General features: G+C 61.4%; 41 protein-coding genes. 33 read left to right on the forward strand and 8 right to left on the reverse strand.

Translation table 11 applies throughout. The annotated features are described in order from the left end of the window. Together KVT38_RS25935 and KVT38_RS25940 are read left to right on the forward strand one after the other, a co-directional pair. On the forward strand, positions 1 to 715 hold a 715-nt coding region (locus KVT38_RS25935; protein WP_217596652.1), incomplete at its 5' end, for an ATP-binding response regulator. A gap of 39 nt (positions 716 to 754) precedes the next feature. Further along, a complete protein-coding gene (locus tag KVT38_RS25940; RefSeq protein ID WP_217596653.1) occupies positions 755 to 1,057 on the forward strand; it encodes a hypothetical protein in 303 nt (100 codons plus the stop codon). Between the two features lie 55 nt (positions 1,058 to 1,112). Here the strand turns inward: KVT38_RS25940 and uraA are convergent, their stop codons facing one another. Then, on the reverse strand, positions 1,113 to 2,411 hold the full coding sequence (gene uraA, locus KVT38_RS25945) for a uracil permease (RefSeq protein WP_254639565.1): 1,299 nt from the start codon (positions 2,409 to 2,411) through the stop codon (positions 1,113 to 1,115). 279 nt (positions 2,412 to 2,690) lie between these two features. Here uraA and KVT38_RS25950 point away from each other — a divergent pair, with 279 nt between their 5' ends. From KVT38_RS25950 to gpmA, 3 genes are all read left to right on the forward strand, one after another. Continuing rightward, positions 2,691 to 3,308 (forward strand): hypothetical protein, encoded by a 618-nt coding sequence (locus KVT38_RS25950; protein ID WP_254639566.1) that lies wholly within the window; start codon positions 2,691 to 2,693, stop codon positions 3,306 to 3,308. A gap of 54 nt (positions 3,309 to 3,362) precedes the next feature. Beyond that, a complete protein-coding gene (locus tag KVT38_RS25955; RefSeq protein ID WP_217596655.1) occupies positions 3,363 to 4,355 on the forward strand; it encodes a Gfo/Idh/MocA family protein in 993 nt (330 codons plus the stop codon). Between the two features lie 163 nt (positions 4,356 to 4,518). Next, positions 4,519 to 5,301 carry a 2,3-diphosphoglycerate-dependent phosphoglycerate mutase gene (gpmA, locus tag KVT38_RS25960; RefSeq protein WP_217596656.1) on the forward strand — a complete coding sequence of 261 codons (783 nt, stop codon included), beginning with the start codon at positions 4,519 to 4,521 and terminating at the stop codon, positions 5,299 to 5,301. 314 nt (positions 5,302 to 5,615) lie between these two features. Here the strand turns inward: gpmA and KVT38_RS25965 are convergent, their stop codons facing one another. Continuing rightward, positions 5,616 to 6,596 (reverse strand): aldo/keto reductase, encoded by a 981-nt coding sequence (locus KVT38_RS25965; protein WP_217596657.1) that lies wholly within the window; start codon positions 6,594 to 6,596, stop codon positions 5,616 to 5,618. A gap of 758 nt (positions 6,597 to 7,354) precedes the next feature. On the opposite strand from KVT38_RS25965, the gene KVT38_RS25970 reads away from it, so the two are divergent. The 8 genes from KVT38_RS25970 to KVT38_RS26005 all read left to right on the forward strand — a co-directional run bounded on the left by KVT38_RS25970 (position 7,355) and on the right by KVT38_RS26005 (position 23,285). After that, a complete protein-coding gene (locus tag KVT38_RS25970; RefSeq protein ID WP_217596658.1) occupies positions 7,355 to 8,710 on the forward strand; it encodes an extracellular solute-binding protein in 1,356 nt (451 codons plus the stop codon). Between the two features lie 83 nt (positions 8,711 to 8,793). Continuing rightward, complete coding sequence (locus KVT38_RS25975; RefSeq protein ID WP_217596659.1) at positions 8,794 to 10,098, forward strand: sugar ABC transporter permease; 1,305 nt, start codon at positions 8,794 to 8,796, stop codon at positions 10,096 to 10,098. Next, on the forward strand, positions 10,098 to 10,940 hold the full coding sequence (locus KVT38_RS25980; RefSeq protein ID WP_217596660.1) for a sugar ABC transporter permease: 843 nt from the start codon (positions 10,098 to 10,100) through the stop codon (positions 10,938 to 10,940). Before KVT38_RS25975 ends, KVT38_RS25980 begins: the two co-directional genes overlap by 1 nt. Before the next feature lie 45 nt (positions 10,941 to 10,985). After that, positions 10,986 to 17,351, forward strand: a complete 6,366-nt coding sequence (locus KVT38_RS25985) for an S-layer homology domain-containing protein (protein WP_217596661.1) — start codon at positions 10,986 to 10,988, stop codon at positions 17,349 to 17,351. Positions 17,352 to 17,497: 146 nt separating this feature from the next. Beyond that, the gene (gene rnhA, locus KVT38_RS25990; RefSeq protein WP_217596662.1) at positions 17,498 to 18,169 is read left to right on the forward strand and encodes a ribonuclease H; all 672 of its coding nucleotides are present in this window, start codon (positions 17,498 to 17,500) and stop codon (positions 18,167 to 18,169) included. Between the two features lie 175 nt (positions 18,170 to 18,344). Beyond that, positions 18,345 to 19,910 carry an ABC transporter substrate-binding protein gene (locus tag KVT38_RS25995; RefSeq protein WP_217596663.1) on the forward strand — a complete coding sequence of 522 codons (1,566 nt, stop codon included), beginning with the start codon at positions 18,345 to 18,347 and terminating at the stop codon, positions 19,908 to 19,910. Then, entirely contained in the window at positions 19,907 to 21,703 is a 1,797-nt protein-coding gene (locus KVT38_RS26000; protein WP_217596664.1) for a cache domain-containing sensor histidine kinase, read from the forward strand. The genes KVT38_RS25995 and KVT38_RS26000 overlap by 4 nt, the downstream gene beginning before the upstream one ends. Then, on the forward strand, positions 21,678 to 23,285 hold the full coding sequence (locus KVT38_RS26005) for a response regulator (protein ID WP_217596665.1): 1,608 nt from the start codon (positions 21,678 to 21,680) through the stop codon (positions 23,283 to 23,285). The genes KVT38_RS26000 and KVT38_RS26005 overlap by 26 nt, the downstream gene beginning before the upstream one ends. A gap of 96 nt (positions 23,286 to 23,381) precedes the next feature. Here the strand turns inward: KVT38_RS26005 and KVT38_RS26010 are convergent, their stop codons facing one another. Then, entirely contained in the window at positions 23,382 to 23,723 is a 342-nt protein-coding gene (locus KVT38_RS26010) for a LytTR family transcriptional regulator DNA-binding domain-containing protein (protein ID WP_217596666.1), read from the reverse strand. A gap of 306 nt (positions 23,724 to 24,029) precedes the next feature. On the opposite strand from KVT38_RS26010, the gene KVT38_RS26015 reads away from it, so the two are divergent. The 3 genes from KVT38_RS26015 to KVT38_RS26025 all read left to right on the forward strand — a co-directional run bounded on the left by KVT38_RS26015 (position 24,030) and on the right by KVT38_RS26025 (position 26,090). Beyond that, on the forward strand, positions 24,030 to 24,557 hold the full coding sequence (locus tag KVT38_RS26015) for a YfiT family bacillithiol transferase (RefSeq protein WP_217596667.1): 528 nt from the start codon (positions 24,030 to 24,032) through the stop codon (positions 24,555 to 24,557). A 185-nt stretch (positions 24,558 to 24,742) separates the two neighbouring features. Beyond that, positions 24,743 to 25,423 (forward strand): TerC family protein, encoded by a 681-nt coding sequence (locus KVT38_RS26020; protein WP_217596668.1) that lies wholly within the window; start codon positions 24,743 to 24,745, stop codon positions 25,421 to 25,423. A gap of 46 nt (positions 25,424 to 25,469) precedes the next feature. After that, a complete protein-coding gene (locus tag KVT38_RS26025) occupies positions 25,470 to 26,090 on the forward strand; it encodes a GTP pyrophosphokinase (RefSeq protein ID WP_368859161.1) in 621 nt (206 codons plus the stop codon). Positions 26,091 to 26,165: 75 nt separating this feature from the next. On the opposite strand, the gene add is transcribed toward KVT38_RS26025, so the two are convergent. Both add and KVT38_RS26035 read right to left on the reverse strand, forming a co-directional pair. After that, positions 26,166 to 27,209 (reverse strand): adenosine deaminase, encoded by a 1,044-nt coding sequence (gene add / locus KVT38_RS26030; protein WP_217596670.1) that lies wholly within the window; start codon positions 27,207 to 27,209, stop codon positions 26,166 to 26,168. A 71-nt stretch (positions 27,210 to 27,280) separates the two neighbouring features. Further along, the gene (locus tag KVT38_RS26035; protein ID WP_217596671.1) at positions 27,281 to 27,676 is read right to left on the reverse strand and encodes a DnaJ family domain-containing protein; all 396 of its coding nucleotides are present in this window, start codon (positions 27,674 to 27,676) and stop codon (positions 27,281 to 27,283) included. Between the two features lie 340 nt (positions 27,677 to 28,016). Between KVT38_RS26035 and KVT38_RS26040 the strand changes: the two genes are divergently transcribed. The 7 genes from KVT38_RS26040 (at position 28,017) to KVT38_RS26070 (ending at position 35,574) form a co-directional block, all read left to right on the forward strand. Then, on the forward strand, positions 28,017 to 28,943 hold the full coding sequence (locus KVT38_RS26040) for a nucleoside hydrolase (RefSeq protein WP_254639568.1): 927 nt from the start codon (positions 28,017 to 28,019) through the stop codon (positions 28,941 to 28,943). 111 nt (positions 28,944 to 29,054) lie between these two features. Continuing rightward, on the forward strand, positions 29,055 to 30,212 hold the full coding sequence (locus KVT38_RS26045) for a BMP family lipoprotein (protein ID WP_254639567.1): 1,158 nt from the start codon (positions 29,055 to 29,057) through the stop codon (positions 30,210 to 30,212). A 103-nt stretch (positions 30,213 to 30,315) separates the two neighbouring features. Next, entirely contained in the window at positions 30,316 to 31,857 is a 1,542-nt protein-coding gene (locus KVT38_RS26050; protein ID WP_217596673.1) for an ABC transporter ATP-binding protein, read from the forward strand. Beyond that, positions 31,854 to 32,957: an ABC transporter permease gene (locus KVT38_RS26055; RefSeq protein WP_217596674.1), complete on the forward strand. Its 1,104-nt coding sequence runs from the start codon at positions 31,854 to 31,856 to the stop codon at positions 32,955 to 32,957. The genes KVT38_RS26050 and KVT38_RS26055 overlap by 4 nt, the downstream gene beginning before the upstream one ends. Beyond that, the gene (locus KVT38_RS26060) at positions 32,941 to 33,900 is read left to right on the forward strand and encodes an ABC transporter permease (RefSeq protein WP_217596675.1); all 960 of its coding nucleotides are present in this window, start codon (positions 32,941 to 32,943) and stop codon (positions 33,898 to 33,900) included. Before KVT38_RS26055 ends, KVT38_RS26060 begins: the two co-directional genes overlap by 17 nt. 173 nt (positions 33,901 to 34,073) lie before the next feature. Continuing rightward, positions 34,074 to 35,012, forward strand: a complete 939-nt coding sequence (locus KVT38_RS26065; RefSeq protein WP_217596676.1) for an RluA family pseudouridine synthase — start codon at positions 34,074 to 34,076, stop codon at positions 35,010 to 35,012. A 4-nt stretch (positions 35,013 to 35,016) separates the two neighbouring features. Beyond that, the gene (locus KVT38_RS26070) at positions 35,017 to 35,574 is read left to right on the forward strand and encodes a nucleotidyltransferase family protein (protein WP_217596677.1); all 558 of its coding nucleotides are present in this window, start codon (positions 35,017 to 35,019) and stop codon (positions 35,572 to 35,574) included. Positions 35,575 to 36,123: 549 nt separating this feature from the next. Here KVT38_RS26070 and KVT38_RS26075 read toward each other — a convergent pair. Together KVT38_RS26075 and lplA are read right to left on the reverse strand one after the other, a co-directional pair. Beyond that, on the reverse strand, positions 36,124 to 36,951 hold the full coding sequence (locus KVT38_RS26075) for an aldo/keto reductase (RefSeq protein WP_217596678.1): 828 nt from the start codon (positions 36,949 to 36,951) through the stop codon (positions 36,124 to 36,126). Between the two features lie 63 nt (positions 36,952 to 37,014). Further along, on the reverse strand, positions 37,015 to 38,004 hold the full coding sequence (gene lplA / locus KVT38_RS26080) for a lipoate--protein ligase (RefSeq protein ID WP_217596679.1): 990 nt from the start codon (positions 38,002 to 38,004) through the stop codon (positions 37,015 to 37,017). Between the two features lie 165 nt (positions 38,005 to 38,169). Here lplA and KVT38_RS26085 point away from each other — a divergent pair, with 165 nt between their 5' ends. The 5 genes from KVT38_RS26085 (at position 38,170) to KVT38_RS26105 (ending at position 44,422) form a co-directional block, all read left to right on the forward strand. Next, the gene (locus KVT38_RS26085; protein ID WP_217596680.1) at positions 38,170 to 39,906 is read left to right on the forward strand and encodes an ABC transporter ATP-binding protein; all 1,737 of its coding nucleotides are present in this window, start codon (positions 38,170 to 38,172) and stop codon (positions 39,904 to 39,906) included. Next, a complete protein-coding gene (locus tag KVT38_RS26090) occupies positions 39,903 to 41,813 on the forward strand; it encodes an ABC transporter ATP-binding protein (RefSeq protein WP_217596681.1) in 1,911 nt (636 codons plus the stop codon). The genes KVT38_RS26085 and KVT38_RS26090 overlap by 4 nt, the downstream gene beginning before the upstream one ends. Positions 41,814 to 41,907: 94 nt before the next feature. Next, entirely contained in the window at positions 41,908 to 42,627 is a 720-nt protein-coding gene (locus tag KVT38_RS26095; protein WP_217596682.1) for a hypothetical protein, read from the forward strand. Between the two features lie 176 nt (positions 42,628 to 42,803). Continuing rightward, positions 42,804 to 43,445, forward strand: a complete 642-nt coding sequence (locus KVT38_RS26100) for a bifunctional 4-hydroxy-2-oxoglutarate aldolase/2-dehydro-3-deoxy-phosphogluconate aldolase (protein ID WP_217596683.1) — start codon at positions 42,804 to 42,806, stop codon at positions 43,443 to 43,445. Then, positions 43,442 to 44,422, forward strand: a complete 981-nt coding sequence (locus KVT38_RS26105) for a sugar kinase (RefSeq protein WP_217596684.1) — start codon at positions 43,442 to 43,444, stop codon at positions 44,420 to 44,422. The genes KVT38_RS26100 and KVT38_RS26105 overlap by 4 nt, the downstream gene beginning before the upstream one ends. Before the next feature lie 119 nt (positions 44,423 to 44,541). Here KVT38_RS26105 and KVT38_RS26110 read toward each other — a convergent pair whose 3' ends face one another. Beyond that, the gene (locus KVT38_RS26110) at positions 44,542 to 45,372 is read right to left on the reverse strand and encodes an AraC family transcriptional regulator (protein ID WP_217596685.1); all 831 of its coding nucleotides are present in this window, start codon (positions 45,370 to 45,372) and stop codon (positions 44,542 to 44,544) included. Positions 45,373 to 45,489: 117 nt separating this feature from the next. On the opposite strand from KVT38_RS26110, the gene KVT38_RS26115 reads away from it, so the two are divergent. The 5 genes from KVT38_RS26115 to glgB all read left to right on the forward strand — a co-directional run. Then, on the forward strand, positions 45,490 to 47,520 hold the full coding sequence (locus KVT38_RS26115; protein ID WP_217596686.1) for a beta-galactosidase: 2,031 nt from the start codon (positions 45,490 to 45,492) through the stop codon (positions 47,518 to 47,520). Between the two features lie 68 nt (positions 47,521 to 47,588). Then, positions 47,589 to 47,819, forward strand: a complete 231-nt coding sequence (locus tag KVT38_RS26120; RefSeq protein WP_217596687.1) for a DUF3892 domain-containing protein — start codon at positions 47,589 to 47,591, stop codon at positions 47,817 to 47,819. A 205-nt stretch (positions 47,820 to 48,024) separates the two neighbouring features. Next, positions 48,025 to 49,506, forward strand: a complete 1,482-nt coding sequence (gene araA / locus KVT38_RS26125) for an L-arabinose isomerase (protein ID WP_217596688.1) — start codon at positions 48,025 to 48,027, stop codon at positions 49,504 to 49,506. 197 nt (positions 49,507 to 49,703) lie between these two features. Beyond that, a complete protein-coding gene (locus KVT38_RS26130) occupies positions 49,704 to 50,978 on the forward strand; it encodes a methyl-accepting chemotaxis protein (RefSeq protein ID WP_217596689.1) in 1,275 nt (424 codons plus the stop codon). Positions 50,979 to 51,202: 224 nt separating this feature from the next. Next, the coding region (glgB, locus tag KVT38_RS26135) for a 1,4-alpha-glucan branching protein GlgB (protein WP_217596690.1) at positions 51,203 to 52,500 on the forward strand (1,298 nt) is incomplete at its 3' end.

Raw genomic sequence — 52,500 nt, forward strand, 5'->3', positions numbered from 1 at the left:
CGCGGTGCAGGACACCGGCATCGGCATTCCGAAGGACAAGCAGAATTTGCTTTTCCAGGCGTTCTCCCAATTGCACTCCGGCACCAATCGCAAGTATGGCGGAACCGGGCTCGGGCTGTCCATTTGCAAAAAGCTGGTCGAGCTTATGGGCGGGACGATCGGCTTCGATACGATCGAGGGACAAGGTTCGACCTTCCGATTCACGCTGTCTTCGCACGCGCAGCCCGAGCATGCGGCCGCACTCGAAGGGGCGTACGGCTCGGCGTATGCGGCAGATTCGTCCGGTGCGTCCCAGGGACAAGGGGAGCCGCGCTTCGGGCCCATGCGGATTCTGGTGGCGGAGGATCACGCGGTGAACCAGCAGATTATCCGCGCCATGCTGAACAAGCTCGGCTACGAGCCGGCGATCGCATCGGACGGGCAAGCCGCAGTCAACGCGGCGATCGCGCAGCCGTTCGATCTGGTGCTGATGGACGTGCAGATGCCGGCGATGGACGGCTTGCAGGCGGCGGCCAAGCTCAAGGAGCTGCTGCCGGAGCATCGCCGCCCGATCATCGTCGCGCTGACGGCGTTCGCGCGTCAGGAGGACCGGGCGGCTTGCCTGGCGGCCGGCATGAACGACTTCTTGAGCAAGCCGACCCGTCCGGCCGAGATCCAGGAGCTGCTGTCCAAATGGTCGGAGGACATTCGGGCAAGACGCTTGCGTCGCGGATAGTTACGGTTGGTAACGGATATAGAGAAGGAGGGCAACAGCATGGCGTTCGGGGTCAAGCGCGACGAGCTTGAAGCCTGGAAGCGGAGGGTAGCTGCAGGCGAGATCGCTTTTTTAACGCACTATTGGTTCGAGCCTCGGTTTCCGGGCATCAAGACGATCACGAAGGTGGGCTGCGCGGATCTGTCCAAGCTGGCGATCTGGTGCGAGCGGCATGGCTTGAACCCGGCATACATCCATGCGCGCCGGCCCTTTCCGCACTTCGACCTGATCGGGGACAAGCAGTCCGAGATTTTGCGTCTGGAAGGGCAGTGGGAGCAGCTCGCGCGATTTCGCATCGTCTGAAAATAGCAAAACCCGCCGGAGCTTGACTTCGGCGGGTTTTTGGGTTTTCGGAACTTCAGTGCGAGGCTTCCTTTTCGTTCGACCAGCCCAGCTTTTCGATCAGCTTGAACAACAGGCTCATCGCGATCGCGACGACGGTGGCGAGCGCCATGCCCGAGAGGGAGAAGTCGCCCGCCGTGATCTTGACGCCGGACAGCCCGGTGACGAGCACGACCGTGGTGAGGAACAGGTTCGTCGGCTTGCTGTAGTCGACCTTCGATTCGACGAGCATTCGCAGGCCGGACGCTGCGATGACCCCGAACAGCAGGAGCGATACGCCGCCCATGACGGCCGGCGGAATCGCCGCGATGAGCGCGGACAGCTTGCCGAAGAAGGAGAGCACGATCGCGATGACGGCGGCGCCGCCGATGACGAAGGTCGAGTAGACCCGCGTGATGGCGAGCACGCCGATGTTTTCCCCATAGGTCGTATTGGGCGTCGACCCGGCGAAGGCGGACAGGATCGTCGAGATGCCGTTGCCGAGCATCGAGCGGTTCAGGCCGGGATCCTTGGACAGGTCCTTGCCGACGATGTTGCCGGTGACGATCAAGTGGCCGATATGCTCGACGACGACGACAAGGGCGGCGGGCACGATCGTGAGCATGGCCGACCATTCGAACGAAGGCGCGGTAAACGTCGGCGACGCCAGCCAGCCTGCGCTCTTCACGCCGGTGAAGTCGGTCAGCCCGACCAGCCCGGACAGGACGTAGCCGGCGACGATGCCGAACAGAATCGGAATGATCTTCATGAAGCCGCGAAACAGGACGGAGCCAAGGACGGTAACGAGAAGCGTGAACACGCTCACGCCGATGTCGGTGCCGTTCGGCGACCAGTCTGCACCGTCCGTCGACTGCGGAATCCAGCCGGCCATACCGGCCGCGACCGGGATCAGCTCGAGGCCGATGACCGCGACGATCGCGCCCATCGCCGCGGGCGGGAAGACGACGTCGATCCAGCTCGTGCCGGCGAACTTGACGATCAGGGCGACGGCGACGAAGACGACGCCGGCCGCGAGGAATCCGCCAAGCGCCGCCGCATAGCCGTTGCCGTGATCGGCGTAGTTCCCGATGACGGCGCCTGCCGGCGTGATAAAGGCGAAGCTGGAGCCGAGGTATGCGGGAATCTTGCCTTGGCAGATGAAAATGTAAAGCAGCGTGCCGATCCCGTTCATCAGCAGGCAGATGGCCGGGTCGACCCCGAGCAGGTTCGGCACGAGCACCGTGGAGCCGAACATGGCGAACAGATGCTGCAGGCTGAGCAAGAGGCTCTGGCCCAGCGGGGGCCGTTCGTGAATGCCGATTTCATGCCTCGTCAATGGTTGCAATCCTCCAATATGCTGCGATATGTATAAATCCTTTGTCGATTCTATACAGTTCATTCCGTTTTGACAAGCGTAGTTTCGACATTTTCGACAATCCCCGCCGGCCATTCGCTTCCGCCTTGGCGACCTTCCTCATATCCTATCTCGAGAAGGGCGATAAGCATTCGGAAGAGAGGAGCTTTTGTCATGGTCCATGCGGGAATAGCCGGGAGAAAAAGCTGTCGTACGGCAAAGTCCGGGGCAGTGCCGAAACATAAAGGGAGCCGCCCCCTGTTGCTGGTAGGCGCGCAATGCGGCGGACGGCGAGGGTCGTGCCGGAGCAGCGATCGAACGCGGGCGGTTCGCGCCGCGGCAAGCGCGCTGCGGCTGTCCGCGCGCGCCATGCTGCCCTTTTACCGGCGGATCGCGAAAAACGGCCGATTTGCGGACCGATGGTCGCGCAGCGTCGTCGAGCTGCGGCTGGACGACATGAAGCGGCAGCTCGGTCAAGCGTCGCCGCTGGCCGGCCGCCTTGAGCAAGGACTCGGCACCAATGGCATCGGCTATTTTGTCGATTACCCTTCGCCGGGAACGCAAGAGGTATATGCAACAGGCATTACGATTCCGCCGGGCAGCGTGCAATTCCACTTCGCGCCGGGCGCTCACCGCACGGTCGCTGCCGCGCTTCTGCCGCTGTGCGCCGCGCTCGCGAGAAACCGCGGCTACGCATACGCGCTCGCGTCCGCGATGACGCGCGGCGACCGGCGTGCGGTGTCCGTCCTCGTGCGCAGCCGCGTGCGTGCCGGGGAGCTGCGAGCCGTCGATGGAGCGCCGGGCTATCTCGCCCTCGATTTTAAGCCGGCCGGCTCGAAGTACATCTATCAAAGCTTGTTTTTCCGCGAGGGCTTGTGATCTAATTAGACGTAATCTATACCCCATACCAACTGCGCAAGGAGCTATACACTCATGACGGTAAGATTCGGACTGGTCGGCACGAACTGGATCACGGACAGGCTGCTCTCGGCGGCGAAGGAAGCCGAAGGCTTTGAGGCGACCGCGGTATGCTCGCGCTCGCTGGAACGGGCGCAAGTGTACGCCGGGCAGCACGGCATCGCGCATGCCTACGACGATATGGAGGCGATGGCGGCAAGCGGTCTGATCGATGCCGTGTATATCGCGACGCCCAACGTTTATCACGCAGAACAGGCGATGCTGTTCATGCGTCGCGGCATCCATGTGCTCTGCGAAAAGCCGGTCGCCTCGAACGGCGCAGAAGCGCGCCGCATGGTGGAGGAAGCGCGCAAGTCCGGCGTATTGCTCATGGAAGCGATGAAGCCGACTTTTATGCCAAGTTTCAAGGCGATCGAGCGGGCGCTGCCTTCGATCGGCAAGGTGCGGCGCTACGTCGGCAACTACGGGCAATATTCCTCGCGCTACGACGCTTACCGTGCGGGCACGGTGCTTAACGCGTTTAATCCGTCGCTCTCGAACGGGGCTCTGCTGGACCTTGGCGTCTACTGCCTGTATCCGGCAATCTATTGGTTCGGCAAGCCGCTGGAAGTAAAGGCGAACGGCATCCTGCTCGAATCGGGCGCCGACGGCGAGGGAAGCGTGCTGCTGCGCTATGCGGACATGGAGGCGGTGGCGATGTACTCCAAGATCACCAATTCGTATGCGCCGAGCGAGATTCAGGGAGAAGAGGGCTGCATCCTGATCGATCAGATCAGCCAGCCTGCGCGCGTAAGCGTCCGATACCGGGACGGCCGCGAGGAGGAGCTGTCGACGGCGCAATCCGAGCATTCGATGGTTTACGAGCTGCAGGCGTTCGTAAACCTTGTGCGGGAAGGCAAGACGGAGTCCGAGATCAACACGCATGAACGGATGATTGCAGTGCTCGACGTTATGGACGAGGCCAGACGGCAGATCGGCATCGTCTATCCGGCGGATTCTGCGGATTAAGGAATTGAAGGTTTGCATAGGGGCTGGGGCAGCAAAGAGAGCGGGCTATCTTTTCGGTAGCCTGCTCTTTGTTATTGTGATCTCTCGCCGTACGCTGGGCGAATGTCATTGGCTTGGGATAGCGGTTATAATACGAGGAGCGAGAGGCAAGGGAGGGAATGGCATGAAAATCGTATTTGTCAGGCACGGGCAAAGCGAGTACAACCTGGAAAACCGGTTCACGGGCTGGACCGATTCGGATCTGTCGGAGCAGGGTTTGAAGGAAGCGCGGCAAGCGGGACGCGTGCTGCGTGCGAACGGCTTCTCCTTCGACGCCGCCTTCTCGTCGGTGCTGACGCGGGCGATCCGGACGATGGGGCTCATTTTGGACGAGCTGGGACAGCTCTGGGTTCCGGTCTCGAAGAGCTGGAGGCTCAACGAACGGCATTACGGCGCGCTGCAGGGACTTAACAAGGCGGAGACGGCTGACCGCTACGGGGCCGACCAGGTGCTGCTCTGGCGCAGGTCCGTGAGCGAACGGCCGCCGGCGCTTGAGCGGGACGACGAACGGTATGCGGGCGACGATCCGAGGTACAAGGACATCGACGGCGAAGTCCCGTTGACGGAAAATCTGGACGACACGGCGGAACGCGTGCTCGTCTACTGGAACAAAAAGATCGTGCCCGAGCTGTCGGCGGGACGCAAGCTGCTGCTCTGCGCGCACGGCAACACGCTGCGGGCGCTCATCCGATACCTGGACGACCTGCCGGAGGACGGCGTCGTCAACCTCAACATCCCAACTGCGATCCCGCTCGTCTATGAATTCGGCGACGACATGAAGCCTTTACGGCACTACTATCTTGGCGAAGACGGGCCGCTGCCGCCCGGCGAGGTGCCGCACAAAATGTCGCCCGACCCGGCTCAAGACATGCCGGCGAAGGGCGAGGGGCATCACGAGCGGGCATAAGGGCGCGAATTGCTGACTTCGAGAAGCTCGGAATGCTGCCGATGAGCGCAAATGGGCGTTATAGACGCCTCCGAGCTGCTCGGAATAATGCCGATAAGCGCAAATGGGCGCTATCGACGCCGCTGAGTCGCTCGGAATGCTGCCGATAAGTGCAAATGGGCGCTATCGACGCCTCCGAGTCGCTCGGAATGCTGCCAATAAGCGCAAATGGGCGCTATCGATGCCTCCGAGAGGCTCGGAATGATGCTGTGCAAATGGACGCTATCGCAGACGCAGATGTCACATGGCATGCGGCGTTAATGTGCATGAAGGCTCTAAGGCAGCCGATAGACGGCAAACGGGCTGCCGTACCGGAAGTCGTCGCTGATCCGATCGAGCCGTTCCAGCATCTCCTCCGACAGCTGCAGCGCATCCGCAGCCAGGTTGGCCCGAAGCTGCTCGGGCCGGGTCGCGCCGGCGATGACCGTGGCGACGGCGGGACGAGCGAGCAGCCAGGCAATCGCGAGCACGGCCGGCTGAACGCCGAGCTCCTCGGCCAGCGACGCGACCTGCCTGCCGAGCTCGTCCGCCCGGCCGCCGAGGAACCGGCGGAATGACGGATCGGTGTCCGCACGCGAGCCTTCCGGCGCCGCGCCTTCCGAGACGGAGGCGTACTTGCCCGTCAAAATGCCGCCGGCGAGCGGGAAGTACGGAATGAGTCCGACGCCTTGATCGAGGCATAGCGGGATGAGCTCGTTCTCGGGCGTGCGATCGGCGAGCGAATAGCTGGCCTGCGTGCATACGAAGCGCTCGAATCTGCGCCGTTCGCTGACGCCGAGCGCCTTCATGAGCTCCCAGGCCGCGTAGTTGGACGCGCCGATATAACGCACCTTGCCTGACGAGACGAAGTCGTCCAGCGCGCGCAGCGTCTCCTCCAAAGGTGTCGCCGGGTCGAACGTATGGATCTGGTACAGATCCACATAGTCCGTTTTGAGCCGCCTCAGGCTGCCCTCAAGCTCCCGCTGAAGATGGAAGCGGGACGAGCCTTTGTCGTTCGGACCTTGTCCCATCGGCAGTCCGGCCTTGGTCGCCAGCACCGCTTCGTGCCGTCTCCCCGCCAGCGCTTCCCCGATGATCGCCTCCGACTGCGTGCCTGCATAAATGTTGGCCGTATCCAGCATATTGACGCCGTTGTCCAACGCCTCATGTATAACCCGGATCGACGTCTCCCGGTCGGACCGCTTGCCGAACGCATTCGTGCCGAGTCCGATCGCGGATACGCGAAGCCCGCTTCGACCCAGTGTACGATACTGCATACCGAATACCTCCTCGTTCTCAAACAAACTATTGCAATACCTGATTTTCTCATGCCTATATCAAATGATCAACCACGATGAAAGACGGCTGCCTACGCCAGCTATCACTCTAACCGTGCAAACCTCGCTTGCAGCCCGCGCCAGACGACTAAACGCCGCTGCAGCAGCGCTTTTCTCGCTTACATAAGCCCGCCGCCGCTCTAACCGCGCAAACCTCGCTTGCAGCCCACACCAGACGACTAAACGCCGCAGCAGCCGCGCTTTTCTCGCTTGCACGAGCCCGCCACCGCACTAACCGCGCAAACCTCGCTTACAGCCCGCGCCAAACGACTAAACGCCGCTGCAGCAGTGCTTTTCTCGCTTTCACAAGCCCGCCACCGCTCTAACCGCGCAAACCTCGCTTGCAGCCCGCGCCAGACGACTAAACGCCGCTGCAGCCGCGCTTTTCTCGCTAGCACAAGCCCGTCACTGCTCTAGCCGCGCAAACCTCGCTTGCAGCACGCGCCAGACGACTTAACGCCGCCGCCGCAGCGCTTTTCTCGCTGGCACAAGCCCGCCACAGCTCTAACCGCGCGAGTCTCGCGAACCCTCCGCAGCTTCGCCCTTCCTCTCAGGTCACAATCTTGCGATCACCGGTCACCAGGTTGGTAGTTGGCCCCTCCCGCTCTGCCGTAACATGAAGGCAAGCAAGACCATGCGACGCCAAAACCAGGCGCCGCAGCCAATCTACGGTCCTAAGGGAAAGGGAGTCCGATCACATGCTAAACAAAAAGGTTATCGCCATTCCGCTCGGCACGCTGCTCGTCGCCGGCGCGTTGTCCGCCTGCGGCGGCAACGGCAACAACGGAGGCAACGGGGAAGCCGCCGCTTCACCGTCCGCCAGCCAACCCGCGTCACCGAGCGCCTCAGCGTCAACGTCTCCAAGCACCTCGTCGTCGGCGTCCGCGTCGGCTTCGTCCGACCTGCCCGCCAAGCCGGCCGAGCTCACGATCTGGCAGGACGACAATGCCGACAAAATCGCCGTCTCCACGGAGATCGCCAAGAAGTACACCGAGCAGACGGGCATCAAGGTCAACATCAAGCCGGTCGCGATGAACGACCAGCCGGACGTGCTCGCGCTCGACGGACCGGCAGGCAAAGGCCCCGATCTGTTCTACCAGCCGGGCATCGGCGCGCTCGTCATCAAAGGCCTCGTGCAGGAGATCAAGACGCCGCAGGAGACGCTGTCCGCCTATACGCCGGAAGCGCTGGCAGCACTCAGCCAGGACGGCAAGCTGTACGGACTGCCGGCCGTCACCGAGACGTACGCGCTGTTTTACAACAAAAAGCTCGTGCCCGAAGCGCCGAAAACGATCGCGGATCTCGAGAAGATCATGGCCGAGCAGACGGACGCCAAAAAGCAGCAGTACGGCTTCCTGTTCGAAGCGACCAACTTCTATTACGCCTGGGCGTTCATGGGCGGCAACGACGGCTATATTTTCAAGCCGGACGGCAATGGGGGCTTCGACACGAAGGACATCGGATTCAACAAGGAAGGCGCGGTCAAGGGCGGCCAGCTCATCCAAAGCTGGTTCCAGAAGGGCTACATTCCGAAGGACGTCAACGGAGACATCGTCGGCGGGCTGTTCGGACAGGGCAAGGTCGGCGCGATCATCAATGGGCCTTGGGCGATTCAGGATCTGAAAAAGCAGCTTGGCGACAACCTCGGCGTGGCGCCGCTGCCGACGCTTGAAAACGGCAAGCACCCGACCTCGTTTATCGGCGTTAAAGGCTGGATGCTCTCGAAGTTTTCCAAGTCGCCGGAGTGGGCGTCCGATCTGGCCGCCTTCATGACGAACGAACAAAATTCGCTCTATTACTTCAAACAAACGGGCGAAGTGCCGCCGGTCAAAAGCGTGCTCACGAGCTCGGACCTGACGAGCGATCCGCTGGTGTTCGGCTTCTCCCAGCAAAACACGTACGGCATGCCGTTCCCGACCGTGCCGGAGCTCGATACGGTTTGGGATCCGATGGCGAACGCACTGAAGTTCATCGTCAGCGGCAAGGACGTGCAAGCCTCGATGGATGACGCCGTCAAGCAGATCGAAGACAAGATCAAGATGACGGGCGCCTGATCGCAAGCCCCGCTTAACATGAAATCCGGAGGAGGGGCCCAGACGACGGCCGCCCCTCTTCTTTTTAAGGAAGGTGTCTCCACATGCAAATTCAACAGGCCGCGACGGGCGGACCGCAAAATCTCGGGGGACTCAAGCCACGGACGGCCGCGCTGCTGTCCGTGGTTCCCGGCTTCGGGCAATACGCCAACCGCCGGTACATCAAGGGCACGATCTTCCTGCTGCTGGCCGCCGTCGTCGGCATCGCCTTGTCCGGGCCGATCGTGAACGGCATTTACGGCCTGATCACGCTCGGCAGCAACCCCGAGACCGACGACTCGAGGACGCTGCTCGTCGAAGGCATCATCGCGGTGCTCTTGCTTGCTTTGTTCGCTTCAGCTTACGCGCTCAACCTGCGGGATGCCTACCGCGACGCGGCCAAACGGCAGGAAGGACTGCGCATCCCGTCGGTCCGGCAGGCTTTTCACGACAGCTGGGAGCACGGTTTTCCGTATTTCGTCGTCGTGCCGACGTTCATGCTGCTGACGATGATCGTCATTTTTCCGCTGCTGTTCATGATCTGCCTCGCGTTCACCAACTACAATCTGTACAACTCGCCGCCCGCTCACCTGCTGGATTGGGTCGCCTTCGACAACTTCGCCGCGCTGTTCACCGAAGCCGTATGGACGAAAAGCCTGCTCGCGGTGCTCACCTGGACGGTCGTGTGGACGCTGGTGGCGACGAGCCTGCAGATCGCGCTCGCCTTTTTTCTCGCGCTGCTTGTGAACGATGCCCGCATCCGCTTCAAAAAGCTCATCCGAACCGTGTTTATCCTGCCCTGGGCGGTGCCGTCGTTTATGACGGTGCTCGTGTTCGCGGCGATGTTCAACGACACGTTCGGCTCCGTCAACCGGGACGTCATGTCGTTCTTCGGCACGTCGATCCCATGGCTGACCGACCCGACCTGGGCGCGAATCGCGATCATTTTCGTGCAAATCTGGCTCGGCTTCCCGTACGTGTTCACGCTCGTGACGGGCGTTCTGCAGAGCATCTCCAAGGACTGGTACGAGGCGGCCGACGTCGACGGCGGCTCCCGCTGGGACAAGATGCGCTTCATCACGCTGCCCCATGTGCTGTACGCGACCGCGCCGCTTTTGATCATGCAGTTTTCGTACAATTTCAACAACTTCAACATCATCTATCTGTTCAATAAAGGAGGACCGCCGGTGCCGGGCCAAAGCTCGGGAGCGACCGACATTCTGATCTCCTGGGTGTATACGCTCACATTCGACCAGAACAACTACAAGATGGCCGCCGCAATCTCGATCATCATGGGGCTCGTCGTCGCGCTGTTCGCGTTTTTCCAGTTCCGCCGCACACGCTCGTTCCGAGAGGAGGGCATGTACTGATGGGTCGCACGCTGAGGTCGCGTCTTGAGGTGGCCGGCATTTACCTCGTCGTCCTGATCATGTTCGCCGTCATCCTGTATCCGCTGCTGTGGGCGGTCAGCATCTCGCTCAACCCGGGCACGAGCATGTTCAGCTCCAAGCTGATCCCCGACTCGCTGTCGCTCGAGCACTACAAATGGCTGTTCTACGATCCGCGCAGCGATTACGTGCTCTGGTACAAAAACACGATTTACGTCGCCGTGCTGAATGCGCTGTTTTCCGTCATTATGGTCGGACTCGTCGCGTTCGTCTTCTCCCGCTATCACTTCGCGGGGCGCAAAAACAGCATTTACGCGGTGCTGCTCATGCAGATGTTCCCGGTGCTGATGGGGATGGTGGCGATCTATCTGCTGCTGAACCTCGTCGGTCTACTCGACACCTTCGCGGGACTGATCATCTTTTACGTCGTCGGCGGGCTGCCGATGAACGTATTTCTCGTCAAAGGGTACATGGACACGATCCCGCGGGACCTGGACGAGTCGGCGAAAATGGACGGCGCGGGACATCTGACGACGTACTTCCGCATTCTGTTCCCGCTCGTGCGGCCGATTCTGGCCGTCGTGGCGTTGTTTACGTTTATGGCGCCGTTCATGGACTTCCTGACGCCGCGCATCATCCTGCGGTCGCCGGAGAAGTTCACGATCGCGCTCGGTCTGTTCAGCTTCATCAACGACAAGGTCGGCAACAACTTCACGATGTTCGCGGCCGGGACGATTCTCGTCGCGCTGCCGATCGCGATCGTCTTTCTTATCCTTCAGCGCTACCTGATCGCGGGACTCTCGGAGGGAGCGACGAAGGGATAGCACGCGTAAATGGAGCCAGGATTCGCAAAAGGGAGAGGGTCCGACATGAAGATACGTTGGCGCAAATGGCCGGTGCTCGGCCTCATCGTCGCGCTGCTGCTCGCGCCGCTGCAGGCGGTCGCCGCGCCGGCCGAACCGGCGGCGGCCGCGGCGCAAGACGCGGGCGGGTACGTCAGGTTCAAGGATGACTGGAAAGGCAAGTATTTGTACGAGGACGCCGCCGGGCGTGCGCGCTACGGTACGACGTCGCTGTCCGACCCGGCCGCACAGTGGCGGATCGAGGATGCGGGAGCGGGCAAGAAGCTCATTCGCAACCGGCAGAGCGGCCGGGTGCTCGACATGACGTCCGTAACGCCGGACGACCGGATCACGAATCCGCTCGAGACGTCGTCCGCGGATGCGTCGACACCGGGCGCGCTGTGGCTCGTGAACGACGTAACGGGCAAGCCGGGCGCCGTGAATGTCGCAAGCGCCGGCTATACGAGCCGGCTGCTTAACGTCCAGACGCAGGACGGCTACGCGCACGCGAACAACTGGGCGCAGGCCGGGTGGGGCAGCGCAGTCTGGCACGTCGAGGCGGCCGAATCCGCCGAACCGGTTCGCCTATTGAACCCTTGGAAAGGAACCTACCTGTTCGAGGAAGCGGGTAAAGTCAAGTACGGGGCTCCCGCGGTCACGGATCACGCTTCGCATTGGTTTGCGGAGACGACGGACGGACAGACGACGTTCCGCAACCGGGCGACCGGCCATTTGCTGAATATGAAAAACGTCGCCGCGGCGGATGCCGTCGCACAGCCGCTGGAGGCGCTGCCCCCGGAGGACGGAGAAGGCGGAAAGACGGCCCAATGGCTCGTGTCCGCGCCGGACGCCTCGGGGCAGGTCAGCGTATCGAGCGCGGTGTACGCGAACCGGCTGCTGAACGTGGAGTCGCAGGACGGCTTCGCGCACGCGAACGACTGGGCGCAGCCGACCTGGGGCAGCGCGCTGTGGAAGCTGCAGCCGGCGGCCGAGGTCGAGCCGGTGCGGCTTGCGGACGGCTGGAAGGGCGGTTATCTGTTCGAGGATGCGTCAGGCGGCATCCGTTACGGACTGCCTGCCGCCGACGATCGGCTGGCGCTGTGGCTCGTGTACGATACGGCGGGCGGCACGCTGATTCGCAACGCGCAAAGCGGCAACTTCCTGACCGCGAGCGAGCCGGCGGCGTCGGCGTCCGAGTCTTTCGCCTGGGCGATGGCCCCGGCGAAGGATTCCGGCGGCAGCTCGGTGGACGGTCATTATACGTTCGCCGATCCCGCCGATTCGTCCGCGCTGCTCAACGTCCAGGCGCAGGACGGCGCCGGATACGTCAACGACTGGGCGCAGCCGGCATGGGGGAGCGCGCAGTGGCGGCTCGAGGACCCGGCGCTGACGCCCGGCGGTCCGGGAGAGCCGCAGGCGCCGAGCTATATCCGGATCAAGAGCGGCTGGCTGCAGCTGTATATGTACGAGGAGGACGGCATCGTCAAATATGGCAACTCCGCCGCGGGCGACCCGAAGGCGCAGTGGCTGATCGTATCCGGCGAAGGCTACAAGCGGATTCAAAACCGCGCGACGGGACATTTCGTCGCACTGGGCGAGACGACGGATGCGCGCAGTCCGCTCCGCGCCTCGGAGCTGCCCGAAGGCTCGACGGCGGGCGACTGGATCATCGAGGATTACCAGGGCGCCAAGGAGATCCGCCACGTTCGCGATTCGAACCAGGCAGCGGATGCACAGTCGTACATTCACGTCGAGAACAAACTGAAGTTTGCGCAGTACAGCGTAATCAATCGCGATTGGAGCAGTCCGAAATGGATCTTCGCGCCCGTCGGGGACGTCGGCGTTCCGCAAGGCTACGTGACGCTTAAAAACGGCTTCAGAGGCACGTATTTGTACGAGGAGGACGGCATCGTCAAGGACGGCGCGCCGGATCCGGCCGAACCGGCCGCCCAATGGTCGCTTCGCCAGGGCGAGCAGGGGATGCTGATCGCGAACCGCGCGACGGGGCATCTCATCTCCAACGAGCATGTAACCAGCTACGAGAGCGCGCTCGAGGCGCTCGACATCGATCCGACCTGGGGCAGCGCGCAGTGGACGATGACGGACGGCGCGGAAGGCCGCAAGGTGTTCACAAGCGTATGGAAAAGCGACCAGCGCATTCACGATGAGGACAACAAAGGCTTCGCCCAGTCCAGTGGAGTGCCGACCGATTGGGGCAGCGCGCAGTGGCTCGTCGAAGCTGCGCCGGCGATTCCGTCCGCCCTGCCCGAAGGCTATGTCCGCGTCAAAAACGGCGCGACGGGACAATATTTGTACGAAAACGCGCGCCAGGTCGTTCTGTACGGCCAACCGGCCGCGGAAGACGCGTCCAGTCACTGGCGCATCGAGCGCGGGCCGGAGGGGGACCGCATCGCGAACCGCGCGACGGGCAACGTCATGACGATCGCGGGCGTGCAGGCGTATCTGGAGACGGAAGCCGCAGCCGGCGCTTCCGAAGCTTCGCTGTGGCATGTGGAGGACGCGCCCGTAGCGGGCAGCTTCCTGATCCGCAGCGGCGCTGCCGGGCATGCCGACGAGTACTTGCATACGGAAGACCGTGCGGGCTATGCCCAGTACGATCTGCGGTCGATCGAGAGCGAGGGCGTCCGGTGGACGCTGGAAACGGCGCCTGCCGAGGCGCGTCCGCCGGTTCCCGAAGCCGAAGACCTTAACGGCACGACGCCGGCGCTCGCGGACGCCAACGTGTATGCGCTGGCGAGCGACGCGGACGGCGGGCTGCTGGTCGGCGCGGGCGGCGAGGCCAAGACGGTCGCCGCGGCGCAAACGGCGGCAGGCGCCCGATGGCTGCTGGAGACGTACAACGGGTATACGCGCGTCAGGCAGGCGGACACTGCGCTCTATTTGACGGCCGATACGGCGGGCAAGGTCGCGCTGTCGGCAGATGGCGCGGGGCTCGGCGCGCAGTGGCGATTGTCCCAAGACGCCGGGCTGACGTCGCTCGTCAGCGCACGCCGGCCGGGGCTGTCGCTGGCCGCAGGTGCGGACGGCGGCTCGTCCGGGCTCGCAGCCGAGGGCGCCGCCGCGACCCGCTGGCAGCTTCGCCCGCTGAAGGGCACGGTCGCGTACGAAGCGGAAAACGCGTTCGCGCGGGGCGGCGTGTCGATCGGGACGGCCGAAGGCGTCTCATACGCGGAGCGCTTCGCAGGCGAAGATGCCGCATTGTTTTTCGCCGTGGACGCACAGGCGGCGGGGAGCTATGCCGCCTCGGTCCGCTACCGCGGCGAAGGGCTCCTCATGCTGACCGTGAACGGTGTACGGACGCAGACGCTGTCGCTGGACAAGGGCGCCGGCGGCTGGCGTGAAGCCGAGGTCGCGCTGCCGCTGCGTGCGGGCTACAACAGCGTCGAGTTGCAGGGCGAAGGCGCCGACTCGGAAGCCGTCGCGATTGACGCGCTGATCGTCCGCGGCGCCGCAGCGCCGCCGTCGCGCGGGGCTGACGTGCCGTATACGACGTATGAAGCCGAACGGATGGACACCAACGGGCAGCTCGTATCGGGCAGCAGAGCCTACGGCACGCTGTCCGCCGAAGCGTCCGGCAGACAAGCGGTGACGCTCTCGTCGGCAGGCGACTACGTGTCTTACAAATCGTCCGCCGCGGCGAACTTTATAAATATCCGGTACAGCATCCCGGATCGCGAAGACGGAGCGGGCCAGACCGCTACGCTAAGCTTGTACGTGAACGGGCAAAAGCGGGGAACGATCGCCCTGACGTCCGAATTCAGCTGGGTGTACGGCAAGTATCCGTATTCCAATCAGCCGGCCGACGGCGATCCGCACCGTTTCTACGACGAAGCGCAGCAGTTCGTCGGCGACATTCCGGCGGGCGCGACCGTCATGTTGCGCAAGGACGAAGGGGATGCGGCTTTGAGCTATACGCTCGACTTCGCCGAGCTGGAACTTGCGCCGGAGCCGCTCACGATGCCGGACGGCTACGTATCGGCCGAGCGCTACGGGGCGCTGCCCGATGACGGCGCGGACGATACGACGGCGCTCGAGACGGCGATCGACGCAGCGAAGCGCGAAGGGTTCGGACTATGGCTGCCGGCCGGCGCTTACCGGATTGCGCATCCGCTCGAAGTGAGCGGCGTCACGATTGCCGGCGCGGGCATGTGGTATACGAAGCTGACGGGCGCGGGCTTCATGGGCCGCGGCGACCGGGTCCGCATCCGCGATCTGACCGTGGATGTCGGTGTCAATGCCAGACGCGACGCCTTGCCGGAAGCGGGGTTTGACGGCGCCTACGGCCGCGGCTCGGCGATTCAGCACGTATGGGTCCGCCATGCGAAGGCAGGCATCTGGACGACGCTGAGCGACGACGGGGCGCTCGGTACGGAAGGCTTGTATCTCGGCGGCTTGCGAGTCAGGGATACGTACGCGGACGGCGTGCATTTCTCGACCGGTACGAAGCACTCAATGCTCGAGCACAGCTCGATCCGCAATACGGGCGACGACGCCGTCGCGCTGTGGTCCGATCCGCGCCCCGGCGTGAGCGACGAGCTGGCGCGGACGGAAGGAAACGTCGTGCGCTTCAATACGATTCAATTGCCGACGCTGGCGGACAATGTCGCCGTGTTCGGCGGCAAGGACAACGCGATCCGCGACAACGTCATCGCGGATACGATGGGCTTCGGCGCAGGCATCGCGGTGTCGACGCGCTTTAATCCGGTGCCGTTCTCCGGCACGACGGTCGTGGAGCGCAATACGCTGCTTCGCACGGGCGGCCGCGAGCCGAACTGGGGGCAGGACTTTGGCGCGATCTGGCTGTTCGCCGGCGACAAGCCGATCGACGCGGACATCGTCATTCGCAACAACGAGGCGATCGACAGCACTTTCCAGGGCTTCTACGCAAACGGAGACAAAGGCGTGCGCTCGGAAGCGGGCAGGGAAGTGCGGCTCGAAAATCTGGTCGTCGACGGCGCGGGCACCTGGGGCCTTCAAGTGAACGGAGACGCAAGCGGCAGCGTCACACTGTCGAACGTCCTCGTGCGGGGTGCAAAGCTCGGCAAACAGTTCAACGGCGCGGGCGAGGAGCGATTCAAGCTGGCGGCGGGCGATCCCGCCGGCGGCGACGCTTCGGCGGGACGCAATCCTCAGGTCGTACCGGACGAGGATACGGTCGTACCGGGGACGCCGGGCGGACCTTCCGTAGGCAATCCGGCGGCGCCGGGGACGATCCAGCGTCTTGACGAAGCGGTGCGGCGTGCGCTGGCGGGCAAGCCTTCCGTTCTTCGCGTCCGCGCGGATGTCGCGGCGGACGATTCGGCCGCCGTCGCGATCGGCGCCGCCGCGCTCAAGGAAGCGGTGGCCGCCGTGCAGGGAGGCACGGTCGAGATCGAAGCCGGCGACGTTAGCTACAGGCTGCCGCTTGCCTTGATCGCTCGGTGGCTGGACGAAAAGGCGGGCGTCGGCGAACTGCTGCTGACGATCGCGAGGCCGGCCGCAAGCGTCAAAAACGCCATGGCCGAGGCGGCTGCCCGCGATAGTCTGACGCTGATTGACGGCGCTCAGTACACATTTGAGCTCTGTTGGATGTCTGACGGAGTGAAGACGCCGCTTGCAGACTTCGGCGGCACATTCGTCGACAGAAGCCTGACACTGAACGAAAAGCTGAACGGCGACCGTACGGCCGCGCTTGTGTTCGAGCCCGCAAGCCGCTCCTTCCGGCCGGTGCCGGCGCTGTTCGAAGCGGTTGGCGGCACGGGCGACACGGGCGGCACGAAGGTTACGATCCGCAGCACGACAAACAGCATTTACGTGCTGGCTGCTTCGCCGCGCACATTCGGAGATGTTGCGGGTCACTGGGCGAAAGCGGACATCGAGCTGCTGGCGGCGAAGCGGATCGTGAACGGGACGGGTGCAGGCAAGTTCTCCCCGGGCGTCGCGGTAAGCCGCGCCGAATTCGCCGCGCTGCTCGTCCGGGCGCTCGGTCTGAAGGGCGACGGCGGCAAAGCGGCCTTCGCCGATGTCCGGGCGGACGACTGGTTCGCTGCGGAGGCGGAAGCTGCAGCCCGCTTCGGATTGGTGCAAGGCATCGGCGGCGGCCGGTTCGCGCCGTCGGCGCCGGTGACGCGCGAGCAGATGGCGGTCATGCTGGCGGCTGCGCTCAAGCTGGCGCCCGAGACGCCGACATCCGCTGGCCCTGCGGCCGCGCTTTCGAGCGTCGCCGACGCGAGTGCGATCAGCGTCTGGGCGCGCGAGGCGACCGAGGCGCTGATGCGCCAAGGCCTGCTCCAGGGCCGTCCGGACGGCACGTTCGCGCCCAAGGCGCCGGTCACGCGCGCCGAGGCCGCGGCCGCGCTCAAGCGGCTGATAGTCGGCATGAAGCTGCTTTAACCGGCAAGCGATCTGCATGAAGCTATCCGTGTCTTAAGCCCCGATGGGCCGCGAGGCACGGATTTTTTTGCGCGTTTAATATGTTACAATCAATGCTTGAACGCGGGGCCGCGCACGGCGCGCAGGCTGCATGGAGGCTATGGGACATGGCAGGAAAGTATTATGTCGTCTGGGAAGGCGGGACGCCGGGCATTTACGATTCGTGGCCGGCATGCCAGGCGCAAGTGTCCGGACGCAAGGACGCGAAGTACAAATCGTACGGCAGCAAGCCGGAAGCGGAGCGGGCCTACCGCGAGGGCTGGAAAAAGCATTGGGGCCAGAGCGGCGGGAAAAGCGCCTCGGCCGCATCGTCAAAATCCGCCGGAGCGGGAGAGAAGCTCCCGCTGTCGCCGGAGAAGGCGGCCGGCGAGATCGACTTCGACAGCGTCTCGGTCGACGTCGGCACGCGCGGCAATCCGGGGCCGGTCGAATACAGAGGCGTCGATACGCGGACGGGCGACGTGCTGTTCTCGGTCGGACCGATCGAGAAGGGGACGAACAATCTCGGCGAATTTCTCGCGATCGTCCACGCGCTCGCCTATTTGAAGCAGCAGGGAAGTGCCAAGACGGTCTACAGCGACTCGCGTACAGCGCTCAAATGGCTGAGACAGAAGGAAGTTGTAACGACGCTGCCCCGCGACGATTCGACGTTCGAGATCTGGGCGCTCGTCGACCGCGCGCTCAGCTGGCTGCGCGTCAATACGTATCCGAACAAGGTGCTCAAATGGGAGACGGAGCGCTGGGGAGAGGTCAAGGCCGATTACGGACGAAAAGGCTGAGGAGCCGCCCGCAAAGTCACGATTTGAACAGCATCGGTCACAAAATTGGTTGTCCGCGGCCGACTGCCGGCGGTATGATGAAGAATCGGAACCGGTCGCGCGCGGCAAAGCCGCCGCGTTCGCGAGCGGGCCGGCGCTTCGCCGGACCGAACTTCGTCAAAGGTGGTCGTCCTCTTTGGGACCGAAAAATAAGAAAGCGATTGCAATCGTCGTCGCCTGCGCCGCCGCCGGCGGGCTCGTCTGGCTCGCGGCAGGTTTGGCGCGCACGGACCGCGGCGCCGTCTCGCCCGGCGCGTCTCCGTCGGCATCGTTGCCCGCCGTCATGCCGGCGTCGTCCGGCGGCGGCGCGCCCGACACGATCGTCATGACGTTCCCGGCGGGCACGCCGCGGGACCTGCAGCTCGTGCAGGACGAGATGAGCCGCTATTTGAGCAAAAAAATCAACGCGAACGTCAAGCTGAGGCCGATCGACATGGGCAGCTGGTGGGACAAGACCGGGCTCATGTTCGCGTCCGGCGAGCAGATCGACCTCATGTTCACTGCCGGGTGGATGCGGTTCGGCGACGAGGTCGCCAAAGGAAGGTTCATCCCGCTGGACGATCTGCTTAAGCGGTACGGCCGCGGCATCCGCAGCCTGCTGAGTCCGGCCATCATCGAGGCGGGCAAGGTGAACGGAAGCGTCTACGGCATTGTTGCGAACAAGGAATTCGCCTCGAGCAAGGGCTTGATCATGCGCAAGGACCTCGTCGACAAGTACGGCATCGACCTGTCCCGGGTTCGGACCCTGGCGGATCTGACGCCCGTGTTCGCCAAGATCAAGGAAAGCGAGCCAGGCATCTCGCCGCTTCAGGCCCGGGCGGACCGGAGTCCGCTCACGTTCGTGCTGCAATACGGCCTGTTCGACATGCTCGGAGACGGTCCGGGGGTGCTGTCCCGGGCGGACGGCTCGCTTCGGGTCGTCAATCTGGCGGATACGCCCGAATTCGAAGCGAGCGCAAAACTCATGCACGCCTGGAATGTGGCGGGATACTTCAATGCGGACGCGGCGGTGTCCAAGGACAGCGAATACGAGGCGGTCAAGGCGGGCAAGGCGTTCGCCTTCGCCGAATCGCTCAAGCCGGGCTTCGAGATTCAGGCTTCCCGCAATACCGGCATGCCGATGACCGCGGTCGAGCTGACCAAGCCGTATACGACGACGGCGGATACGACAAGCGCGATGTTCGCGATTACCAAAAACGCGAGGCATCCGGAAAAGGCGATGATGCTGCTAAACCTGCTGTACACGGATCCGTATTTGCTCAACCTGCTCGATTGGGGCATCGAAGGCAAGCATTACGTCAAGCGGGCCGACGGACAGATCGATTATCCCGAGGGCGTGGACGCCAAGACGGTCGGCTACAACCTCAATCAGTCGTGGATGTTCGGCAACCAGCTGAACTCCTACCTGTGGAGCAACGAGGATCCAAGGCTGTGGGAGCAGTACCGCTCGTTCAATGCGGAGGCGGACAAATCGAAGGCGCTTGGCTTCGTCTTCGATCCCGAGCGGGTGAAAAACGAGATCGCCGCCGTCGCCAGCGTCGACGAGGACTTCGCGCCGGCGATCAATACCGGGGCGCTAGACCCGGCGCTCGTGCTGCCGATGTACCGGCAAAAGCTGAAGGAAGCCGGCGCGGAAGCCGTCATCGCCGAGAAGCAGCGGCAGCTGGACGCCTGGCTCGCTCGACGGGAAGAGCGCCGATGAGGCCTGCTACGCTTCGTTCGAGGCTCGTGCTCGGCTTCGCCCTCGTCACCGTGCCGCTGGTCGTGCTGCTGATCTGGAACAATCTGTATGCGACGCGAGTCGTGCATTCGCAGGTCGCCCAGTCCAATCAGAGCCTGCTGACGATGTACGTCAACGACATGGACAAAGCGCTCGAGGAGATCGAAAACTACTTGTACAAAACCGCCGAGCAGGACGACAGCCTGATCGCGCTCGGGCAAAACGCGAAGGGCTCCTGGGCGTACTACCTCGCGCAGACGCATACGATGAACGATCTGTTTTTCAACACCAATTATTACGATGCGGCCGACTTGCTATTCGCTTACGGCGCGGCGTCCGACAATCTGCTGCTCGCGCCGCAAACCTCGGTGTCCTACGCGCGCAAGCTGCTCGTCCAGGACACGCTCCGGCGGCTGCTCTCGGAAGCGGACGGGAACCGGCCCAGCTTCTCCGGCTGGAACGTCGTCGAGCTGGACGGCGCCTTTGCGCTCGTCCGGATTGTGGATACCGGCTACCGCTCGTACATCGGCGCATGGGTCGATCTCAACCGGCTGATGGAGCCCTTTCACCGTCTTACGAGGGACGGCGGCGGCCAGGCGGTGCTGTCCGACGGCTTGGGTCGGCTGCTGTCGCAGAGCGACGGCCCCCTGTCGGGCGAGACGCCGCAGGCGCTTCCGGCCATCCCGGCGTCCGGTCAGTCCGGTCAGGACAAAGCCGTCTACAATATCGTCAAGCTCGACCAGCGGTATTTGCTGATCGGCAAAACGTCGAGAAACGCCGGCCTGCACCTGTCGCTCCTTCTGCCCGAGCGGCGCGTGCTGGAGGGCTTGCCTTATTTTCGCGTGCTGACCTACTTGGTGCCCGTCGTCGCCGCGGGACTGCTCGCGGTGTACTTGATCTTCCTGCAGCGGGCCATCGTCAAGCCGATCGTGGGGCTCATCAGAGGGATGCGGCGCATTCGCTCGGGAGATTTGACCGCTCGGCTGGAGGACAACCGGCTTGTCGAGTTCGTCGCGATCAACGAGACGTTTAACGGCATGGCCACGCAGATCGCGCATTTGAAAATCGATATTTACGAGGAGCAGATTCGCACGCAAAAGGCGGAGCTGCGCGCGCTGCAGGCGCAAATCCATCCGCATTTCTTCATGAATTCGCTGAACATCGTCTACCATCTCGCACAGACGCGCAGCTACGACATCATCCAGCGCATGGCGCTGCATCTGGTCCGGTACTTCCGCTACGCGACGCGAACGCAGATGCCGTCGATCACCATCAAGGATGAGATGGCGCACATTAACGACTATTTGTCGATTCAAAAGTTCAGGTTTCCCGAGGCGCTCATCTTCGACTTCGCCGTCGACCCGGCGCTGGCGTCCTTTGCGCTGCCTCCGCTCACCGTTCAGCCGCTCGTCGAAAATGCGATGGTCCACGGATTTTCGTTCAAAGGCGGCGAAGCGTACCGGATCGTAGTGCGCGTCTACGCGGCGCGGGAGGGGACGGAGGAAGCGGTTTGCATCGAGGTCGCGGACAACGGCAAGGGGCTGGCCGAAGGGCAGGCGGCGGCGCTGGAGGAGATGGCAGCAGCCGCCAGTCCGACGGACGGACATGTCGGGCTGTGGAACATTGTGCGCAGATGCCGGTTGTTTTACAAGACGAACGTGAAGCTGAGATTCGTAGACGGCGAGCCTCGCGGCGTCATTGCGCGGCTCACGCTGCCTGTTCAATCCAGCGTTCAGGAGGGGATCGCGCTTGATTCGGGCGCTTATCGTGGATGACGAATATTACGCGGTAAAAGGTTTGCAGTCCGGCGTGGATTGGATTGCTGCCGGCGTAGACGAAGTATACGAGGCCTATCATGCAGAGATGGCCAGAGAGCTGCTCTCGCGCCAGGAGATCGAAGTCATGATCTGCGACATCGAGATGCCGGAAGGCAGCGGGCTCGAGCTGATGGCCTGGGTGCAGGAGCAGGGACTGGCCATCGAGACCGTCGTGCTGACCTGCCATTCCGAATTCGCTTATGCGCAAAAGGCGCTTCAGCTAGGCGGCAGCGATTACCTGCTGAAGCCGGTGATCTACGAAGAGCTTGAAGAGGTGCTGCGCAAAACGATCCGCAAGGTGGAGGAGCGGCGCAAGCGCGACGAAACGGGAGAGCTGTATCACAAGTACGCCGAGCTGTGGAAGGTTCGCAAGCCAATCCTGCTCGAACGGTTCTGGCAGGACCTGTTCGACGGCGACATCCGGCTCACCGGGGACAACCTGGCGATTGCGCTGCGTGACTTCGACGTGAGTGCGGACGAGCTGGGCCATGCCGCATTCGTTCTGCTGAGCGTCGAGGAATGGCTGAAGCCGCTCAGCGAGCGGGAAGAGGAGATCATGGAGTTCGCGCTGCGCAAAGCCGCCGAGGAGGTGCTGCTGGAAGGGCGGGCCGGCAGCGTCTTCCGCGACCGCCGCGGCAACGCGTTCGTCGCGGTGCACGCCGGCGGCGGGCTCGGGAACGTCGATCGCCTCGTTCAAGACTGCCGCACCTATATCGCTGCGTGCCGAGACTATTTTTTTTGCAAGATGTCTTGTTACGTGAGCGAGGCCGTTCCGATCGAACGCGCCCGCCAGACGTATTTGACGCTGCTCGGGGCCGAGTACCGCAACGTGAGCCGCACGAGCGAAGCCATACTCGTCACGGGCCGGCAGGAGACGGCGGACCAAGCGGACGTGTGGGGAACGGGAATGCTGCTCGACGCCGCGGACCTGATCGAGCGGCGGGACAAGGACAGCGTGCTTCGCGCCTTGGATGCCAAGCTGGAGGAGGATCGCGGGAGCGCGCTGACGCCGGAGGCGCTGGCGGCCTACTATCATGCGCTGCTTCAGGCGGTTTATTACGCGCTGCAGCGAAAGGGCTTTTCCGCGCATTTGCTGTACGGCGGCAAAACTTTGACCGGCCCCGAGGCGGCCACGCGCTCGGTTGCCAGGCTAAGGCAGTGGGCAAGCGAAGTGCTGGACGCGGCTTACGCGCTGCTGTCCGGGGGAGAGAGCGAGAGTCCGGCGGTCCGGCAGGTCAAGGCCTATATCGCCTCCCATCTGGATCGGGACCTGACGCGCGAGGAGCTGGCGGCGCATGTCTACCTGAACCCGGCGTATTTGTCGCGATTGTTCCGCAAGGAAACGGGGATGGTGCTGACCGATTACCTGCTTCACGAAAAAATGCGGCTGGCGTCCGATATGCTCGTGGGCACCGAACGCACGATCAGCGAAATCGCGGACAGTCTCGGCTACGGCAACTTTTCGTATTTCGCACGGCTGTTCCGCAAAGTGTACGGCATGTCTCCGCACGATTATCGCAAAGCCGTACGAGGCGCTTAGCCGGCAGATCGCATTCGCTTTCGCCACCTTGGCGCGGACAACAAACAAAAAAGGCCCTCCGCTGCACAATCGCCATGCGGATGGCCTTTGTCTCGTTCAAACGCTCATGCGGAGTCCCTGAAGCTGGGAGATACCCTGCCGGATGAGATGCTGCTTGCGCTTGGGGACGGGGAGCATATGGTTCAAGGCCGGACCGTCGCCGAAGTATACGGCATTGTCCGTGACATACGTGACCTTGGCTACGTTGACGTAGCAGTCGGAGGAAATTCGAACGAAGAGCGGGTCTCGGGTCAACGCTTCCGCCTGCTCGGCCGTCATGCGTTTTTTTATCGTATAGTTGCGGCCGTGACAGCAAATTTGCCCTTGGGCGCCGATGCGGAAGAAGTAGCAATCGTTCCGCGGTTCGAACTGATCGTATAAATTCATCGCTGCATCCATCTTTTCGTTTCCCCCTGTCATCGAAAGTTTGGGTGGTAGCGCTTTCATTATAGCGCATGAGGCTTTGTCTTGGCTAGCGTTATTTTGTGAAATCGCACATGTTTTTTTGTATTTTTTCACGTCGGCCATGCAGGAAGCGCGGCGTCGACAGCGAACCGGCGGATATATGTCGAAGGCCGTCGCGCGATGACGAAGCTTCGGGGGCTGCGGGAGGAAGCGCTTCGGAAGAGGGACAAGGCGGAAGGAAAGGCGAGCCGAATGTGTTATACTGGAAAACGACCGACGCTGGACAGGAGCGAACCCCAAATGGACGATTTGCGTTATCCGATCGGCAAGTTTACTTATGAAGGCGATATTGCGCCCGAACAGCGCAGACAGTGGATTCAGGAAATCGCGGCGCTGCCGGAGATGCTTTCCGAAGCGGTGCGCGGGCTGAACGACGTTCAGCTCGACACGCCATATAGAGAAGGCGGCTGGAAGGTCCGCCAGGTCGTGCACCATATCGGAGACAGCCATATGAACAGCCTGACGCGGTTCAAGCTGGCGCTCACCGAAGACAGGCCGACGATCAAGCCGTACGAGGAGCAGCTGTGGGCGGAGCTCGCCGACTCGCGCGACTTGCCGATCGGGCCTTCGCTAGCGCTGATTGCGGCCGTCCACGTACGTTGGACCGCGCTGCTCGGTTCGCTTTCGGACGAGCAGTTCGCCCGCGAGTTCTACCATCCCGGCAGCGGAGAGACGACGCGTCTCGATCGCTGCCTCGGCATGTACGTATGGCACGGCAAGCATCATACGGCGCATATTGAGCGACTGAGAGAACGGATGGGCTGGTAAGCCCGAAGCGAACGCCGGTCGGACGGAGAACGGAACAAAAACGGACAAGCCCGGTCCCACAAGGGAGCGGGTTTGTTCGCGTGTCCCCCATTCGGGTAAAATGGTAACTTGAGGCGTAAATACGACCGGCATCGGATCGCCCAGGCGGCCGCGGCACGGCTCGAATCGGACAAGGAGCGCGCAACATGGGAAGCGACTGGCTGTTTGCATTGCTGGATATGATCCTCATCAATATCGTCCTGAGCGGCGACAATGCGGTCGTCATCGCGATGGCGAGCAAAAATTTGGATCCCGCGCATCAGCGCAAAGCGATATTTTGGGGCACCTTCGGCGCGGTTGGACTTCGAATCGTGCTGACGTTCGCCGCGGTGACGCTGCTGCGGATTCCGCTCGTACAGGCCTGCGGCGGCCTGCTGCTGCTGTTTATCGCCTGGAAACTGCTGAGCGAGGATTCGCACGAAGAGCAGATCGAGGCGAAGCCGACGCTAGGCGGCGCCATTCGGACGATCGTCATCGCGGATCTCGTCATGAGCCTGGACAACGTCGTCGCCGTCGCAGGCGCGGCGCACGGCAACTTCACGCTTATCGTCATCGGACTCGCGATCAGCGTGCCGCTGATCATCTGGTGCAGCCAGTTTCTGACCAAGCTGATGACGCGGTTTCCGCCGCTCGTCTGGATCGGAGCCGGCTTGCTCGGCTATTCCGCGGGCGAGATGCTGGCCGGCGATCCATGGATCGGCGACTATCTGGACGAGGCCGCGCCTGCGCTGCCGGAAATTTTGCCGATCGCGCTGGCCGTCCTTTTTCTGGCTTACGGCGCGCTGTCGTTCTGGCGCGCGCGAAGGGTATGGCGCCACAAGCATTGAATACGAGCTCGGCGAACACGTTTAAGGGAGACAGATGAAGATGGCCATCGATCAAAGCAGCATGCGGGAATGGGGCAAGATGCTGCTCACATACAAGTTCGCACTTGACGAAGTCAGCACGAAGCTGAACATTTTGAACGAGGAACTGCACTTCATTCAGAACTACAATCCGATCGAGCATATGAAGACGCGCATCAAGTCTCCCGAGAGCATCCGGGACAAGCTGATTCGCAAAGGGCTCGCGGTGACGATCGACAATGCGGTGAACCACATTCGCGATATTTCCGGCATTCGCGTCATTTGCTCTTTTTCCACCGATATTTATCGGATGTACGAGATGATCAGCAAGCAGCAGGACGTCACCGTGCTCGAAGTCAAAGATTACGTGGCGAATCCGAAGCCGAACGGCTATCAGAGCCTGCACCTGATCATCCTCGTGCCGGTGTTCCTGACCGATCGGATGGAGCAAGTGCCTGTCGAGATCCAGATCCGCACGATCGCCATGGATTTCTGGGCGAGTCTCGAGCACAAGATTTATTACAAATTCAACGCGCAGGTGCCGCATGAGATCGGGCTGCAGCTCAAGGATACGGCGGATTTGATCAATTCGCTGGACAAGCGTATGTTCGCGCTGAACGAAGAGGTGCAAAAGTACCGTTCGGAATAGGCTTCTTTAGAAAACTCAAAAAGTCCGGACTCACGCAGGCTTGCGCAAGGTCCGGACTTTTTGCGTTCGCGGCGTTTAATCCTCGCGGGAGACGTCGGTCATAAGGCGGCCCGCGAGCTCGTCGAACCGGGCCAGCAGCCGCTCCTTGACGGGCGGCTCCGCGAACGCAGCCAGCAGCGCGCCGCGCATAAGCCCCGTCAGCTCGGCGGGCGTGAACCCGAAGCGCGTCGAGAGCGTCTCGCATTCGCGCGTCATATCGGTTCCCGAGACGGTCGGATTGTCCGTATTCACGGTGACGTACAGACCGGCGTCGTAATAGGCGCGGATCGGGTAATCGTCCCAGTCCGCGACCGCCCGCGTCTGGATGTTGCTCGTCGGGCACATCTCGAGCGGGATGCGCCGTTCGCGAATCCAGGCGAGCAGCTCGGGGTCCTCCCGCAGCCGAATGCCATGGCCAATGCGCGTCGCGCCCAGCTCCTCCACGGCTTCGCGAATGTTGTAGGGGCCGGCCGCTTCGCCGGCATGAATCGTGATCGGGATGCCGGCTTCCCGCGCCACTGCGAACGTGGCCCGGAATTGAGCCGCGGGGTGCGAGGCCTCGTCTCCGGCCAAATCGACGGCCGCGACGCCCTGGTCCCGCAGGGCGACGGCGGCATGTATGACCGGAACGTTGATCCCGTCGTCGTGGTGTCGCATGCAGATCACGATGAGACGGGCGACGACGCCGTACGCCGCTTCTCCGCGCTTCAGCCCTTCCAGCACGGCGGCGATGGCGTCGCCCGGCGTCAAGCCTGCGTCCATATGCAGGGCGGGCGCGAACCGGACTTCGATATACAGGCAATTGCGCGCCGCCGACTGCGCGACCGTTTCTTCGGCGACGCGCGACAGCGCGGCGGCGTCTTGCAGCAGCGGGAGGACAAAGCCGAACTTTTCCAAGTAAGTCTTCAAGCTGTCGCAGTCGGCGTCGACCTGCATGTAGGGCAGCAGATCCTCCTCGCTGTCCGCGGGGAGCGGATAGCCGCGGTCGGCCGCGAGCTCGAGCAGCGTAGAAGGCTTCACGCATCCGTCCAGATGCAGGTGCAGATCCGCTTTGGGCAGCGCTTCAAGCCAGTTGTCCATCCCGATCTCTCCAGTCGTTTATCTTTGAACTTCTATCTTTGAACGTCTGTCTTTGACGTCTGTCGATGCCTTCAAGGCGCTTTATTTTCATCTGCGCGCGTCAGCTTGGCATAAACGGCGTCCGCGTACTGCTCGTAGGCGTCTTGATGCGTCCAGCCGCGCTCGTTCATCATCAGTCGATAGCGAAGCCGTTTTTCGGAGAGCTCGCCTTTTAGCTTCGCCGACTGCTCCGGGTCGCGGCACGCTTCGAGCAAATCGGACAGCGAGACGAGATCTTTGCGAATTTGCAGCTCCTCGGGAAGGGCGCCGGCGTTTTTGAGCAGCTTGTAGGAGAGGCGCAGCTCTTCCGGCACGCCTGCAAGGTCGTCTTCGGGAAGCGGCTTGCCTTGCCCGGACAAGCCCTCGAATTGACCCGATTTTTCGGCATCGCGTATTTTTTGCTCGGCAATGGAGACAATCCAATTCATCTGCTCACCGGCCTTTGCTTGTGATATTATACATTGTATCACGGTTTAAACGCTTGATTGAAGTGCTTGCGCCGGGATTCGCACAACTTTGTCAATTAAGTTGACATTCGTCAGAAGTGTGAAGTCCTGAATGCCAAGCGGTTTAGGGGGATATAATCAACATTTGCTGCTTTTAGACAACAAATTCAATCGGGTTCACAAATCCGACGAACGGGTAAAAGGTATTTTCAAATGGGTCTGGCGTTTGTGTGACTAATGAGTTATAAAAGATAACAGGACATTCGTTCAATTCGGAATGCAAAAAGGTTCAAAGAAGGATGGTCGGACGTTGAGAGTTTACATGAATCATGACGGCGGCGGCGATGACTTCGTCGCGCTGCTCCTGCTGCTCCGCATGTCGGACATTCAATTGACGGGCGTCTCGGTCATCGGCGCAGACGGCTATCTTGAGCCTTCCGTTCAGGCGAGCCGCAAGATTATCGACCGGTTCGGCGGGGCGCCCCGGGCGGGTCTCGACGTCTCACGCTCGAATTCGCGCGGCAAAAATCCGTTTCCCGCAGCCTGGCGCATCATGTCTTATTATGTTGACGCCTTCCCGATTCTAAACGAAGCGGAAGCCGTTCTGACGCCGATCTCGGACAAGCCCGCGCATCGTCACCTGATCGATGCGGTGCGGACGGGCGAAGGCAAGACGACGCTCGTGTTCACAGGTCCGCTCACGGATCTTGCCCGCGCGCTCGACGAAGCCCCGGATATCGAAGCGCGAATCGAGCGCGTCGTCTGGATGGGCGGAACGTTCCTGCCGAAGGGCAACGTCGAGGAGCCCGAGCATGACGGCACGGCCGAGTGGAACGCGTTCTGGGATCCCGAAGGGACGGCGCACGTATGGAAGAGCGGGCTTCGGATCGATATGGTCGCGCTGGAGAGCACAAACCAAGTGCCGCTCACGCTCGCTGCCAGAGACGCTTGGGCCAAGCTCCGCAGGCACGAGGCGATCGACTTCGTCGGACAGTGCTACGCGCTCGTGCCGCCGCTCATTTTCCATGCCACCAATTCGACTTACTACTTATGGGACGTATTGACCGCCGCTTATGTCGGCAAACCCGATCTGGTCAAAGTCAAGACGGTGAACAGCATCGTCAGAACCGACGGCACGGCGCAGGGAAGGACGGAGCTGTCGGACGAAGGCAGGCCGGTCAACCTGATCTACGATGTCGACCGCGACGGCTTCTTCGCTTACATGACCGAATTGCTGAAGCAAGACTAATTCTCGGCTACCGCGGTTCGCGGCCCCTTCAGCCGGCTCGTACAGCGGCCCCCGGCGGTTCGCGCGTCGTAGATGCAAATACAAGTATAAGAGACGGGGAGAGAATCAAGCATGAAGAAAAGCACGATGAAGCCGCTTAGCCTGATGCTGGTCGCCATGATGGCGCTGCTGCTGGTGCTGTCCGGCTGCGGAAGCAAGAACAACAACGGCGAAGGCGGTGCGAGCGCCAGCGCCAGCGCGAGCCCTTCGGCATCCGAAACCGCCAGCCCGAGCCCTTCCGCCAGCGAGTCCGCATCGCCTTCGGCATCCGCTTCCGCGTCCGCCAGCGAATCTGCAGCCGCTCCGGCCGACGGCAAAGGCAAGAAGATCGGCATGGTTACCGACCTCGGCGGCGTCAACGACAAGTCGTTTAACCAACAAGCCTGGGAAGCGCTGGAGAAAATCGGTAAAGATACCGGCGCAGAACCGAAGTACCTGGAGTCCAAGAAGGACAGCGACTACATTCCGTTTCTGACCAAGTTCGTCAAAGACGGCTACGATCTGACGTGGGGTATCGGCTTCCTGTTCGCCGAGGCGGCTACGACCGTAGCTAAGGCTAACCCCGAGTCCAAGCTCGCCCTGATCGACACGACACCGACCGAGGCGCTGCCGAACGTCGAGTCCGTTCTGTTCAAGGAAAACGAAGGCTCTTACCTCGTCGGCGTCGTCGCGGGCCTTACGACCAAGACGAACAAAATCGGTTTTGTCGGCGGCATGGAGCTGCCAGTCATCAAGAAGTTCGAAGCGGGCTTCAAAGCGGGCGTTGCGGCCGTCAACCCGAACGCGAAGGTCGATGTTAACTATGTCGGCGACTTCAGCAAGCCGGACCAAGGCAAGCTGGCTGCGGCCACGATGTACGACGGCGGCGCGGACATCATCTTCCACGCGGCGGGCGGCTCCGGCAACGGCGTCTTCAACGAAGCGAAGGATCGCTTCAAAGCCGGCAAAAAAGTATGGGTCATTGGCGTCGACAAAGACCAATCGATCGAGTTCGGCAACGACGTGACGCTGACTTCGATGGTCAAGAAGGTCGACGAAGCCGTTTACCGCGTCTCCAACGACCTGCTCGCCGGCAACTTCCACGGCGGCCAGACGGTCGAGCTCGGCCTCTCCGAAGGCGGCGTAGGTCTGCCTGTCGAGAATCCGAACGTATCCAAGGAAATTCTCGACAAGGTCGAAGAGTACAAGAACAAGATCATCAGCGGAGAAATTAAGGTTCCGACGGAATAATTCCGCGCTGCACGGAATCTCCGCAAGGGCAAGGCCGCTTTCGCGAGCCTTGTCCTTTCTTCCGTTTTAACGCTTTTGATATGGGGACAGGAGCTGATAACAGATGGAGCAAGCGGTACCGGTGGTCGAGCTTAGCGGCATCACAAAGCGTTTTCCCGGCATCGTCGCGAACGACGCCATCAGCCTGGCGCTTCGCAAGGGCGAGATTCACGCGCTGCTCGGGGAAAACGGGGCCGGCAAGTCGACGCTGATGAGCATATTATTCGGTCTGTATCAGCCTGACGAAGGCGAGATCCGCGTGAACGGCAAGCCGCAGGAGATCGACGGACCCGGCAAAGCGATCGAGCTCGGCATCGGCATGGTCCATCAGCACTTCAAGCTGGTCCAGCCGTTCACGGTTGCCGAGAACATCGTGCTCGGCATCGAGCCCTCCAAAGGCCTGTCCATCAACTACCGGCAGGCGAACGCGAAGGTCAAGGAGCTGTCCGAACGCTACGGGCTTATGGTCGATCCGACGGTGAAGGTCGAGAATATTACGGTCGGCATGCAACAGCGCGTCGAGATCTTAAAGACGCTCTACCGCGGAGCGGAAATTCTCATTTTCGACGAGCCGACGGCCGTATTGACCGTGCAGGAAATTCACGAGCTGATGCAAATCTTGAAGCGGCTTGCAAGCGAAGGCAAATCCATTATTTTGATCACGCACAAGCTCAAGGAGATCATGGAAGTATCCGACCGCGTGACGATCATCCGCAGGGGCAAGGTCGTCGGCACGGTGAACACGGCGGAGACAAATGAGAGCGAGCTCGCCGAGAAGATGGTCGGCAGACGCGTATCGCTGGACAAACCGAAGGCGGCGGCAAAGCCGGGCGAGATCGTGCTCGAACTGTCGGGTGTCACGGTCGCTGGCGCCGATAAAGGCAAGCCGGTCGTCGACGGCGTATCGTTCAACATCCGCGCGGGCGAGATCGACGGCATCGCCGGCGGTGACGGGAACGGGCAGCATGAGCTGGTGGAAGCGCTCACGGGCATGCGCCCCGTGCAGAGCGGCAGCATCCGTCTGAACGGCAGCGACATTACGCAGGCTTCGATCAAAAACCGCATCAGGTCGGGGATGTCGAACATTCCCGAGGACCGTCAGAAGCACGGGCTCGTGCTTGACTTCAGCGTCAGCGAAAATTTAATTTTGGGCTCCCCCGAGCAAGACCGCTTCTTCAAGGGCGGCTTCCTGAACAAATCGGAAATCGACCGGCACGCCTCGAAGCTGATCGAAGCTTACGACGTGCGGACGCCGGATATTCATAACAAAACGCGCTCGCACTCCGGCGGCAACCAGCAGAAGGCGATCATCGCGCGCGAGATGGAGCGCGATCCGCAGCTGCTCATCGCCGTCCAGCCGACGCGCGGGCTCGACATCGGGGCGATCTCGTTCGTCCATGACCGTCTCCTGCAGGCGAGGGCCGAAGGCAAGGCCGTCCTGCTGATCTCCTACGAGCTGGACGAGCTTCACCGGCTGTCGGACCGCCTCCAGGTCATCTTCGACGGCCGCATCATGGGCGAAGTCGACCCGCAGAAAGCCGGGGACGACGAGATCGGTCTCATGATGGCGGGCAAAATGCAGGCTGGCAAAGGAGCGTCGGCATGAATAAAGCGGCAGAAATTTTCAATAAACCGTCTACCTATATCCCGTTTATCGCAATCGTGCTCGGGTTGCTTTGCGGCGGGATCGTCATGTGGATCGGCGGCTACAATCCGTTCGAAGCCTACGGCGCGCTTTGGAAGACGGTATTCGGCACGAAGTACGACTTCGGCGAGACGATCGTCGCCATCACGCCGATCCTGTTCACTGGGCTTGCGGTCGGCTTCGCCTTCCGCGCCGGCATCTTTAACATCGGGGCGGACGGCCAGTACATCATCGGCATGACGGCGGCGACTTTTATCGGCCTCAAGGTGCATTTGCCGGCATTTATTCACGCGCCGCTGGCGCTGCTCGTCGGCATGCTGTGCGGCGCGCTCTGGGGCGCGCTGGTCGGCTGGCTCAAGGCTTATCGCGGCGTGAACGAGGTCATCTCGGCCATCATGCTGAACTGGATCGCGCTGTACCTGTCCAACTACATTCTCCGCGATTTTCTGGTCAAGAAGGGCGAGCAGAAGACGCCGAACATCGACGAGACCGCCTCTTTGTCCATCGGCTGGCTCCAGAACTTCATGGAGGGCGCGCGGATGGACTGGGGCATCTGGATCGGCCTGCTTTGCGTCGTCATTTTTTACGTGCTCCTGTGGCGCACGAAGCAGGGCTACGAGCTGCGCGCCGTCGGTCACAATGCCGACGCGGCCAGGGCTGCGGGCATCAACATTAAAGCCAGTTTCATCAAGACGATGATGATCTCGGGCGCGTTCGCCGGACTCGGGGGCGTCTTCACGGTGCTCGGCGTATTCCACTATCAAGTCGTGCAGGCCGCCTCCGCGGGCTACGGCTTCGACGGCATCGCCGTCGCGCTGCTCGGCGGCAATCACCCGGTCGGCATTTTGCTCGGCGCGATTTTGTTCGGCGGGCTCACCTACGGCTCGGCGGGCATGAACTTCGAGGCCGACGTGCCGTCGGAGATCGTGCGGATCGTCATCGGCAGCATCATCTTCTTCGTCGCCTCCCACGGCTTGATCCGCACCGTCATCCAGCCGATGTTCAAAAAGCGCAAATCGCGCGAGCGGAAAGGGGCTGACATGAATGGGAACGTTGGCTGATCTGATCAGTTCCACGCTCGTCTTTTCCGTTGCGCTCATCTTCGCCGCGCTAGGCGGCGTGTTCAGCGAGCGGTCTGGCGTTTTTAACATCGGTCTCGAAGGCATGATAACCGCCGGCGCTTTCGGCGCCGCGATCGCAAGCTACTATATGGAGACGGACGGCGGCGCGACGACTTCGTCGCCTTGGGTTGGCCTGATTGCGGGCGTCGTTTGCGGGCTCGTATTTGCGCTGCTCCATGCCTATGCGACCGTATCGCTCAAAGCCGACCAGACGATCGTGGGCGTCGTCATCAATATTTTGGCGGTCGCCGTTACGCTGTATCTCGTCAAGATCATTTTCGAGGGCGCCGGCGACACCTCGCAGCTGCAAAACGTGTTCGCCAAATGGCCGATTCCGCTGCTGTCGGACATTCCGTTTCTCGGCAGAGCGTTTTTCAACAGCTACCCGACGACGTACATCGCCTACATCCTCGTGCCGCTCAGCTCGTATCTGCTGTTCAAGACGCCGTTCGGTCTGCGTCTTCGCTCGGTGGGCGAGCATCCCGGCGCGGCGGATACAGTCGGCATCAACGTCACCAAATACCGCTATATCGGCGTTCTGATCAGCGGCGCGCTCGCCGGTCTCGGCGGCGCGACGATCACGCTTACGACGACAAGCAACTTTTCGCACAGCACGATCTCGGGCCAAGGCTTTATCGCCATCGCCGCGCTGATTTTCGGCCGCTGGAATCCGTACGGCGTATTCGGCGCCGCCTTCTTCTTCGGCATGGCACAGGCGCTGCGGAACTTCCTGACGCGGTTCGAATTTTCCCAGTCGATTCCGACCGAGTTCCTGTACATGCTGCCGTACATTTTGACGCTGATCGTGCTCGCAGGCGCTGTCGGCAAGTCGGTTCGCGGACCGGCGGCGGCCGGAGAAGCGTACGACCCGTCGAAGCGATAGCTGTCCGTCTCACCTTCAGCCGCTCGTATCCATTCGGATCGGGCGGCTTTTTGTCGCTCGGCGCCTATTTCAGTTATAATCGGCAAGAGCGAGTTCATGCGTTTACGAATTTACGAATTTAACAATTTTCGAATTTTCGAATTTTCGAATCGAAGCTGGGAGCGTACACAATCATGATCAATCGCAAGGTTACGCCTTCGGAGAGCGGCAAGCGGCTGCACCGTTTTCTTCGCAATCTGCTGCCGAACATCCCCCTCGGACAGATCTACAAAATGATCGATTCGGGCAAGGTTCGGGTGAACGGCAAGCGCAAAAAGCAGGACTACGAGCTGGCTGCCGGCGACGAGCTGGCGATTTATATGGAAGAAGAACAGTACAAGGAAGCTTCCATCGGGCAGCAAAAGACGAAATACGTCGGTGTGAACGCCGATATTCACGTCGTCTACGAGGACGATCAGTTGCTCGTGGCGCTGAAGCCCGCCGGCATGCTCACGCATCCGGATCAGACGGATCAACGGGATACGCTGATCAACCGCGTTCATGCTTACTTGTATCGAAAAGGGGAGCTCGACAGCCCGATGTTCATGCCCGCGACGGCCAATCGGCTCGATCGCAACACGAGCGGTCTCGTGCTCGTCGGCAAAACGGCGGGGATGCTGCACCAGCTCAATCAGTGGATTCAGAAGCACGAGCTTCAAAAGTATTACGTGACGATCGTCGAAGGTCGGCTCGAGGGCGAAGGGGAGCTGACGGACGAGCTCGTGCGCGACGAGAAGCGCAACCGCACGCGGGTCGCTTCGGCTGCCGGCGGGGCGGAAGAAAAGCGGTTGTCCGCGACGACGAGATACCGGGCGCTATCCCAGGGGGACGGCTACAGCCTCGTCGAGATCGAGCTGGTCAGCGGGCGGACGCATCAGATTCGCACGCACTTCCAGAGCATCGGCCATCCGCTGCTCGGCGACGTGAAGTACGGCGGCAAAATCTACGCGGGCATCAATCATCAGCTGCTGCATGCATGGCGCGTCGTGCTGCCGGACGGACGCGAGTTCCGCGCGCCGGCGCCGCCGATCTTGAAGCGCACGGCGGACAAGCTGCGGCTTGAAGGGATCTGAGCCGATGGACGAGCGCATGCTGCTGATGCTCGTTCAAGCGGATGAGAGTATGATGTCGGCGCTGCGAGCCGCGGGCTCGCTGAACCTGCCCGATTGGTGGATCGCCGCCGGTTTCGTGCGAAGCAAGATTTGGGATGTCCTGTCGGGCATGCCCGCGCGTACGCGGCTGCCGGACGTAGACGTAATCTACTTCGACGCGGGCGACCTGGACGAGGCGACCGAAAAACGATGGGAGGCAGAGCTTCGCCTGCGCATGCCGGACGTGCCCTGGTCGGTCAAAAATCAGGCGCGCATGCATGTTGTAAACGGCAGGGCGCCCTACCGGTCGTCGCTGGACGCCGTCGCGAATTACCCGGAGACTGCGACCGCGCTCGCCTTGACGCTCGACGCCGACGGCCAGCCCGTGCTCGGCGCGCCGCACGGGCTGGCGGAAGCCGTCGCCATGCGCGTTGCGCCGACGCCCGCGTTCGCTGCGGACCCGGCACTCTACGCGGTCTTCGAGCGTAGAATCGAGGTCAAGCGATGGGACCGGACTTGGCCAGGCGTCAGCTATGCGAGGTGACACGGTCGGTGCTGCTCATGATCAATCGATTTTAGCGATGGAGTCGGACATGAATGTGGCTATAGCGCAAAAGTGCACGATTGACAGCCGCGCCCGTTCGTCGTTACGTCTATCGCGCAAAAGCTTGTGCACGATAGCACCAGGCAGGAGCGGATTGTTCCTGATGAGGAACAACCGGACACCTTTCGCGAGAGAGAGGGTGGCAAAGTTCCTGGTCAGGAACACCTCGAGGACATTTGCGCATGAGAGCCAGTATTGTTCCTGATGAGGAACAACCGGACACCTTCAGAGTGAGAGGGGGCGGCGAAGTTCCTGGTCAGGAACACCTCGCGGGCATTTGCACGGGAGAGGGCAGTATTGTTCCTGATGAAGAACAACCGGGCACCTTCCGCGAGTGGGAGTCCAACTTTGTTCCTAAATAGGAACAACCAGGGACCTTGTGCGCGCGAGAGACCGGCATGCCTCCCGATAACCGGATCGGCGCGCGCCAATGGAAAAAGAAGCCGCCTCCGCAGTCCCAACGGACATGCGGCGACGGCTTCTTTTGCTTTAAAACAGAAACTTTTCCGGATCGGCGCCGAACCGATGATCGCGGTTCAGGTCGTCGATGAGCGCCATCTCGTCCGCGCTCAGCTCGAAGTCGAACACGTCCGCGTTCTCTGCGATACGCGCCGGCGTCACCGACTTCGGGACCGTCACGACGCCATGCTGGATATCCCAGCGGAGCACGACCTGTGCCGGCGATTTGCCGTGCTTGGCGCCGATCGAGCGCAGCGCCTCGTGGTCGAGATTGCCCTGCATAAGCGGGCTCCAAGCCTCGAGCTGAATGCGGTTTTCCCGGCAATAGCCGAGCAGCTCGCGTTGGGAGAGAAGCGGGTGGTATTCGACCTGGTTGACCATCGGGACGAGATCGCTGTGCTTCCGAAGCGCCTCCAGGTGCCGGATATTGAAGTTGCTGACGCCGACGGCTCTCACGCGTCCGTCCGCATACAGCTTCTCGAACGCGCGCCAGGTGTCGACGAATTTGTCGGTGCCCGGCCAGTGAATGAGGAGCAGGTCGACAAAGTCGAGACCTAGGCGGCCGAGTGAAGCATCGTAGGCAGCCAGTGTTTTGTCGTAGCCCTGATCGTCGTTCCATACCTTCGTCGTGACGAACAATTCCGAACGCGGCACGCCGCTTTCGCGGATTGCCTGCCCGACGCCCGCCTCGTTTTTGTAGATCGCGGCCGTATCGATGCTGCGGTAACCCGCGTCGAGCGCGGACCGCACGGCGGATACGACCTGCGCGTCATTGTCCATTTTCCAGACGCCGAGTCCCAGCCAGGGCATGCGAACGCCATTGTGCAGCACGGTGCAGGATTGAAGAGAGTTGGTCATCGTAGTTAGCCTCCAGTCATGTAGGGACCGTTCGTGTATTGCAGATTGCAGCTCGTTCGTCTTTCAGATCAACAGGTCCAGCCACTCTTCCATCGTGACGGGCCCAAAGTAGTAAGTCAGGTCTACGCCTTCGAACGCGGCCGCGAGCGATTCCCGGTCGTAACGCAGTCCCTTAAGCATCTCGGTCACGTCGCCGATCTCGCCCCGGCCGAAGAAATCGCCGTACACGGCCGCTTCCGCGATACGGCCTTCCTGCACGTTCATGCGGATGTCGAAGGTGCCGGCCGGCAGACGCTTGCGCTGCTGGACGTTAAAGGCCGGCGACAGGCCGTAATTCCAGTCCCAGCTCCGATAGCGCTCGTCGGCAAGCTTGCGCACGGCTTCCCGATCCGTGTCGGTCAGCCGAAGCTGCGGGATGTCGGAGACGCCCTCAAAGATCGAGGCAAGAATGCGGCTTCTGAATTGCTCGATCGTCATCGGCTCCGTCAGAAATTCCGAAATGTTCGCGACTCGCGCGCGGATCGACTTGGTCGCCTTCGACTCGAACTTGAGCGGGTTCGGCTTAAGCGCGGCAGATACGTCCTCCATGCGTGAATCGAACAGCAGCGTGCCGTGGCAGAACATTCGTCCTCCGGTCGCGAACATTGCGTTACCCGATATTTTGCGCTCGCCGACCTGAATGTCGTTGCGGCCGGACAGCTCCGCTTCGACGCCCATGCCGCGCAGCGCCTTGACAACCGGCTCCGTGAACTTGCGGAAGTTGTGGAACGAATTGCCGTCGTCCTTGGTGATGAAGCTGAAGTTCAGATTGCCGAGATCGTGATAGACGGCTCCGCCGCCGGACAGTCTGCGGACGACGTCGATGCCGTGCGCCTCGGTGTACGCCGAGTTGACTTCTTCGGCGGTGTTTTGGTTTTTGCCGATGATGATGGAAGGCCTGTTAATGTAAAAAAGCAGGATCGGCTCGTCCCCCGACAGCTTGCGAAGGGCATACTCCTCGAGAGCCAGATTGAGAGCGGGATCGTTGCCTCCGCCGTTGTCGATAAAAAGCAATGCCGTCTGCCTCCCGTCGTATGTGCGTCTCCTCTATTTTATGCCATTTGAGACTTGCGGACAAACTTGCTTTGGTTCATATTGAATTCATAATTGAAGGATAGGGTAGGGGTATCCTTATGTTCAAAACGCAACAAACCTTGGAATCGGGAGAGGATGACGTCCATGTTAAAGCTGTTCAGACTGCTCGCGCCATACAGGGCTCTCGTCGTCCTGGTCATGGCGCTGATCCTGCTGCAGTCGCTGTCCGAGCTCTACTTGCCGACCTTGATGGCGGACATCGTCGACGAGGGAATCGTCCGGCGGGGAGGGGATACCGCCTACATCCTGCGGATTGGCGGCTTCATGCTCGCCGTGGCGCTCGCCGGCACCGGCGTGTCGATCCTGGCAAGCTATTATTCGTCGCGTATCTCGGCGGGCTTCGGACGGCTCGTTCGCGGCAAAATATTTACGCGGGTCGAACAGTACTCGCTGCAGGAGTTCGACAAGATCGGCACCGCGTCGCTCATTACACGCACGACTAACGACATCAACCAGGTGCAGCAGGTGCTCATGTTGATGCTGCGGATGATGGTCATGGCGCCGATGATGAGCATCGGCGGCATCATTATGGCGGTATCCAAGGATGCCCGGCTGTCGCTCGTACTCGTCGTCGCCGTTCCCGTGCTCGTGCTGACGATCGTCCTGGTCGCGCGCAAGGGCATTCCGTTGTTCAGAGTGATCCAGAAAAAGCTCGACAAGCTGAACCTCGTGCTTCGCGAAGGACTGACGGGCATTCGCGTCATCCGTTCGTTCGGACGGATCGGGCACGAGCAGGCGCGCTTTGTCGAAGCGAATCGCGATCTGACCGACACTTCGGTCAAGGTCAACCAGATTATGGCCGTTCTATGGCCGCTCATGATGCTGATCATGAACTTCTCGAGCGTCGCCATCATCTGGTTCGGCGGTCTTAGGGTCAGCCACGGCCACATGGAGGTCGGGGATTTGATGGCGTTCCTCCAATACGCCATGCAAATCATGTTTTCGATGCTCATGCTGTCGATGATGTTCGTCATGGTACCGCGCGCATCGGCTTCGGCCGTTCGCATCAACGAGGTGCTGGAGATGTCGCCCGTCGTGAACGACGCGCCGCATGTGCGTACGGGCCGTTCGGAGCTGCGCGGCGTCGTCGAGTTCGACCACGTCACGTTCAGCTACCCGGGCGCGGAGCAGCCGGCGCTTAAAAACGTCAGCTTCCGGGCGGAGCCGGGCGAAGTGACCGCGATCATCGGGGGGACGGGCTCCGGCAAGTCGACGCTCGTCAATTTGATTCCCCGGTTCTACGACGTTGATTCGGGCAGCATCCGGATCGGTGGGACCGACGTGCGGGAGCGTCCGCAGGCGGAGCTTCGGTCGCAGATCGGCCTCGTGCCCCAGAAGGCGGTGCTCTTCACGGGATCGATCGCGGACAATATCCGCTACGGGAAAGAAGACGCGACCGATGAGGAGCTGCGTCATGCCGCGGAGGTCGCCCAGGCGGCCGACTTCATCTCGGGGATGGAAGGCGGATTCGGCGCGCATATCGCTCAAGGCGGCACCAACGTATCGGGCGGCCAGAAGCAGCGGCTCTCCATTGCGCGCGCACTGGTGCGGCGGCCGGACATTTATATTTTCGACGACAGCTTCTCGGCGCTCGACTTCAAGACGGATGCGAAGCTTCGGGCCGCGCTGAAGAGCGAGACCACGCAGGCGACTGTCCTGATCGTCGCGCAGCGCGTCAGCACGGTCATGGACGCCGACCGCATCATCGTGCTCGACGACGGCGAGATTTCCGCGATCGGAACGCACAAGGAACTGCTGCAATCGAGCGAGATCTATAAAGAAATCGTGTCTTCGCAGCTGACGGAGGAGGAGATCGCATGAGCCAGCAACAAGGCGCAGGCAGAGCGGCGCCTCCGCGACAAGGCGGGGGACCGGGAGGGCCGGGGCCGTTCGGCGGTCATCCGGGCGGAAGACCGGGCATGCCGGTGCAGAAGGCCAAAGATTTTAAAGGTACGTTCCGCAGGCTCGTCGGCTATTTGAAGCCGTTTCGCTTCACGTTGATTACGGTGTTCGCGGCGGCGATCGTAAGCACGATTTTTTCCATTCTAAGCCCCAAGATTCTCGGGCATGCGACGACGAAGCTGTTCGAAGGCATCATGGGGAAATTGAAAGGCGATCCGAGCGCCGAGATCGACTGGCACGGCATCGAGATGATTATTTTCTGGCTGATCGGGCTGTACATTTTAAGCGCTGTCTTCAGCTACATCCAGCAGTACCTGATGGCAGGCGTCGCCCAGCGCACCGTCTACAAGCTGCGCAACGACGTCAACGAGAAGCTCGCCCGCCTGCCGCTCAAGTTTTTCGATTCGCGCACGCACGGCGAGATCTTAAGCCGCGTCGTCAACGACGTGGACAAGATCAGCAACACGCTGCAGCAAAGCTTGACGCAGCTCATCACGTCCGTCGTCACGATCGTGGGCGTCATCGTCATGATGCTGACGATCAGCCCGCTGCTGACGGTCATCGTGCTGCTGACGCTGCCGCTCAGCTTTCTGGTCATCAAGGCGATCGCGGGCAAGTCGCAGGGCTATTTTATCGGTCAGCAAAAAAACCTGGGCGAACTGAACGGCCACGTCGAGGAGATGTATACCGGCCACCAGATCGTCAAGGCGTACGGACACGAGCGGAAGGCGGTCGAAAAGTTCGAAGCCATCAACGATCGCCTGTACGACGCCGGCTGGCGCGCGCAGTTCGTCTCCGGCATCATGATGCCGCTCATGAGCTTCATCGGCAACATCGGCTACGTCGCGATCAGCGTCGTGGGCGGCGTGCTCGTCACGCGGCAGTCGATCAACATCGGGGACATTCAGGCTTTTATTCAATATGCGCGCCAATTCACGATGCCGATCACCCAGACCGCGAATATCGCCAACATCATCCAGTCGACGATCGCATCGGCGGAGCGGGTGTTCGAGCTGCTCGACGAGAGCGAGGAGAAGCCCGAGGAGAACAAGGAGCTCGATCCTGCTCACGTCGTGGGGCACGTCGCCTTCAAGCATGTGAACTTCAGCTATAAGGACGATACGCCGCTAATTGCGGACATGAATATCGACGTAAAGGCAGGCCAGACCGTAGCCATCGTTGGGCCGACCGGTGCAGGCAAGACGACGCTCGTCAATCTGCTCATGCGTTTCTACGAGGTAAGCGGCGGGACGATCACGGTCGACGGAACCGACATCGCCAAGCTGAAGCGGGGCAACCTTCGCAGCCTGTTCGGCATGGTGCTGCAGGATACGTGGCTGTTCGGCGGAACGATCCGCGACAATATCGCGTACGGGCGAGCTGGCGCGACCGAGGCCGAAGTGGTGGATGCCGCGAAGGCGGCGTTCGCGGATCACTTTATTCGCACGCTGCCCGACGGGTACGACACTGTGCTGAACGAGGAAGCCTCGAACCTGTCGCAAGGGCAAAAACAGCTGCTCACGATCGCCCGCGCCATTTTGGCCGATCCCGCGATTCTGATCCTCGACGAAGCGACGAGCAGCGTCGATACGCGCACCGAAGCCAATATTCAGACGGCGATGAACAGGCTCATGCAGGGCCGTACGAGCTTCGTCATCGCGCACCGGCTATCGACGATCCGGGAGGCCGATCTGATCCTCGTCATGAACAAGGGGACCGTGATCGAACAGGGCACGCACGAAGAGCTGCTCGCAAGCGGCGGTTTTTACGCCGATCTGTACAACAGCCAATTTTCCGGCGGCAAATTTTCGGAGGACGCGAGCTGACGGCAACCTTCAATCAAAATTCGATTTTTGTTCATGATCCATTCATTTGCCCATGATACCTTGCTCTTAGGACATGGGAGGAGATGGTTGGGGTATGGACAAAAAATGGACGATGTTCGCAGCGGTGGCGTTAGCCGTAGCTGTATTGGCCGGTTGCGGCTCCAAGTCCGAGAATAACGGGACCGCGTCAGTTGCTGCTGCCGGCGATCAAAGTGCGGCCGGTCAGGGCGGCAGCTTCGGCGGCATGCAGGCGGCTGGGACGCTCGGAAAAATCAAGAGCGTGAACGGCAATACGATCACGATCTACAAGTCCTCGTTCCAGCCAGGCCAGGGAGGGGGACGAATGGGCGGCAATCGCCAGGGCGGCGGCGGACCGAACGAGGGCGACGACGCTGCGCCGAGCGGAGATGCGCAGCAGCCGAACGGCGATCCGCCGCAGCAGGGCGCGGACGGTCAAGCCGGCGGTCGGGCGGGACAAGGCAGGCAAGGCGGACAGGGAGGACAACGTCCGGATATGGCGAACCTGTTCACGGAAGAAACCGAGGATATCACCGTCACCGACGCGACGAAAATCTTCAAAACCGAGATGGCGGACGGCCAGCGAACCGAGACCGAGATCGCGATCGGAGATCTGAAGGCGGACGACGTCATCACCGTGACGCTGAGGGAAGGGACGCAAGAGGCCGAATCGATCCGCCTCGGCGGATTCGGAGGCGGCTTTGGCGGCGGCATGCGAGGCGGCCAAGGACAAGAACAGGGGCAAGGACAAGGGCAAGCGCAGACGAACGGTCAGCAGACCGCGGCTGGCGCATGACGGAGTCATCCTTTCTGCAAGATTACAGACCGCAGCGCTGTACACAACGACAGCGTTGCGGTTTATTTGCGTTTATTTAAGTTTATTTATGTCGCATTCCTAACTTTAACTTGTCCGATGATGGTGATAAACTGAAAACATTGACGTTTTGAATTGTATGGGGAGAGTGGTCGTTCATGAAAAAGCTGCTTGAAGAGCTGTCGCGCGAGAAAATCGTGGCGATTATCCGGGGAATCGACGAAGCGAAAGGAGACAGGACGGCGAAAGCGCTGGCGGACGGCGGAATCGTGTTTCTGGAGGTGACGCTTAACACGGACGGAGCGCTCGGGATGATCTCCCGCTTCCGCGAAGAGTACGCGGGCAAGCTCCGGATCGGCGCGGGCACGGTCCTCGACATCGGACAGGCGAAGGAAGCGGTGGCGGCGGGAGCCGAATATCTCATCTCGCCCAACCTGGACGAGGAGATCGTCTACTACGGCGCTGAAAACGGAATCGAAGTGTGGCCGGGCACGATGACGCCGACCGAGATCGTCAAGGCGTACAAGGCCGGCGCTTCGGCCGTCAAAGTATTTCCGTTCGCATCTCTCGGAGCCGGATACCTGAAGGAAATTCGCGCGCCGCTGAACCACATTCCGATGATCGCGACCGGCGGCGTCAATCTGGGCAACATTCAATCGGTATTCGATGCCGGCGCCGTGGCGGTCGGGCTCGGCGGCAATCTCGTCGACAAGCAGCTGATCGCCGAAGACCGGTTCGAGGAGCTTACGGCGCGGGCTCGCGCGTTCGCCGATGCCGTGCGCGCAGGAGCGGAAGCATGAGCGCGAATTGGGCGGACGTCGTCACCATCGGCGAGAGCATGGTGCTCATGCAGCCGATTCACGACGGGCCGCTGGCCTACGCGCCGCTTTTCACGCGGTCCGTCGCCGGCGCGGAGTCGAACGTGGCGATCGGGCTGTCGCGCATGGGGCTTAAGGTGCGCTGGATCAGCCGCCTGGGCAAAGACCCGTTCGGCGATCTGATTCTGTCGACGCTGGCGGGCGAAGGCGTGGATACGAGCCTGGCCGAACGCGACGACAGTCATCCGACTGCGATCTACTTCAAAGAATTCAAAGGTTACGGCGATCCGAACGTCTACTATTATCGCAAAGGCTCGGCGGCCAGCACGCTGTCGCAGGAGCAGATCCGTCCGGAGTGGTTCGCGAACGCCGGCCATCTGCATGTAACGGGCATCACGCCCGCGCTTAGTCATAGCGCCGAAAATGCGATTCGCGCGGCGATGATCGCCGCCCGCAACGAGGGACTGTCCGTCTCGTTCGATCCGAATCTGCGGCGCAAGCTTTGGTCCGAGGAAAAGGCGCGTCAAACGCTGCTGTCCCTCATCCCGCTCTGCGACGTGTTCATGCCTGGCCTGGAAGAAGCCGAGTTTCTGCTCGGTTCCAAGAGCGAAGCCGAGTACGGTTCCGACTTCATGGGCATGGGGCCTAAGATCGTCGTGCTGAAGCTGGGCGAGCAGGGTTCCGTCGCCTTTTCCTCCCAAGCCGCCGTTATGGCGGAGCCCCATGTCGTGAAGCGCGTCGTCGATACGGTTGGCGCAGGGGACGCCTTCGCGTCGGGATTTTTGTCCGCCTGGCTCGAAAACGAACGGCAAAGCGACAGCGCCCATCTCAAGTCGGCGCTCGACCGCGCCAACCTGCTCGGCGCGCTGGCGACGCAGTTCAAAGGCGACTGGGAGGGCATGCCGCGCCGAGAAGAGATGCTTCGCATGCTGAGCGGCGGCAATGAAGTAACGCGTTAATCAAGTTTCATTCATTAACGAATCGTTTCGGATAGCGATGCGACTCGCAGCAAGAAATTACGATGCGCGGCATCCCGCCGTACAGGCTTCTAAAGCCTGTACGGCGGGATGCCGCGTATTTATTCGTACAGCTGCCTGAATTTGTCCGGCGGCAGCCCGGTTTTGCGTCTGAACGTGGCGACGAAATGGCTCGAATCGCGGAAGCCCGCGAGCGCCGCGATTCGCGAGACCTTCTCCTGCGGACGTCCGATCAGCATTTCCTTCGCCTTGCGAATTCGCAGATCGATAAGGTAGTCGTAGGGAGGCTGGCCAAACGCACGCCGGAACAGCTCATTCATCGTGCTGGGCGGCATGCCTAGCACGGCCCGCATATCGGCGAGCCCCGCGCTTGGATCGTCATAGCGCCGCTCCATCCATTCGATGAGCGGGCGCAACCGCTCCGAGGCGCGCTCAACCGAATCCTGTCTGCCCGAACGACCGTGGCGCCGCAGCGTGAGCAGGAAGCGGTAGGCGTCCGCGGACGCATCGAGCCCGAACGGATCGTTGTCGGCTTCGATGCGATCCAGCATTTGCTCCAGGTAACCGGCCAAAGGAGAATTCTTATCCCATCGGACCGGCGCGGGCTCGATAAGGCCGAGCGCGATGAGCATCGCGGCCGCCGCTGTTCCGCCGAACGTCAAGTAAACCGTCTCCCACGACTCGGATACCGGTTCGTAAGCATGCGGCATTTCCGGCGGCACGAGGATCCCCGATCCGGCAGGCAAGCTGTATTTGCGCCCTTCGACCGCGAAGCTGCCTTCGCCGTTCAAGGTTTGCAGCCAATGGTAACAAGGATAACCGGTCGCACGGGCGATTTTTCCTTCCTCGCGTACCGTTCCGATCGTCTCTACGAACAAAGGGAGCTGGCCCGTCTGTCCCGAGGGGATCGCGAACCTTCTATACGTCTTCATGGTCCCTCGCACATCCTGTTTTTTTCTTATATCGAATCGGGAAATGATTATATTTTGCCGAAATTCGAAGTGAGATAAAATGAAAATATATTTATATGATAAAGGATGTGCGCGGACATGATCAATCATAAGCTGCCGAAAATCTGGTACGGCGGAGACTACAATCCGGAGCAATGGGAACCGCAAACGTGGGCCGAGGACGATCGGATGTTCACGCTTGCCGGCATCGACGTGGCGACCGTTAACGTATTTTCCTGGGCGCTCATTCAACCGGACGAAGACACCTACGACTTCGCTTGGCTGGACGAGACGATCGATCGTCTGTACCGCAATGGCGTGTACGTCTGCCTGGCGACGGGCACGGGTGCGCATCCCGCCTGGATGGCTCGCAAATATCCGGAGGTGACGCGGGTCGATTACCAAGGTCGCAAACGCAAATTCGGCGGCCGGCACAACTCCAATCCGAACAGTCCGGTCTACCGCAGGTTCGCCAAGGCTTTGGCGGGGAAGCTCGCGGAGCGGTATAAGGATCATCCGGCCGTATTGATCTGGCATGTGTCGAACGAATACGGCGGGTACGATTACAGCGAACAGTCCGAAACGGCTTTCCGAACGTGGCTGCAGGCGCGCTACGGCACGCTTGACGCGCTTAACAAAGCTTGGAACACGCGGTTTTGGGGGCACACGTTTTATGACTGGGAAGAGATCGTGCTGCCGAACGCGCTGAGCGAGGAGTGGGACGGCAACCGGACGAATTTCCAGGGCATATCCCTCGATTTCCGCCGCTTTATGTCCGACAGCCTGCTCGAATGCTATCGCATCGAATACGACGAGATCAAGAAGCATACGCCGCATGTGCCGATAACGACGAACCTGATGGGTCTTTATCCGGAGCTGGACTACTTTAAATGGGCGCCCTATCTCGACGTCATTTCCTGGGACAACTATCCGTCGCTCGATACGCCGGTCAGCCTGACGGCGATGACGCACGACCTGATGCGCGGACTGCGGCAAGGGCAGCCGTTCATGCTGATGGAGCAGACGCCGAGCCAGCAGAACTGGCAGCCGGTCAATTCGCTGAAGCGTCCCGGCGTCATGCGCCTTTGGAGCTATCAGGCGGTCGCGCGCGGCGCGGACACCGTCATGTTTTTCCAGCTTCGTCGTTCGATCGGCGCCTGCGAGAAATATCACGGCGCAGTCATCGAGCACGTAGGCCATGAGCATACCCGCGTCTTCCGCGAATGCGCGGATTTGGGCGCGGAGCTCGACCGGCTCGGGGGCAGGCTGCTGGACGCTCGGAGCGGCGCGCGGGTGGCGATATTGTTCGATTGGGAAAATCGCTGGGCGCTCGACCTGTCGAGCGGCCCGACCGTGCATTTGAAGTACGTGGACGAAGTGCACAAGTATTACGACGCTTTGTTTAAACAACATATCCCCGTCGATATGATCGGCGTCGAGGACGACCTTGCCGGGTACGACATCGTCATTGCGCCGGTGCTCTATATGGTGAAGCCGGGCTTCGCCAAGCGGGCCGAAGCGTTTACGGCGGCAGGCGGCACGTTCGTGACGACTTTTTTCAGCGGCATCGTCAATGAAAACGACATCGTCACGGTCGGCGGCTATCCCGGCGAGCTTCGCAAGCTGCTCGGCATTTGGGCGGAGGAGATCGATGCCCTGTTCCCGGACGCGAAAAACGCGATCGTCGTGAAGGACGGCGGCCAGGGCCGCTTGTCCGGCAGCTACGAATGCGGCGTATTGTGCGATCTGATCCATGCCGAGAGCGCGCAGGTCGTCGCCGAGTACGGCTGCGACTTTTACGCGGGCATGCCTTGCTTAACGGTCAACCGCTTCGGCGAAGGAGAGGCCTGGTACGTGGCGACGAGTCCCGAGGCTTCTTTCCTCGAGGATTTACTCGGGCAGCTATGCGAGGACAAGGGGATCATGCCGCTCGTCAGCGCGCCTGGCGGCGTAGAGGCGACGGTGCGCGTCAAAGGCGAGGAGCGCTTCCTGTTCTTGCTGAACCACAACCCGGAGCCTGCCGTCGTCAGATTCGACGTGAACGGCACCGATCTGCTCTCCGGCGCGGATGCGCCGGGACGCGCAGAGGTGCCTGCGCGAGGCGTAATGATCATTCAAGCCCTGAAGTAATGCAGGCTTCGCGATGAATACCGTGCCGTCTCCTGTGGCATCCTAAGCCCCGACAGGAGGTGGAAAACATGGCGAATCGTGAGCAAGTCGTTGCCGTTCGCAAAAACGGCGACGGCGACATCGTGGGGCTGAAGCTGTCTTCGGGCCAAGTCGTCGGCTACAAGGAAGCGCAGCAGATGGCCAAAAACGATCAAATCGAAAACGTCAACGTTTTCCGCGGCCGCGACGGGGACGAGCATCTGCGCTCGAATCCGGACGGACGGGAAGACAACAATCTGGACAACTTGCCCGGATTCTAATGCGATAAGCGCTTTGCGGCGCCGCCTTTACCGCTTGCTCGAAGCGGCAAAGGCGGCGTTTTCGCGTTTTTTTGCCTCTTTTTCAAACATGTACATACAAGTGTTGATTGTATGCGCGACCTTCGTTATTATATTAGTGTAAAGGTACGTACAAGTAAGTGTTCATAAACGTATTTATTCGCTTTTTATTCAAGGAGGTAACGTCATGCTTCAAGTGAAGCCTTACACGTTTTGGTTCATCACCGGCAGTCAGCATCTGTACGGTCCGGAGACGATCGAAGAAGTAGCCGCCCATTCCCGCGAGATCGCGGAAGCGCTGTCGAAGCGCGTCTCTTATCCGATCCTGTTCAAGCCTGTCGTGACGACGCCGGAAGAGATTCGCCGCGTGCTTAACGAAGCGAACGCGGACGAGGACTGTGCCGGCGTCATCACGTGGATGCATACGTTTTCACCGGCCAAAATGTGGGTCGCGGGTCTGACCGAGCTGCGCAAGCCGCTGCTTCATCTGCATACGCAGTATAACCGCGACATCCCGTGGGATTCGATCGACATGGACTTCATGAATACGAACCAAGCCGCCCACGGCGACCGCGAATACGGCTTCATCGGCGCGCGTCTCGGCATCGCCCGCAAGGTCGTCGTCGGCCATTGGTCGAGCGAGGACGTTCATGCCCGCGTCGGCGCCTGGCAGCGCACGGCCGTCGCCTGGAACGAGAGCAAGCGGCTTAAGGTCGTTAGGTTCGGCGACAATATGCGGCAGGTAGCGGTGACCGAAGGCGACAAGGTCGAAGCGCAAATCAAATTCGGCTGGTCGGTCAATACGCATGGCGTGGGCGACCTCGTCCAATACGTCCAAGCGGTGAGCGGCGCCGAAGTCGAAGCGCTGCTCGGCGAGTACGCCGACCGCTACGAGATCGTCGAAGCGGGCCGCACGGAAGGGCCGGTGCGCGACGCGATCGCTTACCAGGCGCGCTTGGAGATCGCCATGAAGCGATTCCTGGACGAAGGCGGCTTCACCGCCTTTACGACGACGTTCGAGGACCTTCACGGACTCGAGCAGCTGCCGGGCCTGGCCGTACAGCGCCTGATGGAGCAAGGCTACGGCTTCGCGGGCGAAGGAGACTGGAAAACCGCGGCGCTCACGCGATTGATGAAAATCATCGCGGACGGCAAGGATACCTCCTTCATGGAAGACTACACGTATCATTTCGAGACGGGCAACGAGCTCGTGCTGGGCGCCCATATGCTGGAGGTGTGCCCGACGCTCGCCGCTTCCAAGCCTCGCATCGAGGTTCATCCGCTCGGCATCGGCGGTAAAGCCGATCCGGCACGGATCGTCTTCGACGGCAAGGGAGGCAAGGCGCTGAACGCCTCGATCGTCGATCTCGGAACGCGCTTCCGTCTGATCGTGAACGAGGTGAACGGGGTGCCGGTCGAACGCGAGATGCCGAAGCTGCCCGTCGCCCGCGTCCTCTGGAAGCCGGAGCCGTCGCTGTCGGCGGGCGCGGAGGCCTGGATTTTGGTAGGCGGCGCACATCATACCGTCTATTCGTTCGCGGTGACGACGGAGCAGCTGCTCGACTTCGCCGAGCTGGCCGGCATCGAGACGATCGTCATCGACGCATCGACGAATACGAGGCAGCTTAAAAACGAGCTTCGGTTCGGTCAGGCCGCTTGGGGCCGCTGATTTAAACTTCTCGAAAAAAACAAAACGTCGGGCGCTTTTTTGCCAGGCGTTTTGTTCTGTTCACGGATCGGACAACCTCTCGACGCAATTTCGACACAAACACGACTGTGATTGTCACCGAATGGACAAGAGGATGCGCGCGGCCGGAGTCGAACTTTGTCATGTAGTCCTTTAGACATAATGACGGAGGCTTCGACATGAACAAACGGATGGGGATCGTCGCGAAAATGGTCGTCGGCATCACGCTGGTGTCCGGCATTACGTATGCGACAAGCGCTTTTGTGCTGCTCGAAATGAAGGGAACGTTTGATTTTTTGCCCTTTTGGGTATTCGTTCTTTTGACGCTGGCGCTCGGCGTTTTTTGGACGGGGCTGTTCGGCTTCTTCGCGGCAAAATGGCTGCTGCGTCCGCTGCTCTCGCTGACGGCGGGGGCGCAGGAGGCCGAGCGGGGCAATCTCGGCATACGCGTGCATGCGGGGGGATCGGGGGATGAACTGGCGCAGCTAGGAGCGGCTTTCCAGGGCATGCTCGACCGGCTGAAAAACATCACGGGCGGCATATTGGACAACTCGGCCCAGACGGACCAGCATGCAGCCGAGCTGCAGGGCGCCATCACGCAAGCGGCGCTTCGGATCGAAGAGATGTCCCGTCATGCCGAGCGGATCACCGAAGGTACGGAGAGGCAGTTCGCGTCCGCCGAGGCGATGCAGACGTCTGCCGAACGGCTGGCCGAAGCCGCCCGGATCGCCGACGAGAGCGCTGCTGCGGCCAAGGAAAAGACCGGGCGCATGAACGATACGGTTGCGCGGAGCGAGGCGGTGTTCAGCTCGATGGTGTCGGGCATGGATCAGCTGGCCGAGCAAAACCGCACGGCGCTCGGGATCGTGGACCGTCTGCGAGACAATGCCGACAAGATCGGCGCGATATCGAACGTCGTCGGCGACTTCGCCGAGCAGACGAACCTGCTCGCGCTTAACGCATCGATCGAGGCGGCGAGGGCGGGCGAGGAAGGCCGAGGCTTCGTCGTCGTCGCCCAGGCCGTCAAGACGTTGGCAGGACAGAGCGCGAGCGCGGTCAAGGACATTCGCCAGCTGATCGCGCAGATTCAGACCGAGGTCGGCGCCTGCGTCGGGCATATCCAGCGCCAGGCCCGGGTGGCGGAGCGCGAGGCAGCGCAGGGCAAGGCGTCCGCCGAAGCGTTCGGCATCGTGGCGAGGGAAGCCGCCGAGGTCGGCGCCATCGTCGAACGGATCGCGAGCCGGATGTCGGAGCAGGCCGAACAGGCGGGGCGGACGCTTGGCGAAGCGCGTCGGGTGGCCGAGGTGGCGGGCGAGATACGCGGCGGGGCCGAGCAGGTGTCCTCCGCGTCGCAGGAGCAGACGGCGGTGATGGAGGAGATCGCGGCCTCGTCCGAATCGCTGCGGGCGAAGTCGCTGACGCTCAAGGAACAAGCCTCCTACTTTAATCGATAGGCAAAAGAAGCGGCTTAGGAACCTCCTGCCGGTCCTTTGGTCGGGACTGACGCGGGAGGTTATTTTATGGTCTGTCGCCGAAAAATATTTTTGGAAAAGACGGATGAAAAGGCATGAATATTCCTCTATAATAAACGTAATAGCGCTTGTTTATGTGAGGAATATTGACAAAAAAATGACGCGATTGGCGATTCCGCCGCTTCGTCCGCCAAGGAGGTTCCGATATGACGACCGGTACGGCATCGGTATCGCAGCATGATCTGTATTTGTACAACAACGGAGAATTGTTTCGCGCTTATCGCGCGTTCGGCGCGCATCCTTGCGAACGGGACGGCGTTCGGGGCACTCGGTTCGCCGTGTGGGCGCCGCATGCCCGCGAAGTCAGGCTTGCCGGCGACTTTAACGGTTGGCGCGGCGACTCGCACCCGCTTGCGCCGTCCGGCACGACCGGCGTGTGGCAGGCGTTCTTTCCGGGCATCGCCGAGGGCGCGGCTTACAAGTACGAGATCGTGGACGCCGCCGGGCGCGTCTTCCTGAAGTCCGATCCCTTCGCCTTTTTCTCGGAGCTTCGCCCGGGGACCGCTTCCATCGTGGCTAATTTGGATAATTATCCTTGGGAAGATCATTCGTGGCAGGAGAGGAGGGGCCGAAGCAAGCCTTACGAACGGCCGATGCTCATCTACGAGGTGCATCTGGGCTCCTGGCGAATCGACGGCCCCGAGCAATTCTGGACGTACGAACGGCTCGCGGGCGAACTCGTCGATTACGTTGCGGACAACGGGTATACCCATATCGAGATTTTGCCGCTCACGGAGCATCCGTTCGACCGCTCCTGGGGCTACCAGACGACCGGCTATTATTCGGCGACCAGCAGGTACGGACATCCCGACGGACTCAAAAGGCTCGTGGACCGGTGTCATCAACGCGGAATCGGGGTGCTTCTCGATTGGGTGCCCGGCCATTTCTGCAAGGACGACCACGGACTTCGCCGGGTCGACGGCGAGCCGCTCTACGAGCCAGGCGATTGGCGGGTCGCCGAGAAGCCGCTTTGGGGCACGCTGGCGTTCGACTTCGGCCGGCCGGAGGTTCAGAGCTTCCTGATCTCGAACGCGCTTTTCTGGATGGACGTGTATCATATCGACGGCATCCGTGTCGACGCCGTTGCCAGCATGATCGACCTGAACTTCGACAAGCCGCCTGAGATGCACACGAGGAACAAGCGCGGCGGCATCGAAAATCTCGACGCGCTCGACTGGATCCGCAAGCTGAACGAAGTCGTGTTCCGCTATTATCCGAACGCGCTCGTCATTGCAGAGGACTCCTCGGCATGGCCGGGCGTTACGGCTCCGGTTTACCTGGGGGGGCTCGGGTTTAATTACAAATGGAACATGGGCTGGATGAACGGCATGCTCAGAAACATGGAGCCCGAGCCGGCGCATCGTTCCGAGGTGCACCATCTGGCCACCTTCTCGACGGTGTACGCCTACGCCGTAAATTACGTGCTCCCGCTGGCCCGCGACCA

This window comes from Cohnella sp. GbtcB17 (assembly GCF_019091135.1).
Taxonomy (GTDB): Bacteria; Bacillota; Bacilli; order Paenibacillales; family Paenibacillaceae; genus Cohnella.

What these genes read in the sequence shown, in the direction of transcription:
- KVT38_RS25940 (WP_217596653.1), top strand. Translation starts at nt 755, where the DNA reads ATGGCGTTCGGGGTCAAGCGCGACGAGCTTGAAGCCTGGAAGCGGAGG.
- KVT38_RS25955 (WP_217596655.1), top strand. Translation starts at nt 3,363, where the DNA reads ATGACGGTAAGATTCGGACTGGTCGGCACGAACTGGATCACGGACAGG.
- gpmA (WP_217596656.1), top strand. Translation starts at nt 4,519, where the DNA reads ATGAAAATCGTATTTGTCAGGCACGGGCAAAGCGAGTACAACCTGGAA.
- KVT38_RS25965 (WP_217596657.1), bottom strand. Translation starts at nt 6,596, where the DNA reads ATGCAGTATCGTACACTGGGTCGAAGCGGGCTTCGCGTATCCGCGATC.
- KVT38_RS25970 (WP_217596658.1), top strand. Translation starts at nt 7,355, where the DNA reads ATGCTAAACAAAAAGGTTATCGCCATTCCGCTCGGCACGCTGCTCGTC.
- KVT38_RS25975 (WP_217596659.1), top strand. Translation starts at nt 8,794, where the DNA reads ATGCAAATTCAACAGGCCGCGACGGGCGGACCGCAAAATCTCGGGGGA.
- KVT38_RS25980 (WP_217596660.1), top strand. Translation starts at nt 10,098, where the DNA reads ATGGGTCGCACGCTGAGGTCGCGTCTTGAGGTGGCCGGCATTTACCTC.
- KVT38_RS25985 (WP_217596661.1), top strand. Translation starts at nt 10,986, where the DNA reads ATGAAGATACGTTGGCGCAAATGGCCGGTGCTCGGCCTCATCGTCGCG.
- rnhA (WP_217596662.1), top strand. Translation starts at nt 17,498, where the DNA reads ATGGCAGGAAAGTATTATGTCGTCTGGGAAGGCGGGACGCCGGGCATT.
- KVT38_RS26000 (WP_217596664.1), top strand. Translation starts at nt 19,907, where the DNA reads ATGAGGCCTGCTACGCTTCGTTCGAGGCTCGTGCTCGGCTTCGCCCTC.
- KVT38_RS26010 (WP_217596666.1), bottom strand. Translation starts at nt 23,723, where the DNA reads ATGGATGCAGCGATGAATTTATACGATCAGTTCGAACCGCGGAACGAT.
- KVT38_RS26015 (WP_217596667.1), top strand. Translation starts at nt 24,030, where the DNA reads ATGGACGATTTGCGTTATCCGATCGGCAAGTTTACTTATGAAGGCGAT.
- KVT38_RS26020 (WP_217596668.1), top strand. Translation starts at nt 24,743, where the DNA reads ATGGGAAGCGACTGGCTGTTTGCATTGCTGGATATGATCCTCATCAAT.
- add (WP_217596670.1), bottom strand. Translation starts at nt 27,209, where the DNA reads ATGGACAACTGGCTTGAAGCGCTGCCCAAAGCGGATCTGCACCTGCAT.
- KVT38_RS26035 (WP_217596671.1), bottom strand. Translation starts at nt 27,676, where the DNA reads ATGAATTGGATTGTCTCCATTGCCGAGCAAAAAATACGCGATGCCGAA.
- KVT38_RS26040 (WP_254639568.1), top strand. Translation starts at nt 28,017, where the DNA reads ATGAATCATGACGGCGGCGGCGATGACTTCGTCGCGCTGCTCCTGCTG.
- KVT38_RS26045 (WP_254639567.1), top strand. Translation starts at nt 29,055, where the DNA reads ATGAAGAAAAGCACGATGAAGCCGCTTAGCCTGATGCTGGTCGCCATG.
- KVT38_RS26050 (WP_217596673.1), top strand. Translation starts at nt 30,316, where the DNA reads ATGGAGCAAGCGGTACCGGTGGTCGAGCTTAGCGGCATCACAAAGCGT.
- KVT38_RS26055 (WP_217596674.1), top strand. Translation starts at nt 31,854, where the DNA reads ATGAATAAAGCGGCAGAAATTTTCAATAAACCGTCTACCTATATCCCG.
- KVT38_RS26060 (WP_217596675.1), top strand. Translation starts at nt 32,941, where the DNA reads ATGGGAACGTTGGCTGATCTGATCAGTTCCACGCTCGTCTTTTCCGTT.
- KVT38_RS26065 (WP_217596676.1), top strand. Translation starts at nt 34,074, where the DNA reads ATGATCAATCGCAAGGTTACGCCTTCGGAGAGCGGCAAGCGGCTGCAC.
- KVT38_RS26070 (WP_217596677.1), top strand. Translation starts at nt 35,017, where the DNA reads ATGGACGAGCGCATGCTGCTGATGCTCGTTCAAGCGGATGAGAGTATG.
- KVT38_RS26075 (WP_217596678.1), bottom strand. Translation starts at nt 36,951, where the DNA reads ATGACCAACTCTCTTCAATCCTGCACCGTGCTGCACAATGGCGTTCGC.
- KVT38_RS26085 (WP_217596680.1), top strand. Translation starts at nt 38,170, where the DNA reads ATGTTAAAGCTGTTCAGACTGCTCGCGCCATACAGGGCTCTCGTCGTC.
- KVT38_RS26090 (WP_217596681.1), top strand. Translation starts at nt 39,903, where the DNA reads ATGAGCCAGCAACAAGGCGCAGGCAGAGCGGCGCCTCCGCGACAAGGC.
- KVT38_RS26095 (WP_217596682.1), top strand. Translation starts at nt 41,908, where the DNA reads ATGGACAAAAAATGGACGATGTTCGCAGCGGTGGCGTTAGCCGTAGCT.
- KVT38_RS26100 (WP_217596683.1), top strand. Translation starts at nt 42,804, where the DNA reads ATGAAAAAGCTGCTTGAAGAGCTGTCGCGCGAGAAAATCGTGGCGATT.
- KVT38_RS26105 (WP_217596684.1), top strand. Translation starts at nt 43,442, where the DNA reads ATGAGCGCGAATTGGGCGGACGTCGTCACCATCGGCGAGAGCATGGTG.
- KVT38_RS26110 (WP_217596685.1), bottom strand. Translation starts at nt 45,372, where the DNA reads ATGAAGACGTATAGAAGGTTCGCGATCCCCTCGGGACAGACGGGCCAG.
- KVT38_RS26115 (WP_217596686.1), top strand. Translation starts at nt 45,490, where the DNA reads ATGATCAATCATAAGCTGCCGAAAATCTGGTACGGCGGAGACTACAAT.
- KVT38_RS26120 (WP_217596687.1), top strand. Translation starts at nt 47,589, where the DNA reads ATGGCGAATCGTGAGCAAGTCGTTGCCGTTCGCAAAAACGGCGACGGC.
- araA (WP_217596688.1), top strand. Translation starts at nt 48,025, where the DNA reads ATGCTTCAAGTGAAGCCTTACACGTTTTGGTTCATCACCGGCAGTCAG.
- KVT38_RS26130 (WP_217596689.1), top strand. Translation starts at nt 49,704, where the DNA reads ATGAACAAACGGATGGGGATCGTCGCGAAAATGGTCGTCGGCATCACG.